The 57,671-nt window shown below is 43.2% G+C and carries 48 protein-coding genes and 1 riboswitch (1 of these 49 only partly in view); of the genes, 35 read left to right on the top strand and 13 right to left on the bottom strand.

Going from position 1 to position 57,671, the window contains the following annotated elements; translation table 11 throughout:
* Position 1 precedes the first annotated feature (1 nt).
* On the bottom strand, positions 2 to 703 hold the full coding sequence (locus Q8W40_RS00715) for an arginyltransferase (protein ID WP_126605997.1): 702 nt from the start codon (positions 701 to 703) through the stop codon (positions 2 to 4).
* Positions 700 to 1,425 carry a leucyl/phenylalanyl-tRNA--protein transferase gene (gene aat / locus Q8W40_RS00710; protein ID WP_305395451.1) on the bottom strand — a complete coding sequence of 242 codons (726 nt, stop codon included), beginning with the start codon at positions 1,423 to 1,425 and terminating at the stop codon, positions 700 to 702. Before aat ends, Q8W40_RS00715 begins: the two co-directional genes overlap by 4 nt.
* Before the next feature lie 34 nt (positions 1,426 to 1,459).
* Between aat and Q8W40_RS00705 the strand changes: the two genes are divergently transcribed.
* Entirely contained in the window at positions 1,460 to 1,915 is a 456-nt protein-coding gene (locus tag Q8W40_RS00705) for a glycine zipper 2TM domain-containing protein (protein ID WP_305395450.1), read from the top strand.
* A 151-nt stretch (positions 1,916 to 2,066) separates the two neighbouring features.
* On the top strand, positions 2,067 to 3,347 hold the full coding sequence (aroA, locus tag Q8W40_RS00700; RefSeq protein ID WP_305395449.1) for a 3-phosphoshikimate 1-carboxyvinyltransferase: 1,281 nt from the start codon (positions 2,067 to 2,069) through the stop codon (positions 3,345 to 3,347).
* A gap of 45 nt (positions 3,348 to 3,392) precedes the next feature.
* On the opposite strand, the gene Q8W40_RS00695 is transcribed toward aroA, so the two are convergent.
* Positions 3,393 to 3,638 (bottom strand): DUF2498 family protein, encoded by a 246-nt coding sequence (locus Q8W40_RS00695; RefSeq protein ID WP_305395448.1) that lies wholly within the window; start codon positions 3,636 to 3,638, stop codon positions 3,393 to 3,395.
* A gap of 443 nt (positions 3,639 to 4,081) precedes the next feature.
* Between Q8W40_RS00695 and topA the strand changes: the two genes are divergently transcribed.
* The 5 genes from topA to Q8W40_RS00670 all read left to right on the top strand — a co-directional run bounded on the left by topA (position 4,082) and on the right by Q8W40_RS00670 (position 13,691).
* Entirely contained in the window at positions 4,082 to 6,712 is a 2,631-nt protein-coding gene (gene topA, locus Q8W40_RS00690) for a type I DNA topoisomerase (protein WP_305395447.1), read from the top strand.
* A gap of 189 nt (positions 6,713 to 6,901) precedes the next feature.
* The gene (locus Q8W40_RS00685; protein ID WP_305395446.1) at positions 6,902 to 9,601 is read left to right on the top strand and encodes a putative bifunctional diguanylate cyclase/phosphodiesterase; all 2,700 of its coding nucleotides are present in this window, start codon (positions 6,902 to 6,904) and stop codon (positions 9,599 to 9,601) included.
* A gap of 445 nt (positions 9,602 to 10,046) precedes the next feature.
* Positions 10,047 to 11,267, top strand: a complete 1,221-nt coding sequence (gene glgC, locus Q8W40_RS00680; protein WP_305395445.1) for a glucose-1-phosphate adenylyltransferase — start codon at positions 10,047 to 10,049, stop codon at positions 11,265 to 11,267.
* A gap of 1 nt (position 11,268) precedes the next feature.
* Positions 11,269 to 12,720: a glycogen synthase GlgA gene (gene glgA / locus Q8W40_RS00675; protein ID WP_305395444.1), complete on the top strand. Its 1,452-nt coding sequence runs from the start codon at positions 11,269 to 11,271 to the stop codon at positions 12,718 to 12,720.
* Positions 12,721 to 12,893: 173 nt separating this feature from the next.
* Positions 12,894 to 13,691: an alpha/beta fold hydrolase gene (locus Q8W40_RS00670; RefSeq protein WP_104398854.1), complete on the top strand. Its 798-nt coding sequence runs from the start codon at positions 12,894 to 12,896 to the stop codon at positions 13,689 to 13,691.
* Here Q8W40_RS00670 and Q8W40_RS00665 read toward each other — a convergent pair.
* The 4 genes from Q8W40_RS00665 to torD all read right to left on the bottom strand — a co-directional run bounded on the left by Q8W40_RS00665 (position 13,669) and on the right by torD (position 17,111).
* Entirely contained in the window at positions 13,669 to 13,998 is a 330-nt protein-coding gene (locus tag Q8W40_RS00665; RefSeq protein ID WP_305395443.1) for a putative signal transducing protein, read from the bottom strand. The two genes, Q8W40_RS00670 and Q8W40_RS00665, sit on opposite strands and share 23 nt — an antisense overlap.
* Before the next feature lie 134 nt (positions 13,999 to 14,132).
* Positions 14,133 to 14,723 carry a TfoX/Sxy family DNA transformation protein gene (locus Q8W40_RS00660; RefSeq protein ID WP_101115477.1) on the bottom strand — a complete coding sequence of 197 codons (591 nt, stop codon included), beginning with the start codon at positions 14,721 to 14,723 and terminating at the stop codon, positions 14,133 to 14,135.
* A 124-nt stretch (positions 14,724 to 14,847) separates the two neighbouring features.
* Positions 14,848 to 14,941: riboswitch (cyclic di-GMP riboswitch) on the bottom strand.
* Between the two features lie 161 nt (positions 14,942 to 15,102).
* On the bottom strand, positions 15,103 to 16,107 hold the full coding sequence (gene purR, locus Q8W40_RS00655; protein WP_305395442.1) for an HTH-type transcriptional repressor PurR: 1,005 nt from the start codon (positions 16,105 to 16,107) through the stop codon (positions 15,103 to 15,105).
* Positions 16,108 to 16,469: 362 nt separating this feature from the next.
* Complete coding sequence (torD, locus tag Q8W40_RS00650; protein ID WP_305395441.1) at positions 16,470 to 17,111, bottom strand: molecular chaperone TorD; 642 nt, start codon at positions 17,109 to 17,111, stop codon at positions 16,470 to 16,472.
* Between the two features lie 304 nt (positions 17,112 to 17,415).
* Between torD and torR the strand changes: the two genes are divergently transcribed.
* Entirely contained in the window at positions 17,416 to 18,129 is a 714-nt protein-coding gene (torR, locus tag Q8W40_RS00645; RefSeq protein WP_101115480.1) for a two-component system response regulator TorR, read from the top strand.
* A gap of 108 nt (positions 18,130 to 18,237) precedes the next feature.
* Here torR and elyC read toward each other — a convergent pair whose 3' ends face one another.
* Positions 18,238 to 19,029, bottom strand: coding sequence for an envelope biogenesis factor ElyC (gene elyC / locus Q8W40_RS00640; protein WP_305395440.1), 792 nt, complete (start codon positions 19,027 to 19,029; stop codon positions 18,238 to 18,240).
* Between the two features lie 115 nt (positions 19,030 to 19,144).
* On the opposite strand from elyC, the gene cmoM reads away from it, so the two are divergent.
* From cmoM to Q8W40_RS00570, 14 genes are all read left to right on the top strand, one after another.
* Positions 19,145 to 19,927 carry a tRNA uridine 5-oxyacetic acid(34) methyltransferase CmoM gene (gene cmoM / locus Q8W40_RS00635; protein WP_305395439.1) on the top strand — a complete coding sequence of 261 codons (783 nt, stop codon included), beginning with the start codon at positions 19,145 to 19,147 and terminating at the stop codon, positions 19,925 to 19,927.
* Between the two features lie 15 nt (positions 19,928 to 19,942).
* A complete protein-coding gene (mukF, locus tag Q8W40_RS00630) occupies positions 19,943 to 21,280 on the top strand; it encodes a chromosome partition protein MukF (RefSeq protein WP_305395438.1) in 1,338 nt (445 codons plus the stop codon).
* Positions 21,261 to 21,968: a chromosome partition protein MukE gene (mukE, locus tag Q8W40_RS00625; protein WP_305395437.1), complete on the top strand. Its 708-nt coding sequence runs from the start codon at positions 21,261 to 21,263 to the stop codon at positions 21,966 to 21,968. The genes mukF and mukE overlap by 20 nt, the downstream gene beginning before the upstream one ends.
* On the top strand, positions 21,965 to 26,434 hold the full coding sequence (mukB, locus tag Q8W40_RS00620) for a chromosome partition protein MukB (protein WP_305395436.1): 4,470 nt from the start codon (positions 21,965 to 21,967) through the stop codon (positions 26,432 to 26,434). Before mukE ends, mukB begins: the two co-directional genes overlap by 4 nt.
* Positions 26,435 to 26,632: 198 nt before the next feature.
* Positions 26,633 to 27,529: a LysR family transcriptional regulator gene (locus Q8W40_RS00615; RefSeq protein WP_305395435.1), complete on the top strand. Its 897-nt coding sequence runs from the start codon at positions 26,633 to 26,635 to the stop codon at positions 27,527 to 27,529.
* A gap of 174 nt (positions 27,530 to 27,703) precedes the next feature.
* Positions 27,704 to 28,717: an AraC family transcriptional regulator gene (locus tag Q8W40_RS00610; protein WP_305395434.1), complete on the top strand. Its 1,014-nt coding sequence runs from the start codon at positions 27,704 to 27,706 to the stop codon at positions 28,715 to 28,717.
* Positions 28,718 to 29,019: 302 nt separating this feature from the next.
* Positions 29,020 to 30,183 (top strand): DmpA family aminopeptidase, encoded by a 1,164-nt coding sequence (locus Q8W40_RS00605; RefSeq protein WP_305395433.1) that lies wholly within the window; start codon positions 29,020 to 29,022, stop codon positions 30,181 to 30,183.
* A gap of 61 nt (positions 30,184 to 30,244) precedes the next feature.
* Positions 30,245 to 31,429, top strand: coding sequence for a hypothetical protein (locus Q8W40_RS00600; protein ID WP_305395432.1), 1,185 nt, complete (start codon positions 30,245 to 30,247; stop codon positions 31,427 to 31,429).
* Between the two features lie 240 nt (positions 31,430 to 31,669).
* Positions 31,670 to 33,034, top strand: coding sequence for an aspartate aminotransferase family protein (locus Q8W40_RS00595; protein WP_305395431.1), 1,365 nt, complete (start codon positions 31,670 to 31,672; stop codon positions 33,032 to 33,034).
* Positions 33,035 to 33,037: 3 nt separating this feature from the next.
* A complete protein-coding gene (locus Q8W40_RS00590; protein WP_305395430.1) occupies positions 33,038 to 34,528 on the top strand; it encodes a CoA-acylating methylmalonate-semialdehyde dehydrogenase in 1,491 nt (496 codons plus the stop codon).
* A 208-nt stretch (positions 34,529 to 34,736) separates the two neighbouring features.
* A complete protein-coding gene (locus Q8W40_RS00585; protein ID WP_305395429.1) occupies positions 34,737 to 35,285 on the top strand; it encodes a hypothetical protein in 549 nt (182 codons plus the stop codon).
* 125 nt (positions 35,286 to 35,410) lie between these two features.
* On the top strand, positions 35,411 to 36,508 hold the full coding sequence (locus tag Q8W40_RS00580) for a YcjF family protein (protein WP_305395428.1): 1,098 nt from the start codon (positions 35,411 to 35,413) through the stop codon (positions 36,506 to 36,508).
* Entirely contained in the window at positions 36,495 to 38,033 is a 1,539-nt protein-coding gene (locus tag Q8W40_RS00575; protein ID WP_305395427.1) for a GTPase family protein, read from the top strand. The genes Q8W40_RS00580 and Q8W40_RS00575 overlap by 14 nt, the downstream gene beginning before the upstream one ends.
* A gap of 173 nt (positions 38,034 to 38,206) precedes the next feature.
* The gene (locus Q8W40_RS00570) at positions 38,207 to 38,575 is read left to right on the top strand and encodes a VOC family protein (RefSeq protein WP_305395426.1); all 369 of its coding nucleotides are present in this window, start codon (positions 38,207 to 38,209) and stop codon (positions 38,573 to 38,575) included.
* 58 nt (positions 38,576 to 38,633) lie between these two features.
* On the opposite strand, the gene arfB is transcribed toward Q8W40_RS00570, so the two are convergent.
* The 3 genes from arfB to Q8W40_RS00555 all read right to left on the bottom strand — a co-directional run bounded on the left by arfB (position 38,634) and on the right by Q8W40_RS00555 (position 43,008).
* On the bottom strand, positions 38,634 to 39,047 hold the full coding sequence (gene arfB, locus Q8W40_RS00565; RefSeq protein ID WP_305395425.1) for an alternative ribosome rescue aminoacyl-tRNA hydrolase ArfB: 414 nt from the start codon (positions 39,045 to 39,047) through the stop codon (positions 38,634 to 38,636).
* 150 nt (positions 39,048 to 39,197) lie between these two features.
* Positions 39,198 to 41,999: an ATP-binding protein gene (locus tag Q8W40_RS00560; protein WP_305395424.1), complete on the bottom strand. Its 2,802-nt coding sequence runs from the start codon at positions 41,997 to 41,999 to the stop codon at positions 39,198 to 39,200.
* Positions 41,986 to 43,008 (bottom strand): cytochrome-c peroxidase, encoded by a 1,023-nt coding sequence (locus Q8W40_RS00555; RefSeq protein ID WP_305395423.1) that lies wholly within the window; start codon positions 43,006 to 43,008, stop codon positions 41,986 to 41,988. The genes Q8W40_RS00560 and Q8W40_RS00555 overlap by 14 nt, the downstream gene beginning before the upstream one ends.
* A 162-nt stretch (positions 43,009 to 43,170) precedes the next feature.
* Here Q8W40_RS00555 and Q8W40_RS00550 point away from each other — a divergent pair, with 162 nt between their 5' ends.
* The 5 genes from Q8W40_RS00550 to rplT all read left to right on the top strand — a co-directional run bounded on the left by Q8W40_RS00550 (position 43,171) and on the right by rplT (position 47,562).
* Positions 43,171 to 43,785 (top strand): beta-phosphoglucomutase family hydrolase, encoded by a 615-nt coding sequence (locus tag Q8W40_RS00550; protein WP_305395422.1) that lies wholly within the window; start codon positions 43,171 to 43,173, stop codon positions 43,783 to 43,785.
* 584 nt (positions 43,786 to 44,369) lie between these two features.
* Positions 44,370 to 46,298 carry a threonine--tRNA ligase gene (gene thrS / locus Q8W40_RS00545; protein ID WP_305395421.1) on the top strand — a complete coding sequence of 643 codons (1,929 nt, stop codon included), beginning with the start codon at positions 44,370 to 44,372 and terminating at the stop codon, positions 46,296 to 46,298.
* A 3-nt stretch (positions 46,299 to 46,301) separates the two neighbouring features.
* On the top strand, positions 46,302 to 46,853 hold the full coding sequence (gene infC / locus Q8W40_RS00540) for a translation initiation factor IF-3 (RefSeq protein ID WP_101115501.1): 552 nt from the start codon (positions 46,302 to 46,304) through the stop codon (positions 46,851 to 46,853).
* 120 nt (positions 46,854 to 46,973) lie between these two features.
* On the top strand, positions 46,974 to 47,168 hold the full coding sequence (gene rpmI, locus Q8W40_RS00535) for a 50S ribosomal protein L35 (protein ID WP_004401085.1): 195 nt from the start codon (positions 46,974 to 46,976) through the stop codon (positions 47,166 to 47,168).
* Positions 47,169 to 47,208: 40 nt separating this feature from the next.
* Positions 47,209 to 47,562, top strand: coding sequence for a 50S ribosomal protein L20 (rplT, locus tag Q8W40_RS00530; RefSeq protein ID WP_021019837.1), 354 nt, complete (start codon positions 47,209 to 47,211; stop codon positions 47,560 to 47,562).
* A gap of 122 nt (positions 47,563 to 47,684) precedes the next feature.
* On the opposite strand, the gene Q8W40_RS00525 is transcribed toward rplT, so the two are convergent.
* Complete coding sequence (locus Q8W40_RS00525; RefSeq protein ID WP_305395420.1) at positions 47,685 to 48,647, bottom strand: integron integrase; 963 nt, start codon at positions 48,645 to 48,647, stop codon at positions 47,685 to 47,687.
* Positions 48,648 to 48,897: 250 nt separating this feature from the next.
* Here Q8W40_RS00525 and Q8W40_RS00520 point away from each other — a divergent pair, with 250 nt between their 5' ends.
* Complete coding sequence (locus Q8W40_RS00520) at positions 48,898 to 49,236, top strand: zinc ribbon domain-containing protein YjdM (protein ID WP_305395419.1); 339 nt, start codon at positions 48,898 to 48,900, stop codon at positions 49,234 to 49,236.
* A 124-nt stretch (positions 49,237 to 49,360) separates the two neighbouring features.
* Entirely contained in the window at positions 49,361 to 49,786 is a 426-nt protein-coding gene (locus tag Q8W40_RS00515) for a hypothetical protein (RefSeq protein ID WP_305395418.1), read from the top strand.
* Between the two features lie 125 nt (positions 49,787 to 49,911).
* On the opposite strand, the gene Q8W40_RS00510 is transcribed toward Q8W40_RS00515, so the two are convergent.
* A complete protein-coding gene (locus tag Q8W40_RS00510) occupies positions 49,912 to 50,100 on the bottom strand; it encodes a hypothetical protein (RefSeq protein WP_305395417.1) in 189 nt (62 codons plus the stop codon).
* Between the two features lie 229 nt (positions 50,101 to 50,329).
* On the opposite strand from Q8W40_RS00510, the gene Q8W40_RS00505 reads away from it, so the two are divergent.
* The 6 genes from Q8W40_RS00505 to nspC all read left to right on the top strand — a co-directional run.
* Positions 50,330 to 50,614, top strand: coding sequence for a hypothetical protein (locus tag Q8W40_RS00505; protein ID WP_305395416.1), 285 nt, complete (start codon positions 50,330 to 50,332; stop codon positions 50,612 to 50,614).
* 101 nt (positions 50,615 to 50,715) lie between these two features.
* Positions 50,716 to 51,882, top strand: a complete 1,167-nt coding sequence (locus Q8W40_RS00500) for an HD domain-containing phosphohydrolase (RefSeq protein WP_305395415.1) — start codon at positions 50,716 to 50,718, stop codon at positions 51,880 to 51,882.
* Between the two features lie 118 nt (positions 51,883 to 52,000).
* The gene (locus Q8W40_RS00495) at positions 52,001 to 52,471 is read left to right on the top strand and encodes a GNAT family N-acetyltransferase (RefSeq protein WP_305395847.1); all 471 of its coding nucleotides are present in this window, start codon (positions 52,001 to 52,003) and stop codon (positions 52,469 to 52,471) included.
* 537 nt (positions 52,472 to 53,008) lie between these two features.
* Entirely contained in the window at positions 53,009 to 55,897 is a 2,889-nt protein-coding gene (locus Q8W40_RS00490; protein ID WP_305395414.1) for a pyridoxal phosphate-dependent class III aminotransferase, read from the top strand.
* A 13-nt stretch (positions 55,898 to 55,910) separates the two neighbouring features.
* Positions 55,911 to 57,161, top strand: a complete 1,251-nt coding sequence (locus Q8W40_RS00485; RefSeq protein WP_104398886.1) for a carboxynorspermidine synthase — start codon at positions 55,911 to 55,913, stop codon at positions 57,159 to 57,161.
* A 186-nt stretch (positions 57,162 to 57,347) separates the two neighbouring features.
* Positions 57,348 to 57,671 carry the 5' portion of a carboxynorspermidine decarboxylase gene (gene nspC, locus Q8W40_RS00480; RefSeq protein WP_305395413.1) on the top strand. The gene runs 810 nt beyond the window's last position, so only the first 324 of its 1,134 coding nucleotides appear in the window; it begins with the start codon at positions 57,348 to 57,350; its stop codon lies beyond the right edge, outside the window.

Below are 57,671 nucleotides of genomic sequence, written 5' to 3'. Positions count from 1 at the left end.
TCTACCCCTGCCACCGATGATTTACTAGCCTTTGATGAGGATGAAAGCGCACTTTGTAGTTCATAGCCTGACATTCGTCGATTTGATAGCCTAAATACAGCCATTGCTTACCGCTTTTTTGACAGTATTCCAACTGAAGGAGCACGCATAATGTGCCAAGAGACAGTTCAGAGTGGGGGTTATAAAAGGTGTAAAAAGCGGAAGCACAGTTAGACATCACGTCGGTTACAGCGACCCCTATCAATTTACCCTCTTCGTAGACATGTAAGAATTGAGTATTGAGCCACTCATTTTGTGCGAAATCAGAAAAATCCTGTTTCTTAGGAGGGTACATGCTTCCTTCGCGATGGCGCTCAATAATGTACTGTTCATACACATTAAACCACTCTTCATCGAGCGAGTTCTTCATCTTCCACTCGACGTTTTTCGCCTTGTTTAATAGCCGTTTCTGGCTTTTGGATGGTTTGAAATCTGAGACTGCGACTCTGAGTGATTGGCAGGCATTGCATTGATCACACTGAGGTTTGTAGATGGCATTCCCACTTCGGCGAAACCCATTGGCCATAAGGAGCTCATAACCGGAGCAAGTGTGCAATACGTCATCTAAAACTACGGCAACGCGTTCCTGATGCTCGTCTAAATAGCTGCAATCATGGGACTCTGTCATCCCAATGCGGATTAGAGTTTGATCTTTCTGATTCACGACAACTCCCCTGAAATCGGACTTTCAAGTATTTGGGGTTGGTAGCATTGCTTAGATACGTTTTTTGTTTTTAGAATTTCCAACATATCAATAAAATCAGCTCGGCTACATTCAGCAGCCCCCAAAGATTGCAAATGCGCGTTCATTAGCTGGCAATCAATCAACGCTCCTCCATTACGTTGAAAATGTTGGCAAAAATGCCAGAGAGCCACTTTTGATGCATTTGGCTGTATGCTAAACATAGACTCTCCGCAAAAGACTTGTCCAATTTCCACCCCATATAATCCACCCACAATCTGACCTTTGAGCCAAACTTCCACGGAATGAACATGACCCAGTGACGCAAGACGTTTGTAGGCATCTCTCATTTCTTCAACTAGCCAAGTCTCTTCAGGTGACCTTGTTTCTGCGCACAAGGTAATCACCTCTCTGGTCGCTTTGTTTATGGAAACTTCATAGCCCGATTTGCGAAAATATTTTTTGAGACTTTTCGCTGGTTTGAATGTCTTAGGATCGAAGGTTGCACGAATGCTAGGGCTCCACCACAAAATAGGTTCATTGTGGCTATACCAAGGAAAAATGCCTTGCTGGTATGCTGAAAGTAGTCGGTCGGGATGAAGGTCTCCCCCCATTGCCATCAAGCCATCAGGGTTGTCCAATGCTTCTTTGGTTGAGGGAAAGCTTTGTCGATCGGTGCTAAGTTCAGGTAGAAAAATCTTCATATCAACTATTTTGGCAGAATTTGGAGGAATTATAATGAGAAAAATATTGCTAATGTTATTAATTATTCCTGTTTTTGTGCAGGCTGAATACCAAAGAAATCAGGCAAGAACTGTAAATGAAGTGGTTTATGGCAAAGTAGACAGTATTCGATATATCACCGAGCAGCAGATTGTAGAGTCAAAATCCAGTGGTTGGCAGACACTGGCTGGCGCAACAATAGGTGGATTGATTGGACACCAATTTGGCGGTGGGACAGGTAAGCAAGTTGCCACTGTAGTGGGTGCGGTTACAGGAGCTGGTATCGCGCATGACAGGTCTAATCAGGTTTATAGAATAGAGCATAAATTAGTTGAAATTCTGATAGATACAGATAAAGGGGATCTCGTCAATGTGATACAAGATGTTGACTCCAACATGCTATTTCAACGCGGAGACTCGGTAAGAATTTTGTACTTTGACAACGGAGTTCGGGTGGACATTGCTTACTAAGGTGTTTCCCTCTTAAGTTCATTGAAATTAAAAGCATGTTTGTAAGGCTAACAGGTGCTAGCAAAGCACTCTGTTTTTGGTTAGTCTGCAAGTACGAAAAATAAAAACTCGCACTCGGATGTGTGAGACTATGCAGGAATAATCAACATCAATGGAAAGCCTTACGTTACAACCCATTTCTCTCGTTTCTGGTGAGGTTAACTTACCTGGTTCAAAAAGTGTTTCAAACCGTGCCCTGCTATTAGCCGCTTTGGCTTCTGGTAAAACTCGACTAACCAATTTGTTAGACAGCGATGATATTCGCCATATGCTGAATGCATTGACGAAATTAGGTGTGAGTTATCAGCTTTCAGACAACAACACAGTCTGTGAAGTGGAAGGTCTAGGCAGCAGTTTTAATGTTGAAAATGCTCAGGAACTATTTTTAGGAAATGCGGGAACTGCAATGCGCCCACTGGCGGCAGCGTTGTGTTTGGGGAGCGGAGAGTATGTACTTACTGGCGAACCAAGAATGAAAGAGCGACCAATCGGTCACTTAGTCGATGCGCTTAAGACTGCCGGTGCAGATATCGAATACCTAGAAAACGAAAACTACCCACCTTTAAAAATTAAAGGTACTGGGTTAAAAGGTGGCACCGTAAAAATAGATGGGTCGATTTCCAGCCAGTTTTTAACCGCGTTTTTGATGTCAGCACCTTTAGCAGAAGGTGACATTAAAATTGATATTATTGGTGAGCTTGTTTCCAAGCCGTACATCGATATTACACTGCATATTATGAAGCAGTTTGGCGTGGATGTTATCAACAATGATTACCAATCCTTTGTCGTTCCATCAGGACAGTCTTATAAGGCACCAGGCGACTTTTTAGTGGAAGGCGATGCATCTTCTGCCTCTTACTTCCTTGCCGCAGCCGCGATAAAAGGTGGTGAGATTAAGGTGACTGGTATTGGTCGAAACAGTATTCAAGGCGACATTCAGTTTGCTGACGCGCTTGAAAAAATGGGAGCTAAAATCGAATGGGGCGACGATTACGTGGTGTCTCGACGAGGTGAATTGAAAGCTGTGGACTTAGATTTCAACCACATACCTGATGCAGCAATGACTATCGCGACGGCAGCACTATTTGCGGAAGGCACAACGGCTATTCGCAATGTCTATAACTGGCGTGTGAAGGAAACGGATCGCCTATCTGCAATGGCGACAGAGCTGCGTAAAGTAGGCGCGGAAGTGGAAGAAGGTGAAGATTACATCACCATCACACCAACGCCCAACCTTAAGCACGCAGCCATTGATACATATGATGATCATCGTATGGCGATGTGTTTCTCATTAGTCGCACTGAGCGATACACCGGTGACGATTAACGATCCTAAGTGTACATCAAAAACCTTCCCAGATTACTTCGAGAAGCTGGCTGGTTTAAGTCAATAAATTGAGTGTGATTCATAGAGCCCCAGTATTCTTGCAGGGGCTTTTTTATTTTAAAGTAAATTCTTTGGACAACTGGTGAGCGAGTAACTTAAACATATTGAAAACAGCAGGGGTTTGCTCACTCGGGAGCCCTTGGTCATTCAAAAAGTATTCACCTTTGAAGATCAACACGCCATCTTTTTCGATGACCGAGTTTGTGCGCATGCCTTCTACGTATTCATCGTGCTCTTGGATAATGCTGTTGGCAATGAGCAGTAAGTCAAACTCTGAAATGCTTTTTTTTGAACTCATGGAAACCTCTAATATAGACGAGGGAAGGGTATCAATATGGCATAAATTAGCAAGAATATTGGGAAGGTGAATTTGTTTTGGCTCAAAGGAGGTTAACAATTTTCTTTTTTCTACCGTATTTCGATGTTGTTGCAGAGATACAGCCATGTGAAATCGTCTCTTTTTTGTGAGCCATTACAGAAATCCACCATTTTCTCTAGTCTACGACTAATCTCATGATTACTATGTGCGCAATTTTAACGGGGTACATATGCGTTTAAAACGTTTGAGACCCTTTGTGATACCAGTTTTCTGATTGACCAGATGTCGACCACTCAGAATTGAAATGTAAAAAACTGGTTGACCTTCTTATAAACTCGCACAATAGTAAAAAAAGAAGCAATGAGCCAGTATGGCGTGCGCTAATTGATGCGCAATCGAATTTGAGGACGTTTGAGTCAGTTATGGGTAAATCTCTCGTTATAGTGGAGTCACCTGCCAAGGCAAAGACTATTAATAAGTACCTTGGTAAAGACTATATAGTTAAGTCGAGCGTAGGACACGTACGTGATCTCCCTACTGCTGGGCAAAGTACTGGCACAAAGAAAGCGGCGGCTGTGTCGACAAAAGGTATGAGCGTTGAAGAAAAAGCGCGTATCAAGAAAGAAAAAGATCGCAAAGCTCTGATAAAAAAAATGGGTATCAACCCATATAAAGAGTGGGAAGCGAATTACCAAATTTTGCCAGGCAAAGAAAAAGTTGTATCCGAACTGCAGAAACTGGCCAAAGACGCTGAACACGTTTATCTCGCAACCGATTTGGACCGTGAAGGAGAAGCTATTGCGTGGCACCTTCGCGAGATCATCGGTGGTGATGAAGAGCGCTATAAGCGAGTTGTATTTAACGAAATTACGAAAAACGCGATTCAGCAAGCATTTGAAACACCTGGTGAGCTAAACCAAGACGGTGTTAATGCACAACAAGCCCGTCGTTTCATGGATAGGGTAGTAGGCTTTATGGTCTCACCTCTGCTTTGGAAAAAAGTGGCACGAGGCTTGTCTGCTGGTCGGGTTCAGTCTGTTGCGGTTAAATTGCTCGTTGAGCGTGAGCGTGAAATAAACGCCTTCATCCCCGAAGAGTTTTGGGATATCCATGCCAATACCAAAACAGCAGATATAACAGATTTTCGTCTGCAGGTGGCACAGAAAAATGGCGAGGCGTTCAAGCCAGTCAATGAAACACAAGCTAGTGCAGCGGTTTCTGATTTAGAAAAAGCAAAATATGAAGTATGTAAGCGCGAAGACCGCCCTACGAAAAGTAAACCCTCTGCTCCGTATATCACCTCGACACTACAGCAAGCCGCGAGTACTCGGTTAGGTTATGGTGTTAAGAAAACCATGATGCTAGCTCAGCGTCTTTATGAGGCTGGTTACATTACGTATATGCGTACAGACTCAACCAACTTGAGTTCTGAAGCCGTAGATACCTTACGTGGTTTTATCGGATCTGAATATGGTGACAAATATCTGCCAGCGAAGCCAATCGTTTATGGCAGCAAAGAAGGTGCTCAAGAGGCTCACGAAGCGATTCGTCCTTCTAGCGTAGAAGTTAAAGAGCATGACCTCCAAAGCATGGATAAAGACGCTCACAAGCTTTATCAGCTGATTTGGAACCAATTTGTAGCGTGTCAAATGACACCGGCTCAATATGACTCGACGACATTGAGCGTAAAAGCTGCAGAATATACGTTGAAAGCGAAAGGGCGAATCCTTAAATTTGATGGCTGGACTCGTGTTCAGCGACCAATGGGTAAGAACGAAGACCAGATACTACCAGCGGTTCAAATTGGTGATGTTCTTGATCTTGTCGCGTTGGATCCTAAGCAACACTTTACCAAACCACCTGCTCGTTTCACTGAAGCTGCATTGGTTAAAGAACTCGAAAAACGGGGTATTGGTCGTCCTTCGACTTACGCTTCTATCATTTCTACGATCCAGGATCGCGGCTATGTAAAAGTGGATCAGCGACGTTTCTATGCAGAAAAAATGGGCGAAATCGTTACTGATCGTTTAGATGATAGCTTTAACGACTTGATGAACTACGACTTCACTGCTCGCATGGAAGAAAAGCTCGACCAAATTGCGGAAGGTGATGCTAACTGGAAAGCGGTACTAGATAACTTCTTTACTGACTTCACAGGAGATCTTGAGAAGGCAGAATTGGAAGAAGACCTTGGGGGCATGCGTCCTAACAGTATTGTGTTAACGGACATAGAATGCCCTACGTGTTCTCGCCCAATGGGTATTCGTACCGCATCTACAGGTGTTTTCTTAGGTTGTTCTGGTTACGCTTTACCACCAAAAGAGCGATGTAAAACCACCATTAACTTAGGTGACGAAGAGGGCATCATCAATGTTCTAGAAGAGGATGTTGAAACAGCCGCGCTTCGCGCCAAAAAACGTTGTCCAAAGTGTGAAAATGCAATGGATGCATACCTCATCGATGAAAAGCGTAAAATGCACGTTTGTGGTAATAACCCAAATTGTGATGGCTACTTAGTCGAGCACGGTGAGTTTAAAGTGAAAGGCTATGATGGACCGCTGGTTGAATGTGACAAGTGTGGTTCAGACATGGTGCTCAAGAATGGTCGCTTTGGCAAATATATGGACTGTACGAGCGAAGACTGTAAGAACACTCGTAAGATTCTGAAAAATGGTGACGTTGCACCACCGAAAGAAGATCCTGTTCATTTCCCCGAACTGCCGTGTGAAAACTCGGATGCGTACTTTGTTTTACGTGACGGAGCTTCAGGCTTGTTTATGGCCGCGAGCAACTTCCCTAAATCGCGTGAAACTCGAGCGCCTTTAGTTGAGGAATTAGTTCGATTTGAGGATCGCCTGTCTCCTAAGTTCAAATACTTGACGACTGCACCCACTCACGATCCAGATGGACGCCCAACAGTTGTGCGCTTTAGTCGAAAGTCGAAAGAGAACTATGTGCGCTCAGAAGTGGATGGTAAGCCATCTGGTTGGACGGGGTTATACATTGATGGTAAATGGGAAATTACGGACAAGCGTAAGAAACCAAAATCCTAATTAGTTAAAAAATATAATATTAAGGCAGCCTTTTGGCTGCCTTTTTCGTTTCTTATTTGACGAAAGTATGATTATTGCTAACACTTACAACTTGATGGTCATATGCAACATATACATATATAAAAATAAGATCAAATTCTAGAGAAAATTAATGACCTATTAATTTTCAACGTTGGTTGGGAGAAGATATTGAGGCTTAAAGCACGGTTGTTGTTAATTACAGCAATTGGACTGTTTCCTGCTATTGTACTTATGGCAGCAAATTCCTGGTGGCAATTTATTCAAGAAAAGTCGGCGGTGGAACGCTGGGCTTCTGGTGTTGCTGAGCAACTAGTAAGGGAGCAAGCGCTAACTCTGTCAGAATCAGAGCGCTTCTTAAATACTATCAGTTATTCTTATAAAACACTTATCGATAACAAGGTGCAATGCCAAGATGTACTTCGCCATTGGCTAAAATTGAGCCCCTATTTTTCAAACCTCATTATTTCTTCTCCTAATAATGCTCAAAGTTGTCAGGCGACAAAAATACGTAATGATGTCGATGTCATAGTGAATCAAATTTATGTTCAGCAAGCCATATTGAATCAGAGATTATCAATTGGTGATGTGTTGTCCGGAACTCGTGTAGATAAACCCTTTTTACAAGTTGCCTACCCTCTAGGAGTGTTTAATGAAGGTAGCCGAGCAGCAATTGTTGGTGAGCTTTCATTTGATTGGTGGCAAAGTAAATTTCTACAGATGGATATCCCTTACAGCGCATCCATTAACTTGGTCGATGTCCACAAAAACGTATTGGCTACAAATGGGTTAAAGCCCGAAAATATTATTTCTGATGAGCGACTAAAAATCGAAATAAAACGGGTACTATTTCCTAACATTCCTTCGTCCCCAAAGATACTTATATCCCTTTCTTCTAGGGGGTTTTCTCAAGTTGTTTTTGAAAACTTGGCTGGAAATATTTTGTTTCTGGTTTTTGGTTATTTGATGGCTATCGCCATAATTTGGTGGGGTTTTTCGAATACGGTTTTAAAACCTGTTTTTGAGCTACTGAGAAGAAGTAAACAGTATGTCGATGACTTTTCTTCAGGAGCGCCAGCAAAGCTCGATGAGTTAGAAGGTTTTTGTGAGCAATTTGACCGTGTTCTAATAGAGCAGGATGAATTAAAACAACAACTTATTGAGCAAGGTGCCCATCTTAATCAGGCTTATAATCGTTTAAATAGTTTATTGGATAATTCACCTTTTGGGGTGGTTGAGTGGGACACAAACCTCAGAATTCAAAGGTGGTCGACGCTGTGCGAAACGATATTCCAGCTAAAGCAAGATGAAGTGGAAGGTAGAAAAATTAACCAATTACCTGTTCTTCTAAAGCGGCATATGTGGTCCATTGAGCCGTTTTTGAAGCTCTATCAACACGGTAAAGACAGTAGCAAACGCATCGAAATTGGTTATCGTGACGATCTTGGTGGAGAAAAAGTCCTCAAGTGGTGCTTTTCCGCAATTTATGACGATGCAGGCGACCTATCGAGCATATTAGGGCTGTTTGAAAATGTAACACAGCATGCAGAGTATCAACGAGAGCTCGAGTATCACGCACGCTACGACAGCCTGACTGGGCTACCTAACCGCTACTCTGCCTTACAGCTTATCTCTGACCGCCTTACGAAGGAGGTAGAGTTCTCAGTCGCGCTGCTAGATATAAAAGGGTTTAAACTGGTTAATGACCATTATGGGCACGAATATGGCGATATGCTTTTGGTCGAGTTATCTGAGCGTATTAGCGAAAAGTTACAAAGAGACGAAGGGTTTGCAAGGTGGGGAGGGAACGAGTTTATCTATGTTCTTCCATTTGTTGGCGAGGCGCGAGTGAGTGTGCGGCTGGAAGAGTTGATAAACGAAATTGCACGCCCGATTGAACTTGGAAGCAGCACTTATTCGACTCAAATAATTTGCGGGGTAACGTTATCGGACAAACCCGTCGAATCCCCCTCTGAACTGATACGTCTTGCTGACTTGGCCATATTCTTTGGTAAAAAAGAGAAAAACAAAGCGATTAACTTCTATCAACCCTCTATGTCTGAAATTGGAAGCGCTCAGTTTGAAACAGAAAGTGAGCTAAGGCGCGCAATTACCAATAATGAGTTCAAGCTGGTTTATCAACCCATTCTTAACAATCAAACACAAATAATTGAATCTGCAGAGGCTTTAGTACGTTGGAACCATCCAGAGAAAGGTCTGATCCCACCTTCTCATTTTATACCAGTAGCTGAAGATTCAGGTCTGATCCTAGAAATAGGAAACTGGGTTTTAGAGCAAGCCATATCTCAATTGAAAGCCTGGCTAGATGAAGGGCTAGGGATCAAAGACATTGCTGTTAACTTATCCGCTCTTCAAATTAATGATGCAGGCTTTGTGTCAAATATTAAAGAAATACTAGAACGCTACAAACTCCCTCCACAACACCTCACACTGGAAGTCACCGAAACGTCATTATTGGCAAGTTATACTGATGTTATTGCGAAAATAGGACAACTAAAAGATTTAGGAATAAAAATTGCACTTGATGATTTTGGAACGGGTTATTCGAGCTTGAGCTATTTAAATGAATTACCACTGACAAAATTAAAAATTGACCGCTCGTTTGTGGCAAGAATCGATGAACCTCAAGAGCCTACCGTACTGTTAGATGCGATTATTTCTATCGCACATAACATGGGTTTAAGTATCGTGGCCGAGGGAATCGAAACCCTATCTCAATACGAGTATTTGGAAGCAAAACAGTGTGAATTTAGCCAAGGTTTTTATTTTAGTCCCCCTATTGATGCTAATTCGTTTCAAGCGTTACTTGCACAAAAACAGTGCATGAATGCACCAGTTAAAAACAATTAATTAACGAATCTCCAACGGAAAGCAAACGTTTGCTTGTGGTCACACAATTGTTGGCATGGATCGCAAAATAATGATTGTAATTGCATATGCATTGAGTTAAAAATAAGCTCATAAATCGCACTTCGTAAAGTATAAATATAAAAGTGCAAAATAATAAATATGAACAATATCAGTATTTTTCGCTTGATTTGCCTGATGGAATGAGAAAGTTGTTAATAGCTTCCATTTCTTAAAGCTTACGGATCAGGCTCACTATGTGAGTGGCAGTTATCTCTCCAAGAGATTTTCGTGGGGTTGCACATAAGTTACACAAAGTGCGACGCATGTAATGTCGTGGTTCAACTCGGAGCAGAACACTGTCTCTGCACATGGACGTATGACCCAACAATCGAAACACACGTATTTCGTTAGTCGGGCATAAAACTATAAGATATGGAGATATATAATGGCTGGTGTATTAGGAATGATTCTTGCGGGTGGGGAAGGTTCTAGACTAAGACCCCTAACAGGGTCACGCAGTAAACCCTCGGTGCCTTTCGGAGGAAGCTATCGCCTGATAGATTTCGCTCTGAATAATTTTGTAAACGCAGATTTAATGAGAATTTATGTTCTCACGCAATTTAAATCTCAATCCCTTTATTTGCATATGAAGAAAGGTTGGAATTTGTCGGGTATTACAGACAGGTTCATCGACCCTATTCCAGCTCAAATGCGTGACGGTAAACGTTGGTATGAGGGTACGGCAGATGCTATCTACCAAAACATTCGGTTTATCGAATTAGCGCAACCTGATCAAGTTTGCATTTTTGGTTCAGACCATATCTACAAAATGGATATCAGGCAAATGCTTGATTTTCATAAGCGAATGGAAGCGAAACTTACGGTTTCAGCTTTGCGGATGCCGCTCAAAGAGGCGTCGCAATTCGGTGTTATTGAGGTAGATAAAAATGGAAAAATGATTGGTTTTGAAGAAAAGCCAGAAAATCCAAAGTCTATTCCAGGTAGCCCAGAGGAAGCGTTAGTTTCGATGGGAAACTACATTTTCGACGCAGACTCCTTATGTAAAGAGCTACGTGAAGATGCGGACAGCGAAACATCCAGCCATGACTTTGGTAAAGACATTATTCCAAAGATGTTTCCATCCGGAGAAGTGTATGTTTACGATTTCTCTACCAACAAAATAAATGGTGAAAAGGGTTCTACTTACTGGAGAGATGTCGGCACAATAGATTCTTATTGGGCGGCGCATATGGATCTACTTGAGAAAGATCCTGAGTTTTCTCTTTATAACCGAAGCTGGCCATTGCATACCTATTACCCACCTTTACCACCAGCAACGTTTGTTGATACTAATGACGATTGTCGTGTGCGCGTCAACGACAGCTTAGTGTCTGGCGGCAGCTACATTCAAGGGTCATCTATTCACAAATCTGTTCTAGGTTATCGGAGTAACATTGCGAGTGGTTCGATTATTAGTGAATCTATCCTTTTAGGTGATGTAAAAATTGGTGCAGGTTGTAAAATACGTCGAACCATTATTGATAAAGATGTCGAAATTGCTCCAGGGACGATTATTGGTGAAGATCTAGAGCTTGATGCTCAGCGTTTCCACGTTTCCCCTGAGGGTGTAGTCGTCATCAAGAAAGGAACGAAAGTTGGGTTCTAGTATGGATCGAATGAATATCTGGTTTACGGTTTCTGAAGCCGAAGGCTTGGTGAAAAGTGGTGGCTTGGCAGATGTTGCCAAAGCCCTACCTAAGGCCCTTCAAGTTCTAGGGCATGATGTGTCAATAGTTATCCCAGGCTATCGAACCTTACCTGGATTAGAAAGTGCCGAAGTTGTACTCAATACTGAGTTAGATTTCTGGCCACATGTGCGTTATCAAGTAAAGAAATTATCGCTAGATGGTGTTCCTGTTTATGCCGTTGAATGCCACAAGTACTTTGATCGTAGTGAATTGTATGCGGAGTCTAATCAAGCGTATCCAGATAATGGAGAGCGTTTCGGTTTTTTCGCTTCTGCTTGCCTCGATATTCTACCTAAACTCGGAATAAAACCAGACATTATCCATGCCAATGACTGGCATACAGGGTTAGTACCATTCTTATTAAAAACTCGCTATGAACATGATGAGCGCTTTCGCTCCATTAGAAGTGTTTTAACCGTTCACAACGCGATTTTTAAGGGTGTCTATACCTACCATGACTTGGAGATTATTCCTGAGCTGAACCTGTCTGGGTTAGAACGGCTGCAATACGGTCAAGATTGTATCAGTATGCTACGCGCAGGTGTTGCGTACGCAGACAAAGTGAATGCTGTCAGCCCTAATTATGCCGCAGAGCTGATGACCGCGTTAGGGTCACACGGAATGGTGGACGATTTCGTTCATCGCAGTGCAGACCTATATGGGATTCTTAATGGTTGCGATTATAGCGAATGGGATCCTAAGACGGACAAATACCTAGATCACCACTATGAGGCTGAAGCTTCGAGTATGGTTAAGGGTAAACAGCTCAATAAATGCCAATTACAGGAAGAGGTTGGGTTACCAACAAAAGAGTTACCTGTATTCGGGATGGTTTGCCGTCTAACACACCAAAAGGGGTTCCACTACCTTTTACCGATTATTGAGCAGTTTTTGCGAAATGACGTTCAGCTAGTTATTGTAGGCACGGGTGAGCCTCAAGTGGCTGCAAAACTTCATGAGGTCGCGAGCCGATATCCGAACAAATTTTCGTTCATTGAAGCTTACAACAATCGCCTAGCACATTTGGTTGAAGCTGGATCGGATTTCTTCCTAATGCCGTCAGAGTTTGAAGCATGTGGATTGAACCAGATTTATAGCATGGCTTACGGAACATTGCCGATTGTACGTGAAGTGGGCGGTTTAAAGGATACTGTTGTTGATTACGATACGGATGAAAAATTTGCGACTGGCTTGAGCTTCTTAGACCCAACACCAGAAGCATTGTTGATCGCGATGCAACGAGCGTTGATTCTATACTTGCAGCAACCCGGTGAGGTTCAGCGCGTTCGTTTGAATGCAATGAACACGGAGTTTAGTTGGGAAACATCGGCTAACGAGTATGTGAATATGTATCAGGCTGCGCTGCTGTAAAACAAGAGCGGGTTGGGTGTAGCCTTCTTGCGTAAAACCTCTGATGACAATAGCCTCTCAATGAAAATTGAGGGGCTTTTCTATGGTAGGAGGAGCTTGGTCACCCAATTTACTCATATTGTGGTAAGCTTTTACCTAATAGAACTAAAAAGATTCATAATATTTGTTAAGCGATGTCGAACCCTTTGTTATTTCACAAGACTTATAACCATCCCACCAGTAATGAGTGGGTGGTCTTTGTTCATGGTGCCGGTGGCAGCTCTTCCATTTGGTTTAAGCAGATCAAAGCCTACAAGCAGCATTTTAATTTATTGCTTATTGATCTTAGAGGTCATGGGCGGTCGAACAATGTTATTCAAGATCTCCTTAAAAAAGGCTATACGTTTAAAGATATCTGCCAAGATATCTTGCAAGTATTGGATCACTTAAAAATTCAGTCTGCACATTTTGTTGGTATGTCTTTGGGAACCATCATTGTACGAAACCTTGCCGAGATAGCTTCAGAGCGAGTATCTACCATGGTACTAGGTGGGGCGGTAACTCGATTTGATATTCGTTCACAAGTGTTGGTTAAAGTTGGCGACTGGAGTAAGCATTTCATTCCTTACATGTGGTTGTACAGCTTGTTTGCTTACATAGTCATGCCACAAAAAAATCAAAAAGAATCGCGACATCTATTTGTTAGGGAAGCGAAAAAGCTGTGTCAAAAAGAATTTAAACGTTGGTACACCTTGGCTGCGGATGTTAACCCTTTGATGAAATATTTCCGTGAAAAAGAAATCCCGATCCCAACGTTATATCTGATGGGAGACAGAGATTATATGTTTCTTCGTCCAGTCAAAGAAATGGTGAGAATACATAAGCGCAGTGCGTTGATTGAAATTCCTGATTGCGGCCATGTGTGCAATGTAGAAAAGCCGGACATTTTTAACGAAAAATCGATAGGGTTTATTCGTCAGCATGCTCGCTGATGTGGTGCCCACAGTTCCAACAGGCACCAAATTGAGATTCTATCCATTCATCGCATTTTGGACAGCACCAGTTTGGCTTTGATTGGCTAGCGGTTTGATCAGTATATGACTCCACAATCTTCTTGGCTTTGTCGTACTGAAATTCGTTGTTTAACCAAATATATGGTTCAGTATCGGGACCAAATGGAAGCTCACCCTGCAAGCCAAACAACCTTTCACCGCGAACTTCGACATCGATTCCCTGTGCCTTTAGCAACTCACATACAATATGAGCTTCTGTAGGGAGCGTAGTAGAGTACACCTTCATAGTTCGTCCAAAATAGTGAATGAGTTTTAATTATGACAGTAACTCGTTCATAAGAGTCTGTGCGGGATAGGTAAACTGTGAATTTCAGCAATAAAAAAGCCTCCAAAGGAGGCTTTTTTAGCATGAAGGTTTAACTAACTTAAGCGTTTCATTAATTCATCACGTCTATCTTGAGGAATCACGGACCAGTGAGTGCCATTAATTGCACCCTCTAGAGCCCATAGTAGCTCTAAGCCAACATCGCTTGAATGAGTCTGCTTGATGGCTTTGAAGGCTTCAACAGAACCGAAGTTTTGCAACTCCTGAACGGAAGAGATCCCTGCTTTTTTGAGCATTCTTTCTGTACCCAAACGTAAATTAGGCAAGTCTTTCAAACGCGTTGGTTTGGTTTCAGCTTGCTTTTGTTTCTCCGTTCTTGCAACTTTCAGTGCTAGAGAAGCTTTCTCTATGATGTCATTGGTATTATCCCAACTGGTTTCTGGGAGAGCAAAATACTTGGTGACAACCGGAAACCCGCGCTTCTTGTACACATAAGGTTTTAAACCTTGTTGTTCGAACTTTTGAGCACTTTTTGAGTCAGCTCTGATGTGTAAAGTGTTTTGAACGACTAAGGCGAACATAGTGTCATCGGCGAAAACGCCAAAACCACCAAACATTGAACGTGATTTTATCGTCCCTAATGGTTCAAATAGCTTCAATGAGTTTTTAAGTATTGGTTTATCCATGCTGTACTGTCTCGGCTAAAGAAGTTATGCCACTACTAAGTTCAGGTCCGAGAAAAAATAGCAAAGTGATGCAGTCAGATGTCAGAGTTTGGTTAACTCTAGAAAAGAAGTATGCATATTTGCCATCGGCAACCCCGCTACCATATTGATTTCAAATAAATCCATTTAGGCCGGAAGCTTTGCGTCCCACTTTTTCAAATGGTTTGCCCTGTGCGTGACAATAAAATCATAGAGAAAAACCGGAACAAGCATCACATCAAAATGCCTTATGTGTGATCCGCCTTCAAAAAATAAATGTACAGATATAAATATTGTTTCTTATTTGGGCAATAAAGCAAAAAGCCTGACATATAGCCAGGCTTAATTAGAATTAACTAATTTAATTTAACTTTCTAACAGAACTTCTCTCTACGACTTCAGGATGCATCTCGAAGATGCGTTTATCGTGTTCTTTGTCCTTGATTCTTTGGAGAAGAATTTCAAATGCCGTTTTACCCACTCGTCGCTTAGGTTGGTGGACGGTCGTCAGAGGTGGAGAAAAGTATCCTGATAGCTCAATATTGTCGTATCCAATGATTGAAATGTCATCTGGAACGCGGACACCGTTCTCTTGAAGGCGACTAATGACTCCGAGTGCCATAAGATCATTAAAGCAGAAAACGGCCGTTGGCCTGTTTTCCATGGCAAGGATTTTGTCCGCCGCTAAGACAGCAGTATCACATTCGAAGTTGCCGACAAGTATGCGCTCTTGCTTGAATTCGATATCGTATTCTCGTAGCGCCCGCTTGTAGCCAATGACCCGTTCAATACAAGCCACTTTTTCTTCGTGACCAGTAAGGCAGGCAATATCGGTATGACCATTGTCTAAAAGATACTTTGTCGCTAAGTAACCACCTTCCTCAGAGTTATCGATGATCTTATCGGCTTGGGAACTCTCTGGACCCCAATCCATGATCACTTTTGGAATGGATGAGTGAGCATCAAGCATTTCACGAAGATCCTCAGTTAAATCTGAGCACATGACCAAGATGCCATCCACACGCTTTTCCGCAAGCATACGAATATAATCCCGTTGCTTTTCATATATCCCACCGGTATTGCACAAGATCAACGTGTAGCCTTGGCGATAACAGTAACTTTCAACGCCATCGACGACTTCTGCAAAGAATGGATTAGAAGACTGTGTAACTAACATACCTATAGTACGAGTCGTATTGCACTTTAAGCTGCGCGCAACAGCGCTCGGTGCATAGTTTAGTTCTTCTACTGCTTTTTTAACTTTCTCTTGTGTAGTTTCAGCAACAAAGCGTGTTTTATTTATAACATGCGAAACCGTTGTAGTTGATACTCCGGCAAGTCGTGCGACATCTTTAATAGTGGCCATAAAACAAATATCCTGTAGAGCCGAGCTGAGGGGTAAGGTGCTAAATTTCACGTAGCTAATGTTTTCAGCATGGCGGATTTCATTGTGTTATTAAAATCGACTAAAAACACAAAAACCGCTATTAATACAGCGGCTTAGTTAATGCTTTTCAGCGTTTCATATTTTATCGTTTGCGATCACGATCTTAGTCTTTAATTTCGTATGTGACAATGGAGTGAATCGTAAAAAATTATACCAAGTGTCACATTTATGAGGAATCCTAATATTTTTTAAGGGTACTGTTTCATATTTAAAACAAATTAGCTCAATATCTAAGTAAAGTCTTCGAGCTCAATACTATCAAGATATCCCACCTTGCCGGTTTACTCGCCAGAAATATATTGGCGGTCTAGTTCGACAAAACTCACAAGCAATTGTGACAAAGCTGCGTAGAACCCAAAGCCATCATGATTTTTGCAGTTCTTGTTAAATATTGGAAGCCAAGTCATGAGATGTGTATTTATGAACCACAGCTGTTCTCGCAGTGCATCTTCAAATTGCTCGTTCGTTTTTAATTCATTTGAGCGAATAATGAGGTTACCTAAAAAGTCCAACTGAATGGCGAGGTGATCCGCTGGCTCGTTAAACCCCTCTAGCAAAGAGACACCTTTTTCTCTTAACAACGATTCCATTTGTTTCGCTGGTTCATCATTGAGCAGACCGGATTTGTAAATAGAGGCGTATGGCAAGGCAGCTTTTTTATCTGTGGTCAGAAATAGACCACAAAAATCCGCAGCGAGTTCTAACTGAGCGTCTTCTCTGTCTTGGAATTTATTCAGGGATTCGATAAGTTGCTGAGCCGCCGGTTTTAAGGTTTCGTTTTCTGCAAGACCGCTAATGAAGCCCCTGATTTCAGCAGTGTGGTAATGCTCCAACTCTTCTTGTTTAAGTTCATGAGCAAAAAGGCTAGAAAGCCACCAGTAAATCTCTGCGCGCTTTTCGTTGAATGCTTTTGTTTCTTGCATAGCGTTGCCGCTCCGTATGAGGTTATTAGCGCAATTCTAACGAATTAAGATGAACAGAACTAATCTAAAGTATGGCAAGAAATGAAAATAAAAATCAGGTTATGAATAGGAGCCAAATTGGTTGCTTTGAATCAATAAAAGTTAGGAAATTGCCTTCTTTTTAACGAATTCGCTAGAAATGTAACTTTTTGTGAATAGAATATAAAGAGTCGCAAATAGACTGTGGCAAGTTTGTCTTTATATTTACATTAAAGTCGAACAAATACCTTATATATCCTTATAAATACAAAAGAAAGTGGTGTAGATGAGCTATCACGTATTAGTCGTAGAAGACGATGTGGTTACCCGTAGCAAGCTGGTGGGCTATTTCCAGAACGAAGGCTATCAAGTTAGCGAAGCTGAAAGTGGCGAGCAAATGCGCGCAATTTTAGAAGAGCAATCTGTTGATTTAGTCATGCTGGATATTAACTTACCAGGTGAAGACGGGCTAATGCTGACTCGGGAACTACGCAGTCAATCTGATATAGGGATCATCCTCGTCACAGGACGCACGGACAGCATTGATAAAATTGTCGGCCTTGAAATGGGTGCCGATGATTACGTGACAAAACCTTTTGAGCTTAGAGAGCTTCTGGTTAGAGTAAAAAATTTGTTGTGGAGAATTTCCGCTGCCCGTCATGCTCCAGCGAAAGAAGACAGAAAAGAAGAATCTGGGCAACTAATCCGTTTTGGAGAGTGGACGTTTGATATTCAACGTCGCGCACTTAGCCGCAATGGTGAACCTGTTAAACTGACCAAAGCCGAGTACGAGTTGCTGGTGGCTTTGTCTTCACACCCAAACAAGGTTCTTAGCCGAGAACGTATATTAAACATGATTAGCCATCGTGTTGATGCACCTAATGATAGAACCATTGATGTTTTGATTCGTCGAATGAGAGCTAAGATGGAGTTCGATCCGAAAAATCCACAGATTTTTGTCACAGTGCACGGTGAAGGTTACATGTTTGCTGGAGATTGATGCTGAGATTGATTTTTATCAGCAGTAAATGATTATTAAGATTGAAAAAACCGAGGGTAGCATCCTCGGTTTTTTTGTTGGTAATTTGATACCTCAAGCTAAATCAATTTAAGAAGCTTCATTTAGCTGTGCGTTGGAGTTAGTCGCAAAATCTCGAAGGGTTTGCCACCAAAGCCCTAAACGTTCATGCCAATAGGTTTCCGTCCACTCCAAGTATTTAGCTTGAGGGCGGTACTTGTTCCATGGCTGCATCGTGCCATTGGAAGCCAGAAAGTTCGTAGGTGCTGGAACGGGGTCAATACCCGCATCATTAAATTCACGTAACGCACGTGTCATATGACTTGCAGAAGTGACAAGTACCAGCACTTTGTTATTTACAAACACGGAAGCTTGTCTTGCTTCTTCCCACGTATCTTTTGCTGTCTCCAAAAGAATGATATCGGGTTTTGCGACGCCTAATGCGAGTGCTACTTTCGCCATCATTCGAGCATTACTGATCTCAGAGCCACCAGCGTAGCCAGACAAAATCAATTTTGCACCGGGATACATCCTAAGAATACGAATACCTTCGGATAACCGCATTAATGCCGTTCTGCTTAATTCCGATGTTGGTGGAATATCATCATCAACAACGTGACCGCTTCCCAACACCATCACATAGTCAACAGTGCCTTCTATAGGTAGAAAGCCTTTGTGTTGACGCTCCATTGGCATCAATAGTCCACTGGCAACAGGTTGGAAAGAAGAAAGGAAAATGCCAGTGAAAGACACGAAAATCAAAAAACAGCCAGTACCTCTTTTTAAGGTGAACATGACCAACAATAGCCCCACCACACCAATTATTAAAAACCCCGGGAGCGGCATCAGCAGCGCAGAAAACACTTTTTTCAGCTCAAACATACTTAAATAGTCCGAAAAATCATCACTTGATTATGAAAAAGGCTAACAAGCCTTTATTACTTCTTATCCTGTGACAGAATAAGCGGCACGAATAGATATAATAACCTAAGCCACAGTGACAGAAGATCGTAATTTCGACGATATTGCCCACAAATTCGCAAAAAATATTTACGGATCTGAGAAAGGTGATATACGTCAAACCATTGTTTGGGAAGATTTAATTGTAGCATTAAGTGAGCTAAACGATGAATGTTGCCGTTTAAATATCTTGGATGCAGGTGGCGGGCTTGGGCAAATGTCGCAAAAAATTGCCCAACGCGGACACAATGTCACACTCTGTGATCTATCTTCTGAAATGCTAAAACTGGCAAAAGTAGACATTGAAAAACACGGTTTGCTTTCCCAATATCAGCTAGTTCACTCTCCAGTTCAAGAAATTGAACAGCACCTCCACGAGAAAGTTGATATGGTGCTTTTCCACGCGGTGATGGAGTGGTTAGCAGACCCGAAATCGGCGTTAGAAACGGTTTTGAAGCAGATAAAGCCAGGTGGTATCGGCTCTATCATGTTTTATAACCATCACGGCTTGGTTTTGAAAAACGTGATATGCGGCAATATTCCACACATTTTAGAAGGAATGCCGCATAGAAAACGCTTTAAACTTCAGCCCCAAAAAGGTTTGAAGCCGGAAGAAGTCTATCAATGGATAGAGAATGCTGGGTTTGAAATTTGTGGTAAATCGGGTATTCGGTCCTTCCACGACTACATAGGTAATATGGAGTACATGGGCGATTATCAATTTGAAGATGTATTGGCACTTGAAAGACAACTGTGTCGTCAGGAGCCTTACCTTTCTTTAGGTCGCTACATTCATGTTTGGGCGAAAAGAAAGGAATAATAAACAGGATGAACAATGAGTGATGTAACTCAAGATGTTGTAGAGCAACCAATCGACGAATTGGTTAGCTGGGTAAAACAACACGATTTCTCATTGAACTTGTCTACTGAACGTCTGGCTTTTCTGATTGCGTTAGCCGTTTTAAGTAACGAGAGATTTGATGAAGAGTTGGGTGAGGGAGAGTTGCATGATGCGTTCTCTATCGTCACCCGCTTGTTTGAAGAAACGGGGGAAGCTTCTGCATTTCGGGCGAATAACGCCATCAATGAAATGGTGAAACAGAAGCTATTAAGCCGATTTACCAGTGAAATTACAGAAGGTGCAAGCATCTATCGCTTGTCGCCATTAGCGGTTGGCATTACCGATTATTATGTGCGCCACCGAGAATTTTCAAAGTTACGATTGTCCATTCAGCTGTCCATGGTGGCAGGTGAAATGGAGAAAGCGATCGCAGCTGCAAAAGAAGGCGGGACACCAGGTCATTGGCAAAAAAATGTTTATGGCGTTTTAAAATACTCAGTCGGTGAGATTTTCGATCAAATCGACCTCAATCAGCGAGTCATGGATGAACAGCAGCAATTGGTCAAAGACCAAATAGCAGAGCTGCTGAACCAAGATTGGCGTGAGGCGATCAATAGTTGTGAAGCACTGCTCAGCGAAACATCCGATACCCTAAAAGAACTGCAAGATACACTGCAAGCCGCTGGCGATGAAATGCAAACTCAGATCCTCGATATTCAAGGGCTTGTCTACGCACAGGATGATTTGCAATTCGTTGAAGAAGCGCTTTATGGGCTGCAAATGAAGCTAGACCGCATTGTAAGCTGGGGTCAGCAGACCATCGATCTATGGATCGGTTACGACCGCCATGTTCACAAGTTTATCCGAACCGCTATCGACATGGACAAAAACCGCGCCTTCAGCCAGAGATTACGACAGTCTCTAAAAGACTATCTCGACGCTCCATGGTTGTTGACGTATGCCGACGCCGAAAGGCTGCGAGATATGCGTGATGAAGCTTTGGTTCTGCGTGATGATGAAGTCATGGGGCAGGTACCAATGGATGTCGAATACGAAGAATTTGAGCAAGTTAATGATGAGTTGTCAGAAAGAATAAACGACATGCTCAAGGCTCATAAAGAGCGAGGCGCTTCTATCGATTTGGGAGTGGTTCTACGCGATTACCTTTCGACACACCCACAAACGCATCATTTTGATTTAGCTAGAATTGTTGTCGACCAAGCCGTGCGCTTAGGTTACTCAGAATCTGACTATCAGGCGATTCAACCTGATTGGCAGGCTATCAACGATTTTGGCGCTAAGGTACAAGCAAATGTCATTGACAAATACTGAAGAATATATGCCAGAGAAACTGGCAAAAGCGATTTCTAACCCGCTGTTTCCCGCGCTGGATAGTGTACTTAGAGCAGGGCGACATATCTCCTCTGAAGATATGGACAACCACGCATTGCTGAGTGATTTCGAGACCGAACTTGCCCTGTTTTATCAACGTTACAACACTGAACTAGTAAAAGCGCCTGAAGGATTTTTCTATCTTCGACCACGTTCTACCTCTTTGATTGGTCGAAGTGTTCTTTCGGAGTTAGACATGCTGGTTGGCAAAGTGTTGTGTTTCCTTTATCTGAGCCCCGAAAGACTGGCTCATGAAGGTATTTTTACCAATCAAGAGCTTTACGACGAAATGATCTCGCTAGCGGATGAGAAAAAGCTCATGAAGTTAGTGACCAATCGGGCGACGGGTTCTGATCTCGATCGTGAAAAACTGTTCGATAAAGTCCGCACGTCGTTAAGACGTTTACGCCGATTAGGCATGATTATCTCAATTGGTGAAAACGGAAAGTTCCGCATCAGTGAAGCGGTATTTCGATTTGGTGCCGATGTGCGTGTAGGTGATGACATACGTGAAGCGCAATTACGCCTAATCCGCGATGGTGAAGCCGTTGTTCACCAACAAGAACCTAGCCAAGTCAGCTTGCTAGAAGAGCCTGAAGAAGAACAAGAAATAGAGGGTGAAGTATGATTGAAAGAGGTAAATATCAATCACTAACCATGATCAACTGGAACGGTTTTTTCGCACGTACTTTTGATATCGATGGGTTGGTTACGACACTTTCTGGTGGTAACGGTGCGGGTAAATCGACCACGATGGCGGCGTTTATTACCGCATTAATTCCCGACCAAAGCTTGCTGCATTTCCGAAATACAACAGAAGCCGGTAGCTCTCAAGCCTCGCGCGATAAAGGGTTGTACGGTAAGTTACAACCGGGTGCCTGTTATGCGGTACTTGATGTGGTTAACTCACGCAACCAGCGACTATTGTTTGCCGTAAAATTACAGCAAGTGGCTGGGCGAGACAAAAAAGTCGATATTAAGCCGTTTGTTATTCAGGGTTTACCGAGTCACATCAAACCGACCGATGTGCTTATTGAAAGTGTATCGGAAAAACATGCACGTGTTCGCCAAATCAATGAAGTAAAAGAAACGGTACTTCAGCATGAAGGCGTTCATTTCAAAGCATTCTCTTCCGTTGTTGAATACCACTCGCAAATGTTCGAATTTGGCGTGTTGCCGAAGAAACTTCGCAACAGCAGCGACCGTTCTAAGTTCTATCGATTGATTGAAGCGTCTTTATACGGCGGTATTTCTAGTGCTATCACACGTTCATTGCGCGACTACTTACTGCCTCAAAATGGCGGAGTAAAGAAAGCATTCCAAGACATGGAATCCGCACTGCGTGAAAACCGCATGACGTTGGAAGCCATTAAAACCACTCAAGCTGATAGGGATTTGTTTAAGCATTTAATCACGGAGTCGACGAATTACGTTGCAGCTGATTATATGCGTCATGCGAATGATCGCCGTAACAAGCTTGAATCAACGATGTCTTTGCGCTCAGAGTTGTTTGGATCGCGTTCTCAGTTAATCGAACAGAACAACTTACTTAACCGCGTGCAAGAAGAGCTTGAATTGCTGGTTGAGCAAGAAGGCGGGCTGGAACAAGACCACCAAGCCGCGTCGGATCATCTCCAGCTAGTCCAAAATGCCCTTCGACAACAAGAAAAAATCGAACGCTATCAAGAAGATCTAGAAGAACTGAGCGAGCGCCTTGAAGAGCAAAGCATGGTGGTTGAAGAAGCTCAAGAACGTTTGCTTGAAGCGGAAGAACAGGCGCACATTTCGGAAGAAGAAGTGGACAGCTTGAAAACGCAGCTTGCGGATTACCAGCAAGCGCTGGATGTTCAACAGACTCGTGCATTGCAGTATCAGCAAGCTGTTAAGGCACTGGAAAAAGCGAAAGAACTGGCAGGATTCGATGGTCTCACCTCTGACAATGCCACCACTCTATTGAGCGAGTTAAAGCAATCAGAGCAAGACAAAACAACCGCGTTGTTGTCCATCAAACATAAATTGGACATGTCTTCTGCTGCCGCAGAGCAGTTTGAGCAAGCGTATGCGCTTATTAAGAGCATTGCAGGAGAGGTAGAACGCACTCAGGCTTCTGCTGCCGCCAAAGCTAGCCTACAGAAAGCCCGTGAGAATCAACAACTGCTGCAAAATGAATCACAATGGCAAGCGCAGTATCGTGATTTTGAGAGAAGCCTTAATCAGCAGCGTGTCGCGCAGCAAAGTGTTGCTGAATATCAAAAACAGCACAGTGTAGATTTGGTCGATGAGTTAACTCTCGAGCAAGAACACGAACGTCACAGTGCAACGATTGAATCTGTTGAACATGATAAAGAAGTATTGCGTGAACAACGCAGTGAACTTCGCCGTCATCAGCAAGATGCAGACGCTGAAATCAAAAAGTTTGAAGCTATTGCGCCGACTTGGATTGCTGCTAACGATGCACTTGAAAAGCTGAAAGAGCAATCCGAATCGGATTTATACGACAGTCAGGCAGTGATGTCTGAGATGCAACAAGTCCTTGAGCGAGAGAAGTCTCAATCGATGGCTAAAGATAAGCTAGGTGAACGACGTACTCAGCTGGATCATGAAATTGAACGCTTGGCATCACCGGGTGGCTCTAACGATCCACGTCTTAAAGGGTTAGCGGATACGTTAGGCGGTGTACTGCTTTCTGAAATCTACGACGACATCACGATTGATGATGCGCCGTATTTTAGTGCGATGTACGGTCCAGCACGTCACGCTATTGTGGTGTCTGACCTTTCAGGTATTAAAGAGAAGCTCATAGAGTTAGACGATTGCCCTGAAGACTTGTACATCATCGAAGGTGACGTAGATGCCTTCGACGACAGCTCATTCAACGCCGATGAACTTGAAGGCGCGGTTTGTGTTCAGCTGAACGATCGCCAAATGCGTTACTCTCGTTTCCCTGAAATTCCGTTGTTTGGACGCGCGGCGCGTGAACAACGTTTGTCGCTGCTGCGAGAAGAACGAGACGAAGTTGTGGAGAAGCATGCGAAAGCGTCGTTTGATTCGCAGAAGCTTCAACGCCTTTACCAAGCGTTCAACGAATTTGTGGCAAAACATATTGGTGTCGCTTTTGAAGCAGACCCAGAACAAGCCCTTCAGGTTGCGCGTGATAAACGCAACCAATTCGCTCGCCAGTTATCTGACTTGGAAAACCGAGAACAGCAACAGCGCAGCCAGCTTACGGCATCTAAACAGGCACTGTCACTGCTTGATAAGCTAGCGCCAATGATGGGTGTGATAGAGGATGAAACCTTAGCCGAACGTCATCAAGAATTGGAAGAAAAACTCGCAAGTTTAAGTGAAGCGAAGCACTTCCAGAGCATGCATGGTAAAGCGGTTGCTCAACTTGAAAAAATTGCCTCTGCTCTAGAAGCGGATCCAGAGCAATTCGATGCGCTGCAAGCGGAGCACGAAGCAGCAGATATTGAACTTCAAGGTCTGAAAACGACACTCTTTGCTTTGGCGGATTTGGTAGAGCGTCGTCATCACTTTAGCTATTCCGACTCGGTTGAATTACTGAATAAAAGCAGTGAATTGAGCGAGCAGTTAAAATCAAAGCTAGTGGAAGCGGAGCGAGCGCGTACGCGTCACCGTGAAGTATCAAAGCAGTCTCAACAACAGCTTAGCCAGTATAATCAGGTGCTTGCATCACTTAAAAGTTCACACCAAGCGAAAGCGGAGACAATGCAAGAGTTCCGTGCAGAATTGCAAGAATTTGGTGTTAACGCGGATGCTGGGGCAGAAGAGCGTGCGCGTAATCGTCGCGATGAGTTGCAAGAACGCTTACACGCTTCTCGTAATCGTAAGAGTGAATTTGAGCGCACAATCACATCGACTGAGCTGGAAATGAAAGCTTTGGCGAAGCGCTTGAAGAAAGTTCAGAAAGAATACATTGAACTTCGTACCTTTGTGGTAGCCGCAAAAGCGGGATGGTGTTCTGTTCTTCGGCTTGCAAGAGAAAATGATGTAGAGCGTCGTTTACATCGCCGTGAACTGGCTTACATGTCGGCAGATGAATTACGCTCTATGTCGGATAAGTCACTCGGTGCGTTGCGTCTAGCTGTTGCGGATAATGAAGACCTACGCGATGCATTACGATCGTCCGAAGATAACTCTCGACCAGAGAAAAAGGTGCTCTTTTACATTGCGGTGTATCAGCATCTTCGTGAGCGTATTCGTCAAGATATCATTCGTACAGATGATCCCGTTGAAGCTATTGAAGAAATGGAAGTGGAGCTGGCTCGTCTTACCGAAGAACTGACTCAACGTGAAAACCGTTTGGCAATCAGCTCTGAATCGGTAGCTGCGATCATCAAGAAGACGATTCAACGAGAGCAAAACCGAATTCGCATGCTTAACCAAGGGCTATCGAACATCTACTTTGGTCAGGTAAAAGGCGTTCGCTTGAACGTGAATATTCGTGAAAGCCACGAAATTCTTCTCAATGGTTTAGCAACACAGCAAGAACAACATAAAGATCTGTTTGAAAGTACACGTTTTACCTTCTCTGAAGCGATGGCCAAATTGTTCCAGCGTGTTAACCCACACATTGATATGGGGCAGCGCTCACCGCAAGTGTTGGGCGAGGAGCTGTTAGATTACCGAAACTACTTAGAATTGAGTGTTGAAGTTAACCGCGGCTCAGATGGCTGGCTGCAAGCAGAATCAGGAGCCTTGTCTACGGGTGAAGCCATTGGTACTGGTCAATCCATTCTGCTGATGGTGGTGCAAAGCTGGGAAGAGGAATCTCGACGCTTACGCAGTAAAGATATCGTGCCTTGTCGTCTTCTTTTCTTAGATGAGGCCGCCCGTCTTGATGCGAAATCGATCTCGACACTGTTTGAACTCTGTGACCGTTTGGGCATGCAATTGCTTATTGCCGCACCAGAAAACATCAGCCCAGAAAAAGGGACCACCTATAAACTGGTTCGTAAGGTATTTAAAGACCACGAGCACGTGCATGTTGTAGGGCTAAGAGGGTTTGGTGACACACCTAAGGTAAGTGATGCCGCTCAAGAAGCATTGGAAGAAGCGGATTTAGTTGATTAACTTCCAAGCCTTCACAGCTATTAGCAAATACAATTTGCTAAGCCGAATAACGCCTCCTTTTCTGGAGGCGTTTTTTATTCCATATTTTCATTTCGAACGCACACTGTACTCAAACAAACTCAGGATGTAGGATTCAAAGCTCTACTTTTTAGTTACTTGGGTAGAGTAATAAGCGTATCGCAATGACGGACAGTTTTTATGAAAAGGAAATCGCTAACGGGTCAACTCAGTGATATCGATTTACGCCTACTACGTATTTTTCGTTGTGTGGTGGAATCGGGAGGGTTTTCGGCGGCAGAGGTCGTGTTAAACATCAGCCGCGCGGCGATCAGTGCAGCAATGGCAGACTTAGAGATCCGATTAGGGTTTAAGCTTTGCCATCGCGGGCGATCGGGTTTTTCAATGACCGATGAAGGGCAGCAGGTTTACCAGTACACCCTTCAATTACTTGCATCGTTGGAGGAGTTCAAAACTCAGATTAATACGTTGCATTCGAGCCTCGTCGGTGAATTAAACATTGGTATTACTGACAACATGGTATCGATGACGGAAATGCGCATTACTAATGCTCTTGCGGAGCTAAAAAAAGCCGGGCCAGACGTCACTATTAACATTCGAATGATCCCACCGAATGATGTTGAAAAAGGGGTTCTGGATGGCACTTTGCACGTTGGAATGATTCCGCATATCCGCACGTTATCTGGGCTTCAATATGAACCTTTGTATAACGAGACGTCACTACTTTATTGCGGTTCAGGGCATCCATTGTTTTCCGAGACCGTTCAATCCGTCGATCTCACCGAGTGGGATGCAATTGTGCCTGCTTATGCACAAACACCAAAAATTCAGTCGTTGTATAACACAATGAAAAGTTCAGCAACGGCGACAGATAGGGAAGGCATCGCGTTTCTCTTACTTACAGGGCAGTACTTAGGTTATCTACCGGATCATTTTGCTCAAAGGTGGGTTGATGATGGTGTGATGAAAGCCATTCTGCCTCAGCAATATGGTTACTCCCAGCCTTTTGCCTCCATTACACGTAAAGAGCGTCGAGCAAACTTAGTGTTAGAAACGTTTTTGTCTGCGCTTAACTAAGCGTCACAGTTTACGTCGCGCTCAAATGACATAGAGTATGAATGAAATTTAACCGAAAAAGGTCAACAGACCCTCGCCAGTTTTCCGAAGTGGTCAATTTGGTTAACGCTTTCCGTTTATATGAGAGTTGGCTTGTGTTAGAAATAAAGGCTGTTTGAGCAATAGTAGAATTTCATGGTTTCAGGTACGATTTCGAGAATTTTTTCTGATCAGGTTTTGGCTTATCTTCGCACGCTGGATGAAGAGGTTTCTGACGATCTATTGCCAGAACCAGGAGAAGCTGTTCAATACTTGGAAGACGGTAGCTATCTTTATCTGAGCGATTTCTATCAGTTCCTGAATCGGGTGGAAACGTTGACAGGAAACCCTGATTTTGGCTGGGATATCTATCAAGATTTTGATTTTCGAAACATGGGCATCATGGGGTATGCGATAGTCAATTCGACTCGTCTCAAAGATGCCATATCAGTCACTTGTGATTACGTACAATTAGTGCAAAGCCACACAGAGGTTTTTCTAAGACCTAGCCTCCATCACCCTGATTGCATGGATTTGTGTTACCGCGTGAATTCTGAAGGCTTAGCATCGACGCATGATACCCATATGTCTCTAGGCTTTTTTATCCGCCTTATACAATATTTATGTAATCCAGATTGGAGCCCAGTACTCATTGGTTTAACGCACAGTGAGCGGAAACAAAACATCAGTGAGAAGACTCAGTCTTTGCTTCTGGCAGAACAACCATTCAATTTTGTCACGATAGAAAACCACGTTCTGGAAGCGCAGATTGCTGCATCGGATCAGCGCTTGTATGACATTATGTGCAGCAATTTGACTGAAAAAATCGACCAACAATCTGAAACACTGTCTTTTTTCCAAGAGCTGGAAGATGTCATCTTTCAGCTCTTGTCTGATGAAGAGTGCGGAATTGATAAAGCCGCTGAGCACATGTGCATGAGCCGTCGTACACTTCAGCGCAGATTAGCGGATCACGATGTGAGCTTTTCCTATTTGGTGGATAACGTTCGTCGTCATTTCGCGTGTCAGTTGTTACATGAAGCCGCTATCTCAATGATCGATATCGCTTTAACCTTAGGTTATTCAGAACTTGCTGCGTTCGACAGAGCCTTCAAGCGCTGGCATGGAATTACCCCTACACAATATCGCGAGTTATTTTTTCCCGAGTAGCGGCTTTGTCTTAAGTTATTTTCACCTTCATAGCTTTTTATCCAATGCATATTTTTTTATCTAATGCATGTTTTTTCCTAATGCATAGTTTTTGTCTAATGCATAGTTTTTACCTGTTGCATAGAGTTTTTACCTGTTGCATAGAGTGTTTACTAGGTGAATCGCCGTACATTGCTTACGTGCCACTAAGTTGTCACTTCAAGTCAATACAGCGGCTCCTTACCCCTTTATCTTAATTTGAGTTGTTAACAAGTTGTGAATTTCACAATTGTTCTTGGATATTCAAATTAAGAGAAGGTTTCATGGCAGTCACTCGTTCCAATTCCAAAACATCCCATCACTCTTTTACCCCTCGCGCTCGTGACTTGGGTATACCATTAGAAGGTGAAACCGCCACCTTTAATGCCATCACGGATGTAAAAGGGGTGGAAGTTGGATACACCACCTTGATTGATCCGTTGAAAAAAATGTGTACGGGGGTGACCGCCATTCTTCCTAGAGGGAAAAGAAAATCCCCAAGCCCTGTCTGGGCTGGACAGTATGATCTGAATGGGAATGGAGAAATGACGGGTACCCACTGGATCAATGAGGCAGGGTATTTTCTCGGCCCTGTCTGTATTACGAATACGCACTCTGTTGGTATGGTGCACCATGGTGCGACCCGGTGGATGATGGACACCTACGATACGCACTTCAAAGATGGTCACGCTTGGGCAATGCCCGTTGTGGCAGAAACTTACGATGGTTTTATGAATGACATTACGGCTCAGTTTGTCACTGAATCGGATGTACTTGAAGCGATCAACCGAGCACAGTCTGGTTCAATAGAAGAAGGCAATGTGGGTGGTGGAACGGGCATGCAAACTTACGAATTTAAGGGCGGATCGGGAACCTCATCTCGCTTGGTTCGCATCCCCGGACATGAATTTGTAGTAGGTGTTTTCGTTCAGTCCAATTTTGGTTTAAGGCATGAGTTTAATGTGGCTGGTGTACCTGTAGGTCAATACTTAAACGAAAATTGTCCAATACTTCAAGCGATGGATAGCGACGCAAGAGACACAGGGTCCATTGTTGTAACTATAGCAACGGATGCCCCGTTACTGCCATTACAACTTCAAAGCTTAGCAAAGCGTGCTGCGATAGGGTTAGGCAGAACAGGGACTTCTGGTGGTCACTATTCTGGCGATATCTTTCTTGCATTCTCGACTGCAAACGACAATGGCATGTCGTTCAGTTGTGGCACGGTTTTGGACGCAGTTCTGCCTTTAGAGCATGTGAATGAACATTACTTAGACGAGTTCTACATGGCGACGGTTCAAGCCGTGGAAGAAGCGATTTTGAATGCCATGGTGGCAGCAAAAACGACGTTAAGCGTGAAACCCAAAGGATTGGTGTTTGATGAAATTGACCATCAAAAATTACGTTCGCTGCTAAAGAAGCATAACCGTTTAGTTGATAGACACTAGGGTCAACAGACCCTAAAACCAATACACATTTATCTGTCAAAGGACTGAAGAGAGAAGTGCAATGAATAATTCGATACAACATCCCAATTTACTGTCCATCATGATGCTTGCGTGTGCGGGAGTATTACCGGCTTTCGTGTTTCTCGTCGCCCCTGTCTTCGTTGGTGGGTTGGTTGAAACGGGAATGGCGGTTGATCAAGCTGGCTTCTTGCTGTCGGCAGAGCTAGGGGGCTTTGCTGTTGGTGGGCTAATAGCAACACTGTGTTTGAAAAACACCCAATGGACCAGAATCGTATTCGTAGCGTTGTGGATGATGATTTCTGGGAACATTGCCAGTGCCTATATTTCTAGCAGTCATGAAAGTAGTTATGAGGTGTTGATGTGGGTGCGCGTGATGTGTGGATTAGGTAGCGGAAGTTTGGCGGCCATCATTAACATTGCGCTAAGCAAAGCACAAAATAGCGATCGAGCGTTTGCGTATTTGTTGTTTGCTCAACTCTCTTTCAGTGCGCTAGGCATATACTTTTTCCCTAATGTCATTGCCTCTGTTGGCAGCGTTAATGTCATATTTTATGTGCTCGCAGGATTGTGTGTATTGGTGCTGGCTGCGGCACCTATATGGACTAGAAAGCTCTCTATTTCGATCTCGCCCGTCACATCATCTTCTGATACGTCGTCGACGCGTAGTATCGTCATTCTGCTTTCTGTTTGTACAATGTTCTTTTTTTACGCTGGCGAGAATACGGTGTGGGCGTTTTTAGAGATCATTGCCGAAGAAGGGGGAATTGCAAACAGTGAGATTGGGGCGTTACTTGGGACGATAGGCTTAGCCGGTCTTGCGGGCGCTGCGTGCGCCGTAGTTCAAGCTGAAAAACTAGGTCGACTATTTCCCATTCTGCTGACTATCGGCATTCAAGTTGTTGTTGTCATACTTTTACAAGGCAATTTTGAGACCATGCCGTTTTTGTACCTCGCTTCAATATTTAACTTTCTTTGGAATTACTGCGCGCCATATTTGTTTGCGGTCGTGGCAGATTCAGATTCATCAGGTCGAGCGGTGGCACTTAGCATCCCTGCATTAGGTGCGGGGCTAACAGCCGGTCCTTTAGTTGTTGGGGTATTACTACCAAACTTTGGGTTGTCAGTTGTCAATAGCATAGCAATTGGCGCTCTTGTAATAAGTGCAATTGCCGTGCTGCCACTATTACGCAAGTCGTGGGCTTTTAAAGCAGAAACGGTCAGCTAAGAGATGTAAACAACGTCGGATACCCCCCTTTTTCAACTCAGACTAATAAACAAATCTGGTTGAATGAAAATCAAGGCACCCTAACGTCCTATTCAAAAGGTATTAGGGTGTTTTTTTATGGGACTAAGGAGATTACTTGCGTAATTAAACGGTTAACTTAGCGTAACTAACTCTGTATTTAAGTTGCTTAACTTGAATATTACATTGGAGGAAGTGTGTAACCAATAAGGCGATCAGAATATGGAAGTTCAATCTTCTCAACACAGCTCCTTAACCTCAAACAGCAGTACGTTAACCAAGAAACAGCTGGATGCGCACTGGATGGCTTTTACAGGGAACCGAGATTTCAAACGTGCGCCCAGAATCATCCAGTCTGCAAACGGTCGATACTATACCGATGATAAAGGACGCGAGATCTTTGACGGTTTATCGGGCTTGTGGACCTGCGGATTGGGGCATTGTCATCCGAGCATAACAGAAGCGATATCTAAGCAGGCAGCCATGCTCGATTATTCCCCTGCCTTTCAATTTGGTCATCCAAAAGCCTTTGAGCTGGCAGAACGTATCGCCTCGCTGATGCCACAAGATTTAAACCGAGTTTTCTTTACAGGATCTGGGTCAGAATCGGTTGATACTGCGCTGAAGATAGCGAGAGCGTATTGGAAGAAGCGCGGTAAAGCCGGTAAGACAAAGTTGATTGGACGTGCCAAGGGTTACCACGGCGTGAATTATGGTGGAATCAGTGTTGGTGGTATTGGCGCTAACCGAAGCCTCTATGGTGAAGGGCTGGCGAGTGATCACCTTTCTCACACCTTGTTGGAAGAGAACCGCTTTTCCAAAGGGCTTCCAGAAACTGGGGCTTCATTGGCGAATGAACTTGAAGAAAAAGTACTGTTGCATGGCGCAGATAACATTGCCGCTGTGATAGTAGAGCCAATTGCTGGGAGTGCTGGCGTGCTACCACCCCCGAAAGGGTATTTGTCCCGCTTAAGAGATTTATGCACCAAGCACGACATCTTACTGATTTTTGATGAAGTAATTACCGGTTTCGGGCGAATGGGAGCAAACAGTGCGGCGGAACTCTTCGGAGTGAAACCCGATTTAATGACGATTGCCAAGCAGCTCACCAATGGTGCTATTCCAATGGGGGCGGTGGTGGCATCGCAGCCTATTTACGACACATTTATGGAAACGGGTGGGTCGGAGTATTTGCTGGAATTACCTCATGGCTACACCTATTCAGCGCACCCAATTGCGTGTGCCGCCGCTTTGGCAGCATTAGACGTGATTGAACAAGAGGGTGTGATATCTCAAGTGCGTGATCTATCGCCACTCTTCGAGAAGAAAGTCCATAGCCTTCAGTCTCATGACTCCGTACTCGATATTCGAAATTTTGGCTTGGCAGCCGGTCTCACGTTCTTAGCCAAAGAAGGACAGCCACTGCTACGACCATACCAGATAGCCATGTCCTGTTGGCAAAAGGGTTTTTACGTACGTTATGGCGGCGACACAATTCAGCTAGGTGTGCCATTTCAAACAACTGAAAAAGAACTCGACACATTAATTAATGCGTTGGGCGAAGCGATAGAAGAAACAAAGGATTAAAACATGGAAACGATAGGGCATTGGATAAATGGAAGATATGTACAACCACAGGGGCGAGAGCAGGGGGTATACAACCCTGCCCACGGAGAAATACGACGAAATGTGCAGTTGGCAGAACGAGGCACGGTCGAAGATGCGATTCTCGCGGCACAAGCGGCGTTCCAAAGCTGGCGAGACACCCCAGCAACCAAAAGAGCAAGAGTCATGTTCCACTTTAAGCAGCTGGTGGAAGAAAATCTGGAGCGATTGGCTCATCTAATTGGAGAGGAGCATGGTAAAACCTTCAGTGATGCGATGGGAGAACTTCAGCGCGGGTTGGAAAATATTGAATTTGCATGCGGCATTGCAGATGCATTGAAAGGCGAACACAGTAAAAACGTAGGAACGGGCATCGATTCCTGGAGTGAATTTCAGCCGCTGGGCGTGGTTGCGGGAATCACACCGTTCAATTTCCCTGTTATGGTGCCGATGTGGATGTTCCCTCTGGCGATTGCATGTGGGAATACCTTCGTTTTGAAGCCATCTGAACGTGTGCCGAGTTCCACTTTGTTGTTAGGTGAATTACTGTCACAAGCAGGGTTGCCAAATGGTGTGTTCAATATAGTCAATGGCGACAAAGAAGCCGTGGATGTACTGCTTTCAGATGAACGAATCAAAGCCGTCAGTTTCGTTGGTTCAACAACCATCGCGGAGACGATTTATAAGAAAGCGTCGGAAAATGGTAAGCGTTGCCAAGCATTGGGCGGTGCGAAAAATCACGCCATAGTGATGCCTGATGCCGATATTGATAGTACGGTAAATCAGCTGCTCGGCGCAGCATTTGGATCATCTGGTGAACGATGCATGGCGTTATCTGTTGTTGTCGCGGTCGGTGATGCGATGGCAGACCAATTGGTTGAAAAACTTCAGCAAGAAATGAGTAAGCTGCAAGTGGGAAGCTGCGAGCAAAGCGAAAGTGATTTTGGCCCGTTAATCACGTATCAGCATCAACAAAAAGTGTCTGGCTATATTGATAGCGCACAAGAGCAAGGCGCAGATATAGTGGTCGATGGTCGAAACATCGAAGTGGCTGGGTATGAATCTGGCTACTTTATTGGCGGTACACTCATCGATAATGTCACGGCAGAGATGACCAGTTACCAAGAGGAAATTTTTGGACCAGTCCTTCAAGTGATGCGAGTGGAGTCGATGGAAGACGCTATGTCACTTATCAATGATCATGAGTATGGTAATGGCACCTGTATTTTCACCCGCGATGGCGAAGCCGCTCGGTATTTCTCCGATCGAATTGAAGTTGGAATGGTGGGAATTAATGTTCCCTTGCCAGTTCCCGTTTCTTACCACAGTTTTGGTGGATGGAAGCGCTCACTATTTGGTGACTTGTCGGCGTATGGTCCTGATGGTATTCGTTTTTACACCAAGAGAAAAACCATTACTCAAAGATGGCTTTCAGCAGATTTACGCGAAAGTGCTCAGTTTGCTTTTCCGAGTTAAAAACCACTTCCATTATTTTATTAAATAGCCCTTATTTGGGCTTTTTGTAATTTATGCGGTTCACGTCATTAAATCGATATGCATTTAATTGTCTTGCTTGTGTAAAATCCTTGAATTATATGAAAAACCTGACGTTAGGTTAGAGATGTAAGTGCCAGTCAACAGACTGAAAATAGCACTTGTCACTGTATGGCTAAGGATACAAAAAATGAACTGCACAAGTTGTATTACAGGCGTTTTAGAACCCAAATTTATCGATGGTATGTTTCCTGCTCACATCTGCAATGAATGTGAGGGAAATTGGATACTGGTTGAAGATTATGTTGCTTGGAAGGAAGATAACCCAGCGTACCCGATTTCAAATTCCGTAACATGCGAAATAAGTGACACAGAAACTGCGCTTCTATGCCCACAAACGGGTACGATCATGCGTAAGCTTCGTATCTCCAGCAATATTTCACATCGTTTAGATTACAGCGTGGCAGTCGGCGGTATTTGGTTGGATAAAGGAGAGTGGAGCATTATTCGCGAAGGTGGATTGGCGAACTCTTTGAATGCAGTTGTTACCACTCAATGGCAGAAGAACATACGTACCAACAACTCAACTGAGAACTTTGTTTCGCTCTACAATGATAAATTCGGCGAAGAAACTTACGAGAAACTCAAAGACATTCGCAGTTGGATTAATGCTCACCCAAATAAACATGATCTACAGGCGTATCTATCGGCAGAAGACCCGTATTCAGCTGAGCGGTAATCGCCTTCCTTGTGGCAATCTAGAATGGGTTTAGGTTGCCATTTAAATTAATGGAATGCTGTTCTGTTAATTTAAATATTCTATGGTAAGCTATTCGGAATTGTTACTTTTGGTCTGGGTTTACCATGTTTGATGCTATCAAAGACTTTATTAATCCGGGGAAAAACCCCGATCTTTCCTCTGCTTTTGACTATCAAGAGTCCCACTTGCCTACATTGTGGCTACTTGGAAAAACCGGTGCAGGAAAATCCTCATTGATCCAAGCATTAACAGGGTTGACCTCTGTAGAAGTCGGTAACGGCTTTGCACCATGTACTATGACTTCGTCTTCCTATGACTTTCCTCAAGATAAACCCGTACTGCGATTTTTGGATACTCGCGGGCTTGGTGAGGCAGAATACGATCCGACAGACGATATCCGTGTGTGCGCTGAGAAAGGCCATGCTTTGTTGGTTGTGGCGAAAGTTGATGAGCCTGAACAAAGCTCAGTATTGGAAGCACTAAAGCAGATTCGTAAACAGTCTGATATCAAGCACGTTCTCGTTATTCATACCGCTGTAAATCAAGTTGATAAAGAAGATAGGGGGCGAATGATGTCTTATAATCAGGCTCAGTTTGAAAAAGCATGGGGTAAAAAGCTGCCTTCCATAGATGTGGACTTTGAATGTGACTCTGAGCATTACTTCCATCTTGATGAAATGATAAATGCATTGTCTGAAATGTTACCTATTGTAGGGTTAATGGTGAGAGACAAAGAGTTCTCCTCTTTTGAAGAAGAGAATTTCGATAAGTTAGAAAATGAAGTGCTTTGGTATTCTGGCAGTGCAAGCGCTTCAGACTTAGTTCCAGCCGTTGGGTTGGTATCTGTTCCTGCTATTCAGGCAAAGATGCTGCATAGTTTGGCAAATCAATATGGCGTGGAATGGAACAAAAGAACGTTTAGTGAATTGATTGGCACATTGGGCACCAGTTTTGGCGTGCAATATGGTGTGAAACTTGGCGCAAGGCAGTTGGTTAAGTTGATCCCTGGTTTCGGGCAAACCGTGGGGGCTGTCGCTGCTGCAGCCATTAGCTTTGCAACCACTTATGGTCTTGGTCGAGCAGCATGCTATTACCTTTATCATAAAAGCAAAGGTGAAACGGTCAGTAGCGAAACCATGCAAAAATTGTACAAAGACGCATTCAAAAAAGGCAAGAAGGTCGCAAGTGATGACGAGAGTTAAGAAAGGGTTAAAGAGCTTAAATCGGTATACTGGTGGGCTGATTGCGGTCTCTTTGATAGGCATAATTTTCCCTGCTCTCGTATTGAGTGGTTTCGGTCTTTATGCTGTTATTGAGCACGGATATGTAGTGCCGTTCGCTATCGCCTTGTTAGTCTCGGCATTGATGATTTTTATTCCTCGCTTTATTTGGAAAAAAGCCAAAGAAAACAACCCACAAGAAGATCAAGACGATTTTGTTGAACCGTCGAATGATTGGTCTGATTCTGAACAAGAAATATGGTCTAGCAGCAATCAGGCTATCGAGAGATTGCTTGATCAAAACGATGACTGGGGTGTGTTAAAAGCACACGGCTTTAATATCGCAGAACTGGTCGCTCAGTCGTTTGGAAAAAAAGAACTGGACTTCACTGTACCCGAAGGGCTACAGCTAATGGAAGAAATCAGCAGGCGCTATCGGCGGGTACTCAATGATCATGTTCCTGCCGTCGATATGGTGAAAGTATCTCAGATCAAATGGCTTTACGAGACCGGTGATAAGTATGGTGAAACAGCGCTAAAAGTGGGTAAACGTGGCATGCTAGCCTGGAGAATACTCCGAGCAGCCAACCCCGCTGCTGCGGTTGCCAATGAAGTGAGGAGCAAAATGCTGGGTTCGATAACAGACCAGATATCCGATAACCTTCAGAGAAACGCCAAACGAGCGTTACTTCAGGAAGTGGCAAAAGTGTGTATTGACCTATACAGCGGTCGCTACACGATAGAAGACGATCAAATATCGACAAGCAAAATCAGTAAAGAAGATGAAAAACATAAAGCACCACCGATCGAACCGGTTCGAGTTACCTTGGTAGGGCAGCTCAGCGCGGGCAAATCTTCTTTAGTAAACGCGCTAACAAATGAAATGAATGCAGAAGTCGACATGCTGCCTGCAACAGACGATATCACAGTGTATCAGTGCAACATCGAGGGCGATAAAACACTAAAACTAGTGGACATGCCAGGTTTGGATGGGGACAAGAAAAGCACTCAAAATATGCTGAAACAAATGACTCAGTCAGATCTTGTTCTTTGGGTACTTAAGGCGAATCAATCTTCTCGCCAATTAGATTTGGCATTAGCAAAAGAATTTGAAGCGTTCTATAAGCACCCCAAAAACATTTCTCTCAAAAGACCAAAACTAATTGGTGTCGTGAATCAGGTAGATAAACTCAAGCCCACATCAGAATGGTATCCACCCTATGATCTCAATGACACAGATAATCCAAAATCAATGACCATTCAAGCGGCAATGGCATTTAATCAAAACCTGTTGCCATTCGATCAAGTACTTCCTCTAGCTATCCCGGAAAACAAACCCATGTATGGATTATTAGAGCTGGAAGAGGAAATTCAGCACAAATGCGATGAAGCCAAAAATGTTCAGCTCAACCGCCAAAGAAATGAGGCAAAAGGATCGGCAGGCATACTTAAACAGGGTAAGCGCTTGTTTAAGGCGAGCGGCAAGGTGGTAAAAAATATTGTCTAGCCTTGTTGACGCTAAATGTATCTAAATGTGCGTGAGCGATACCTCACTGAAAAGGTCGACAAAACGCCCCCGCCCTATTTGAAATGCGTTGAATAGTTACCCATATTTGCTTGTTTTCTCAACAAAGTTGGGCAATAGTAGCCGTTTTGTTTTTCTTTGATTTAGGTAAGTGAATGATAATTAACCATGTTTCTGTGGGGGCGAGCAATGTAGAAAAGTCGGCTGCTTTTTACGACAAAGTGCTGGCAACGCTAGGGATATCCCGCTCTCATACTATAGAAGGCGAAGCGATAAGCTACGGCACCAATTTTGAATTTTGGGTGGGTTGTATTTGCGGAAAACATTCTATTTCGGGTACGGGGACGCACATTGCATTTAATGCCCCTTCCGAAGAATCAGTAAAGGCATTTCATGCGGTTGCGATAGAAAATGGCGGACTGTGCGCAGGAGAGCCAGGTCCAAGACCTGAGTACGGTGATGCCTACTATGCCGCTTATGTTCATGACTTGGATGGCAACAAAATTGAAGCGGTTTGTACTTAACCTGAACTCTGGTTACTTGGGTATAACCCACCTAGAATGTCATAGCGAGTGAGGTGGTTTAATGTGAGACCTTTCCTCGTAACTTTTTGGTTTGACCGCGCTGTGTTTTTTTATCCATGCGCTTCATTTTGGAAGAGAAAGTAGGTTTAGTATCTCGCCTTTTCTTTTCGATGACTGTCGCAGAGCGAACGAGTTCGGCAAGTCGGTTATAGGCATCTTCTCTGTTTTGCTCTTGAGTTCGGAATTGCTGCGCTTTGATAACGATAATGCCGTCTTTAGTGATACGGCTGTCTTTTAATCGTAAAAGGCGCTCTTTATAGAAATCAGGAAGGGCAGATTTGTTGATATCGAATCTTAAGTGAATGGCACTGGATACTTTGTTAACATTTTGCCCACCAGCGCCTTGGGCTCGGATGGCTTCTGTGTGTATTTCCCATGATGAAATCGCTACGGAATTTGATATTTTGATCAAACTTTTACTCTCAAGCTATTGCTAAGAGATCTCTAAAACTTAAGACCTGTTAACCTCAAGTTTTAGAAATCTTACGGAATTAGATTTAGCTAAGGGTATCATGTTTTTCTCATAGCATCTCAGTGTTACATATACTCAAGTTTCTAGAGGTCACTTGGGAATAGACGTCGAATCTTGACCTGAATGCTCTTCCAAATGTCGTTTTAATAGAACTGAAGTTTGGTCGGTGTTGATTTTGATTAAGTTAATCAACTCTTGTAGCGCAGAAAGGTCGGGAACATGCCCTTGGATCGCCATTTGAAAAATTTGTTCGGACTTATTGAACATTTTGTTGGCATTGAGACTACTGGCAATACCTTTCATCGTGTGGGTGTGAATCTTTATGGAATCGATGTCTTTCGTTTCTGCGGCTTCAACTAACGCATCTATGCTCTCACTCATGGATTCTTTAAGTGTTGTCACTATCTCGACAAGTTGAGCATTGTCACCCGCGCACACATCGTTAATATAAAAACTCAAATCGACCTCAGATTCGGACGTCGAATGCGATTCATTGGAAAATGTAATTGGTTTCAGATCTACAACCTTGCCTTCGAGTGCTCTTCTTTGTTCGATCATTGATTTATGTGAAGCTAGCGCATCGTTGAAGCTGTTTTTTTGTAAAGGCTTAGTGAGGACATAGTTTGCCCCTGCATCAATAAAGCGGTCATGTGCCTCTTGGAATACGTCAGCCGTACAACCAAAAATAATGGTGTTTAGTTTTAACTCATTTCTAATGTATTGGGTTGCTTCAATACCATCCAACCTTGGCATGTGGTTATCCATAATGATTATGTCGAATGCACTTTCCTGAAGTAGCTCAATCGCCTCTAAACCATCCTTTGCAATGGAAACTTTATGATCGAGCGAATGGCAGAATTTCTTGGTGACCATAGCGTTTACGGGGTTGTCTTCAACAATAAGGATATCTAGCCCAATAGGTAGTGACTTAAGCTGTTTTATTTCTGGTTCGTTTTGAATAGGGCGATCTTGTGTTTGTTCTGCGCTAACATGAAAGGTAAAACGTGTCCCGACACCTTGGTTGCTCGATACACTAATTGTACCGCCCATTAACTCGACCAATTGTTTCACAATAGCAAGCCCCAACCCTGTTCCTCCGAAGTTTCTCGTAGTCGAGGACTCTGCTTGAATGAATGGATCAAAAATGTGTACCAACCTGTCTTGCGCGATCCCTATTCCTGAATCTTCAATTTCGACAGTTAAACCATATGTGTTGTACGCTTCTGATTGACACAAGCAGCGAAGCTGAATATTGCCGCTTGCGGTGAATTTTACGGCGTTACTCATTAGGTTAAATATTATCTGTCGGATTCGTGAGATATCAGCTAGAAAAACTAAGTGGTCGGGAATCTGGTTGTCTACTTCCAGTTCTATGCCTTTTTCATCGCAGAGTAATTGATACGTTGAGATGATAGGAGTCAGTATTTGATTAAAATGGAAAGGAACGGATTCAAGTTCTAACCTATTTTGTTCTATTTTTGAAAAATCGAGGATGTCATCAAGCAGAGAGGTGAGGTGATCACCAGATTCGAGTAGAACTTCTAATTGCTCTTTATGCTCGCTGTTACTGGTTTCACCCCGCATGATTTGAGCCATCCCTAAAATCCCATTGAGAGGTGTTCTTAATTCGTGGCTCATGGTCGCTAGAAAAGTAGACTTTGCTTTATTCGCAACGTTTGCACGTTCTGCGGATTGCTCCAGCTTTCTTTCGAGCTGTATTTTCTTAGTAGTATCGCGGGCTACTGCGATGTAACAATTTAGGTGACCATCTTTATCCTTAATTGGTGTAATGATCATATCTATCCAATACGGTGTGCCATTCTTGTGGTAGTTGAGTAATGTAGACTCAATATTATTGTGGCTTCTAATGGCATTGGAGATACGTTGAACGGCATAAGGGCAGGTATCTTCACCTTGTAATACGCTGCCTGGCGATTTACCAATCATTTCTTGTAAACTATAACCCGAGAGCCTCTCAAATCCTTTGTTCACCCACGTTACTAACCCATCGGGGTCTGTCACTATGATGGCGTCTTTTGCATGCTCCGCAACGAGTGCGTGGCTGGCACGCTGTTTTTCTGCTTCGATGACGGTCTGTTTCATTTTAAGTAATTCAATAAAACTCAATCTTTGGCGATGTAGTGCGTAAGAGCAGACTAAGATGATCATGGTAAAGATAAGGAATGCGATATTTCCAATGGAGTTGTTAACTTCTTTGGTCCAATAGGAATCGACCTTTTTAAGGTGTTCGGATATACCTAAACTGGTTAAAGCAACCTGTTTTCTTTCGACTTGATGTTTTACTCTGTCTTGCAGTTGAACGTAGCTAATCAACGATTGATAGGCTGTGTTCTGAGCTAGAGAGGAATCTTCGAGATAAAGGCTATCGGAAAAGCCACCTTGTGTTGCCGTTGATATAACCAATTTCTCTGCCACAGAAGAGTAACGGTTAAATAACTCTTCTTGTAATAAGCTTATGGTTTTGCCCGCATAGTTTAACGAAACATTTGCGCTAAGAAGGGATTCTTTTTCCCGCACAAATGCTTTAATTTTTAGTTCTGTCGCTTTCGTGGTTTCCAATGCGCTGGCATCAAACGGCTGGAAAATAAAAGGTGTTTCCTTAAAATACTTGTGTATAGAGCTGTTCAACTCTTCGGCAAAAAGTTCTGTCTGAACCAACATTTCAGATAATTCATCGTAGCGATTGAAACTGCGAAATTGGAAACTAAATAAACTCTCTTGAAGTGCAATAACGTTCCGGTGTAACGAGTTATAGTTGCTTTGGAGTTGAGTGTGAACGTAATGTTTATAAATATTGAAGCTCAGAAACACCATGACCAGAGTCAGTAAGCTGACCAATATTAGTTCCTTAATCTTACTACTGATTTTCATTAAGCAACTCCAATAGGACTGGGGGTTTTGGTGCGGTAAGGCTATTTAAAAATGCACTCAGTTCTAATGTGGTAACCGCATCAAGTTCCATTCCTAGCTGAACCTTTGCCATAGTTAAAATCGCTTCTTCTAACGTGCTGGCTCTACCATCATGAAAGTAGGGGGGAGTAGTGGCGACATTGCGAAGCCCTGGAACCCTGAAAACATATTTGTCTTCGTTGTTGCCTGTTAAGTTATAGCGACCAAGATCTGATATTTTTTGGTCTGGTGTGATGTTTTGAATATTTCCAAATCGTTGGAAAAGATTCCCACCCAAATTTTGACCTTGGTGGCACGCGATACACCCGAGTTTTTGAAAATTAAGCCAGCCTCTTTTTTCTACTGTTGATAAGGCGCTTTCGTTGCCTTCAAGAAATTGGTCGAAGGGGGAGTTAGGTGTGTTAAGAGATTTCATAAAGATGGCAAGCGCATCTTTGATGGTGTTCTTTGAAATTTCGCCATTATAAGCCGAGGAAAATAGTGATTGGTACTCTTGGTCTGTTTGGATACGTTCAACGATAGACGACCAATTTGAATTCATCTCCAAGGGGTTATGAATAGGACCATCTATTTGATGCTCTAAGCTGGATGCACGACCGTCCCAGAAAAAACGTGTATTCAAGTTCGCGTTGAAAACTGTAGGGGAATTACGGTCCCCAAAGCCATGTACACCATGAGATACTCGCGTTTTTTCGGCACCATTAGATTCCAAATGATGGCAACTAGCACAACTGATTAGATTATTTGAAGATAGGTTTGTGTCGTTGAATAACTGGAACCCGAGTTCAACTTTGCTACGGTTAAACTGAGCTGAGGGAGGCACAGGTTTTACAAAATCTGTGTTGTACGTTTTCTTTTCAGGAAGGCGCATAGACTCCCCAGACCATTGGCTCGCCTGGTGAAAAAAATAAGCCGTAAATACAAACGATACAGTTAAGCAAGCCCACCATATTCTAGATATTTTAATCATTATCTAACTTATCCTGACATTATGTTTAGAGTATGGTTGTTGTTTGAACATTTTCAACTTAGCTCAAAGGTTTTCATCGTTACGACAAGTAATGATGTTGATGTTATTTGGGTATATAGTAGAGGCTAACTTTAAGTGGCTGAAATACAGTGGGAGCAGTTGATGACGTTAGATTTAGAGCGATATCATGGGTTGATATTCGATATGGATGGTACGTTGATTGATTCGATGCCAGCTCACTTAGACGCGTGGGAGCGAGCAGCGAAAGATTTTGCCATTCCATTTGACCGAGATTGGATTGCTTCCATGGGTGGAATGCCAAGTGCCAAAATTACGCTAGAGGTGAACAAGCGATACGGGCTTGAATTGGACCCGCTAAAAGTGGTCAAGGCGAAAATGGAACATTTTGAATCCACGACAGATTTTGGTGACCTTATTGATGATACATGCGATATCGTTAAGCGTTATTCTGGGCGTAAGAAAATGGCGGTAGGGACTGGGAGCGTAAGGGAAAATGCGTCTCGCATGCTCGATGAAAAAGCACTTACACCGTACTTCGATGCTATTGTAACGGCTTCTGATGTGACAAATCATAAACCCAGCCCAGATACATTTTTACTTGCTGCAAAACAGATTGGCGTGGCACCTGAATATTGTGTTGTGTTTGAGGATACAGCACTTGGTAAGCAAGCCGCCCATGATGCAGGAATGGATTGTGTGATGGTAGTAGAAGGTGGTTTGGAGTTCTGTCCAAAGCCAATACGTTCAGCGCAATAGACGAGTCATAAAATGCAAAAGCCACCTGACTAATTGTGAGGTGGCTTTTTTCAATTCCGTTGATTTTGCAGTGCGGCTTACAGCGCGCCAGCCCAAAATAGGGCGTTAGATAATGTAATTCCAAACATTACTGCCATCATTAGCAGGAAACCTGCGGCAAAGCGTAGTTTTGATAACATTTTTGTAACTCTTTTACGGTTCTGGTTAAAATCGGCGCAATAATGCCTATAAAGTGTGCGCTGTGCAACGTTTTTGTGTTACTGAATTACATATTACTATGACGTCAATGACTTAGGGATAAACGATATTAGTGAGATTATCTACCAAATATCTCTGCGTCCGAAGAATAGTAATTAGCTATTGAGCTGTGAGGAAAATATCGTTTTCTTCTTCTGGAAATATTCGTTAGAATTGCGCGTTCATTTGGCAAAGTGCATCTGTATTTGTATTTTGCAGGATGGCGATTTTTGTTTGATAGACAAACATACATACTTACATTTCACATCGACAGATGTTCCAATCATTTGAGCGAGTGAACTAAACATGTGTTGCTTGGTATGCAACACCACTGTAAAGGAATAAACATGCCTATTATTACTCTTCCTGACGGCAGTCAGCGCGAATTCGACAACCCTGTTTCTACTCTAGACGTTGCTCAATCAATCGGTCCTGGTCTTGCAAAAGCAACCATTGCAGGTCGTGTCGATGGTAACCGCGTAGACGCATGCGATCTTATCGAAGACGATGCGAGCCTTGAAATCATCACAGCAAAAGATGAAAAAGACGGTCTTGAAATCGTTCGTCACTCATGTGCTCACCTTCTTGGTCATGCTCTTAAGCAACTTTATCCGCAAGCTAAAATGGCGATCGGTCCAACCATCGACAACGGTTTCTACTACGACATTGATCTAGAAGAATCACTCACGCAAGACGATCTTGAAAAGATCGAAAAGCACATGAAAGAGCTGGCGAAAACCAAGTATCAGGTTATCAAGAAAAAAGTAAGCTGGCAGGAAGCTCGCGACGCGTTTGAATCGCGTGGCGAACCTTATAAAGTTGAAATCCTAGACGAAAATGTCGCGCGTGACGACCGTCCTGGTTTGTATCATCACGAAGAATACATTGATATGTGTCGCGGCCCTCACGTACCACACATGGGCTTTTGTCAGCACTTTACGTTGCTGAATATCGCTGGCGCATACTGGCGTGGTAACAGCGATAACAAGATGCTTCAACGTATCTACGGCACCGCGTTCCACGACAAAAAAGCGTTAAAAGCGCACCTTACTCGCTTAGAAGAAGCGGCGAAGCGCGACCACCGTAAAATTGGTAAGCACTTGGACTTGTTCCACATGCAGCAAGAAGCACCGGGTATGGTGTTCTGGCACCACAATGGTTGGTCTATTTTCCGCGATTTAGAAGTGTTTGTTCGTGAAAAACTGACAGAATACGGTTATCAAGAAGTAAAAGGTCCACTTATCATGGACCGAGTGCTTTGGGAACGTTCTGGTCACTGGGATAAATACGCAGAAGCGATGTTTACAACGGCTTCAGAGAACCGCGAATACGCCCTAAAACCGATGAACTGCCCTGGCCATGTTCAAATCTTCAACCAAGGTTTGAAATCGTACCGCGATTTACCGTTGCGTATGGCTGAGTTTGGTTCTTGCCACCGTAATGAACCTTCAGGCGCATTACACGGTATCATGCGTGTACGTGGCTTTACTCAGGATGATGCACATATCTTCTGTACAGAAAGTCAGATCCAAGATGAAGTAACTAGCTGTATCAAGATGGTTTACGACACGTATCAAACATTTGGTTTCGATAACATCGTTGTGAAACTGTCTACTCGCCCAGAAAAACGTGTGGGAAGTGATGAGATTTGGGATCAATCTGAGGAAGCCTTAAAGCAGTCTCTTGAAAATATGGAGATTCCATATGAAATTCAGGAAGGCGAAGGCGCATTCTATGGACCTAAAATTGAATTTACATTGCACGATTGTCTCGACCGAGCATGGCAATGTGGTACAGTTCAGCTAGATTTCAATCTGCCAAGTCGTTTAGGCGCTACTTATGTTGGTGAAAATAACGAACGTCTTGTACCAGTAATGATTCACCGAGCAATTCTTGGTTCATTGGAGCGCTTCATTGGTATTCTTATTGAAGAATACGCTGGTTTCTTCCCAACTTGGTTAGCACCAGAGCAAGCGGTTATCATGAATATCACGGATAAACAGTCCGATTATGTTCAAGAAGTTGCACAAAAACTGCAAAAAAGTGGAATTAGAGCTAAAGCGGACTTGAGAAATGAGAAGATAGGCTTTAAAATCCGCGAACATACATTGAAGCGTGTTCCTTACATGTTAGTCTGTGGCGACCAAGAAATGGAAGCCGGAGAAATTGCAGTCCGAACACGTAAAGGTAAAGATCTCGGTAAATTTAAAGTGGATGATTTTATTTCGTACATCCAAGCCGAAGTATCTAGCCGTAAGCTCAATCTGGAGGAATAAACTATTAAAGGCGGAAGACGTGGCCAACAGCCGGCCAAACAAAACCAGCACCGTTTAAACGGTGAAATTCGCGGCGTTCGTGAAGTTCGTCTTACAGGCGCCGACGGTGAACCCGTTGGTATCGTTTCTATTAATGAAGCGCTTGAAACAGCTGTTGAAGCTGGTATGGATCTTGTAGAGATCAGCCCTAACGCCGAGCCACCAGTTTGTCGTGTGATGGACTATGGCAAGTTCCTCTTCGAGAAGAGCAAAGCTGCGAAAGAGCAGAAGAAAAAGCAAAAACAGATTCAGATTAAGGAAGTAAAATTCCGTCCTGGAACTGATATCGGAGACTATCAGGTAAAACTACGCAACCTGACGCGTTTCCTTGAAGACGGCAACAAAGTGAAGGTAACAATTCGCTTCCGTGGCCGTGAAATGGCTCACCAAGAAATCGGTGTTGACGTTTTGAATCGATTGAAAGAAGACACAGTAGAACTAGCTGTTGTGGAATCTTTCCCTACTCGAATCGAAGGTCGCCAGATGATCATGGTTCTAGCCCCTAAGAAGAAGTAATTAACGGCTTACAAGTAATTAAATCCTGTCGTGTTCCCTTTGAAAAAAGGTATAAACGGCAGGCTTTTATTCGCCCTAATTACTATTGTTTAATAACTCAACAATGCGGAGTTCTTCATCATGCCTAAGATGAAAACCAACAAAGGTGCTGCTAAGCGTTTCAAGAAAACTGCTGGTGGTATTAAGTACAAGCACGCTACAAAACGTCACATCCTGACCAAGCGTACTACTAAGAACAAGCGTCAGCTTCGTCCAAATGCAATCCTTCCTAAGTGTGAAGTGGCTGCAGTTGTTCGTATGATGCCATACGCTTAATTCTTTTTAGTTATCAATCGTTTAGTTTAGGAGAAGCATAATGCCTCGCGTAAAACGTGGTGTACAAGCTCGTGCACGTCATAAGAAAGTTCTAAAACAAGCTAAAGGTTACTACGGTGCTCGCTCTCGCGTATACCGCGTAGCTTTCCAAGCAGTTACTAAAGCTGGTCAATACGCTTACCGTGACCGTCGCAACAAGAAACGTCAATTCCGTCAACTTTGGATTGCACGTATCAATGCGGCATCTCGTCAGAATGGTCTATCTTACAGCCGTTTCATTAACGGTCTTAAGAAAGCATCTATCGAGATCGATCGTAAGATCCTTGCTGATATCGCGGTATTCGACAAATCTGCATTTGCAGTTCTAGTTGAAAAAGCGAAAGCTGCTCTTTAAGTAGCAGTGTAAGGTTTAATAAAAGGAGAGCATTTGCTCTCCTTTTTTCATTTCTGGTGTTTAATTTTGAATTCTCCATTCACATCTATCTGTGTCTAAAGCAAACTCTTTTCTTTCAATGTTTAGAGCCTTGATAAAGGGCTAATGACACCATTTGCACCTCTGTCTAACACATGTGTATAGATTTGTGTTGTTTTAACATCTGTATGCCCTAGTTGCTCTTGAACCGTTCTTATATCAGCTCCACTTTCTAACAAATGTGTAGCAAAAGAATGCCGCAAAGTGTGGCAGCTGACATTCTTATCTATATTGGCTCTTTTGGCGGCTTTTCTGACTGTTTTCTGAATGGTCGATTCGCTCATATGCTGCCTTCTTAACATACCGGATTCGGGATCTACTGATAGCTTTCCAGACGGAAACAAGTAATGCCAGTTCAATTCAAATGGTGCATTTTGGTATTTATTGTGTAGAGCTTCAGGAAGCCACACCCCGCCATAGCCTGGTGTTTCCATGTCCCTGTTAAAGAACTGATGAACATTTTGTTCCTGTGATCTTAAAAACGGTTCCAATTCCTTAGCTAAAGTGACCGTTCTATTTTTTCCTCCTTTCCCGTTCCAGATCCTGACTGCTCCGTAGTGGTAATCGATATCATGTACTCTTAGTCGCATGCACTCCATTAACCTCAATCCAGAGCCATATAGAAGTTGCGCTTGCAGTTGATATGGCGGATCTATATGAAGTAGAAGCCTTCTGACTTCGTCTCTTGTGAGGACAACGGGCAGTTTTCTTTTAATCGCAGAACGCTTGAACTTTATATCGATGGATAATGGGGACTTAAGAACTTCTTTGTACAAAAACACCAACGAATTTAGCGCTATCGATTGTGAACTCGCGGCTAATTTTTGATCGCATGCTAGGTGAGTGAGAAATGCTTCTACGTCTTTATCTGCTAATTTCGCTGGGTGGACCATATTATGAAAATGAATATATCTACAAATCCACGTTGTATACGCATCTATTGTTCTTATGGCATAACGTCTAAGGTGCATAAATTCCTTTATGTAGATTATAAATGCTGATTTCATGAGTGAAGACCTTACTGTTTTTATATACAGTTATGATGAAAGCATATTAATTCGACATCAGCTTGCCCGGATATCGTTTTCCTGACAAAGAGCACACGGAAAGAAATGATAGGTCACTGAATTACATGACTAATGTAGTGCTAGGAAAATTTGATTTGAGAGACTTAAAAACAATTTTTAGATACCACTCGCTATAGATATAAAGAGTGATTAACATACCTGCGATATTAAGTTTTAGAAGAGTTGAAATATGTCCTTTCCTCCTTGTCAAAATTGCCAGTCTGAATTTGTATACCAAGACCAGAATCATCTAATTTGCCCTGAATGTGCACATGAATGGAATCCATCAGAAGTATTTGATGAAGAAAATACCTTCATTGTTAAAGATGCAAATGGAACTCAACTCGAAGAGGGAGACAAGATAACCCTAGCGAAAGATTTAAAAGTAAAAGGCAGTTCTTTGGTTCTTAAGATAGGTACTAAAGCGATCATTCGAAGAATCGTCGAAGGTAAAGATCATCAATTGGACTGCAAAGTAGATGGCGCTGGAGAAATGATGGTTACTGCTAAGTTTGTTAAAAAAGCCTAAGTTTGTTAAAAAAACCTGAGTTTAAGCCAGAACATCAACACTTTGTTACGTTACTTCGGTTTTCTAGAATGAGTCGTTCGCTTTACTATGTAAGGAAATAAGTATCCGATTTTTAAGAGGTAATATGAAAAAGTCCCTTACTGTATTGGTTGTAACACTTGCCCTAGTTGGGTGTGAAGACGCAGCCAATGCCATCGATCAAGCACAAGAAGCTGCAAACAGCGCCGTTGATAATTTCCAAGAAGAACTGGATTTTTCGAATTTTGCTGACTTAGATTTAGAGCAGTTTGGTAGCGCAGCCGAGTCGGCTCAAGCACTTACATCAGCAATTGAACAAATTACGAATATGGATTTCAACGATTCTGAAGCGCTTACTCAAGCCACAGAACACATTTCTAATGCGTATAGCTGTCTAGTTGATGCGTCTTCAGAGTCAACTGCCGAAAAGCTGATTGAAAAGGTCATGGGCTCTATAGCAAACCAAGATATGCTAACTCTTATTGAGGAAGGTGTAGAAAAAGCAAAAGCTGCGCAAGAGTGTGTCATCTAAATCAGCTTGTTGCTATTTTTAGTTGATATAAATGATGGTGTAAAAGTATAGGAGGCTCAAAGGAATCTGAGCCTTTATCGAATTAATCAAATTACCGCTTTAATTCAAATGGAGAGCTGATTAGGCTAAACAATCACTTCATGGTATTTAGGGTCATCTCTGTCGAGCAATATCTTAGAACCATCTTTAAACGTATACATTTTTTTTGTGGAACTGATGAACTCTGACTGATTTGGTTTAAAGGCGATTTTCAATACCAAGGTCAAACCGTCAGTAAAGTCATATACAAGCTCTTCTGCGATGGTTTTAGTCATAAAATCTCTGTAACCCTTTGAACTGGCAAATGTTGGAATGCTTTTTAATCCTACCTTTATTTTCCTCTAAAACCAAACCTTAGAAAGGGTTTTATCAATCCCAAAAGTTGTGGGTTTGACTTGGTTGTATCAAAAGTAAGATATTTGTCTAGGTCGGTTGGCGAATTCGTATAATGTATCTTAAAGTTATTTATGGAACAGTTTATCTTTGATTTTTGAGGAGGTGAACATGGCCGTATCTCGCAAACAAGGTGACACTGGTAAACATTATAATCCCGAGCAGGATTTTAATAACGATCAAAGACATAGATTTACTGAAATAGCTAACCAAGCAGCCGAAAGGCGGGCTCAAAAAGCCGCGCAGCATGGGCACTCGGAAGCTCAGGAGAAAGCACATAAACCGACAGCACCAAAACGGAAGAAAAGCCGTTATGGCGGTCTAATTCGAGTAGTCATTTGGTCATTGGTACTTGGGCTGACGTGGCTATGGGTGATTTTTATGACAAGCACATGAGCAAAATAAAGATAAAACCTAACTAATCTAACCACTCGGAACTTAATAAATCTATCAGTGTTCTATACTGCTATTAGACGTGAACATAGCAGGTAGAAAAGATGGCACTCCCAAAAGAAATATCTGAAGAAGAAATCCAATACGAATCGCTCGGAGACTTCTTTCAAGATTTTCGAGAAGCTCATGAAAAATGTGAAGTTATTTTAATTGATCTTGAACACCGACCAGACGATGTGGATTTGCTAAATGGGCTTTTTCGGGTAGTGCACACCATAAAAGGAAACTTAGTCTATGTTGGCTTAGTGTCCATCACGCCACTTATGCAAAGCCTTGAAGATTTGCTGGATTATATTCGAAAAGGGCATTTGAAATACGACAGTATCCTGTGTGACGTTATTCTCCTTTCTTTAGACAAAACGAAGCAAATGGTAGAGGCAAGGTTAGACGAGAAAGAAAGCCCTCTAGCAGAAGATATACTCAATAAAATTTGCGAAGACATAAGTTTGGTCGCCGATGTTTCCCCAGAAAGACAGGTAGCGCTCATTAACGATGTGTTACTTTTGCTCGACCCTACAACTAAATTAACTGAGCAGCATACCGACGCTCCAATACTAAAAGAAATAGGTACGGGGTCTGATGGTGAAAGCTACCAAAATGAGCTTTTAGCTATGTTGTCTAATTACGGTGTTGAAACCGATGATGACATTCGGTTTTACTCTAGCTTGGTTCAACCTCTGGAAGACAGAAGTAAGTATTGGCATGGACGAACCTTAAGACAGCTATTCTTAAGCTTAGAAATGAACAAATCAGCAGGTAGCCCCGTAGAGGCTTCCCAACTAGCCGTTGCTGTAATGCTACATGATATTGGTATGTCGTTTATGCCGCTAGAAATGCTGAATAAAAAAGGCACCATAACGGCGGCAGAGAGAGAAATATTGCACCATCACCCTTATTCGGGGTATCTGTTGTTAAATGAGTCTATCAGGTGGCACGACGCTGCGGTCATGATCTTCCAGCATCATGAGCAAATGGATGGAACGGGTTACCCGAATCACTTAAATCAAGATCAAATCTCTGACGGCGCGAAAATACTGAGTATTGTCGATACTTTCGATGCTCGTACTCACGAGCGAGCACATCACACTCTACTTAAACGCCCATTAGTTCGCTGTATTGTAGAAATCAACAACTACAAAGGAACCCAGTTTGACGACAAGTGGGTTAATGTCTTTAACCAAGTTGCCAAACAACATTTCAAGTCGGAATAAAGCGGGCTGGAAATATCATGGTGCGGCTGTTAACAAACGTTAACCTCTTTACCTATAAATTGCGGTACATTCATAAGATTGAGTGCGCAAGGGTATATTAACAGTGAACATTTCATTGATGTCTCGGCAAGACTTTGTTGAATTTTGGGATACATTTCAAACTATTATTCAAGCGCAAGAAACCTATGCGTTTGATCCAAATATGTCATTTGATGAAGCTTATGCCTTATGGGTTGAATTACCTGAGGCGTGCTTTGTTTTTAAAGAAAGTAATCAAATCTTAGGAAGCTATTACATAAAGAAAAACGCGGGCGGTCCAAGTGAGCATATAAGCAATTGTGGTTATATGGTCACTCCATTCGCCAGAGGAAAAGGAGTGGCAACGGCGATGTGTATTCATTCACAAGAGCAAGCAATAAGTATGGGATTTAGAGCAATGCAATTTAATTCTGTTGTTGCCTCTAACGATATAGCCGTTAAGTTGTGGCAGAAATTAGGGTTTGAAATATTGGGTATTATTCCCGATGCATATCAACACAAAAGGTTGGGTTTTGTAGACAGTTACATCATGCATAAGACGCTTATTTAAGGTTACATATAACGGAATTAGTTATAAGATAATTGATTGAAATATAATAATTTTATGATGTCCCACTTAACTGGGATATTAACAATATATATAATTATTAATAGTGAAATGTAAAAACCGTTGCGCTCCCTAATAATCTAAGATATTCTCCGCGCTAATCTCGAAGAGCGTTTTGGGGGATACGCACAATGACCATTCAAGCTGATTGTGACATTGTGTAGGGTAGGTACTAATCGGTGCTTCGATTAGTAGATGGGAAGAAGAATGCCACAGGACTGGTATTATTATAGGAAGCCCAACATGACTAATTTGACTTCATTTTTTAAAATCAGCTTCGTACTTCCGAATTGCGGTATTATCACCGAGCCTTGATCCGTCTGCACATTTCTTAAATAGCATTCTCTGCTAGTTTCTTTCCTTGTTTGTTTAACAAACACAGGTCGCTTTTATTTGCTTTCTCGTTAGCGCGAGGAAGGCATAAATATCGCTATTCAAAGATCGTTTTCTTGAAATGGCACTATTTAAAGGTTTTTTGCGATGAGCACAGCTTTTGAAATGGACGCGTCACGCTCCGAATCCCCGTTTTCATCTCTTGTTCCGGGTATCGAAGGGGTTTATGACCTCACTCCCGATCAAGTTTTACTCGATCAAGAACAACATGAGTCTGAAGTACGTTCTTATCCACGCCGTCTACCTATAGCAATAAAAAGAGCATACGGCGCTTTAGTAGAAGACACTCGTGGTCAGATTTTTCTAGACTGCTTGGCTGGCGCAGGTACGCTGGCGATGGGCTACAACCACCCAGAAATTAACCAAGCATTAAAAGAGCAGTTAGATTCTGGTCTGCCATATCAAACTCTAGATATCACCACCAAAGCCAAAGACACCTTCATTAAACGCGTAAAAGCGTTTCTTCCCGAAGACTTTGCTAAAAACTCTGCGATTCAGTTTTGTGGTCCTTCTGGTGCCGATGCGGTTGAAGCCGCAATCAAACTGGCAAAACAAACGACTGGTCGTAATACCATGTTTGCATTCCGCGGCGCTTACCACGGTATGACAAACGGCACAATGGGCATGATGGGTAACCTAGGCACCAAGGCTCGCCGTACTGGGCTGATGTCTGACGTACATTTCATGCCGTTTCCATATAATTTACGTTGCCCATTTGGTTTGGGTGGCGATGAAGGCGCGAAAGCCAGTATCCGTTATATGGAGAGGCTGTTAAATGATGACGAAGCAGGCATCATGAAACCCGCCGCTATCATTGTTGAACCCGTACAAGGTGAAGGGGGAGTGATTCCCGCACCTGCGTTTTGGTTGCGTGAACTTCGCCGCCTCTGTGATGAGCATGGCATTTTATTAATATTCGATGAAATCCAGTGTGGTGTAGGTAAATCGGGCTACCGCTTTGCGTTTGAAGAGTCGGGTATATCGCCTGATATTTTGTGTTTATCGAAAGCCATTGGTGGCGGTCTGCCTATGTCTTTGTTGGTGTTCAGTAAAGACATCGACACCTGGAAGGCGGGCGAGCACACAGGTACATTCCGCGGCAACCAACTTGCGATGGTTTCAGGGGCGAAGGCGTTAGAGATTATTGAGAGAGATAATCTTGTTGAACACGCCAATATTGCCGGTCAGTACTTAAGATTGGGTTTCGAGAAAATCCAGAAGCGCGTGAACTGCATTGCTGAAGTTCGCGGTAGAGGCTTAATGCTGGGTTTGGAAATTCAAAAACCAACCGGTGAGAAAAACAAATTTGGTGAGCCAGAATCCGACGGGGAACTGACGCTTGCTATTCAAAGAGCCGCACTAGAACGTGGCTTAATGGTTGAAAAAGGTGGTCGCGACGGTTCGGTTATTCGATTCTTGCCTCCTTTAATCATTTCATTTGAGCAAATTGACTTCGCTTTGAAAGTGCTTGAAGAAGCGATCGTTGTCGTTGGCGGTGGCATTAAAGAACCGATGCCAGAATCAGACGCGTGGAAAAAGCATTTCATTCACACAGGTGTAGCAGGCGCGAATGAATTTGCGTCGGTAATGAACCACACAACCTCAGCGATGAAGCAACTTTTTGAACAAGTTGATAAGCCTTATTCAGGGATGGATCCTAAGCTGCTTGAATCTCAAATCAATGCCGTCAACCTGAATGCTTCCAATGGGAGCCTAACCGATGTCATTAGCAGTGCAACAGACTTGGTCGCTAAAAACGCCATCTTTACGCAGCACCCCAATTGCATTGCGCATTTGCATACTCCTCCTTTGATGCCAGCCGTTGCGGCAGAAGCCATGATTGCAGCATTGAACCAATCCATGGATTCATGGGATCAGGCGTCTTCCGCTACTTATGTTGAACAGAAAGTGGTGGATTGGTTATGTGAGAAATACGACCTAGGCGAAAAAGCGGACGGCATCTTCACCAGCGGTGGTACACAAAGTAACCAAATGGGCTTGATGCTGGCGCGCGATTGGATTGCCGACAAACTTAGCGGTCATTCCATTCAAAAGCTTGGTCTACCAGAATATGCCGATAGGTTACGCATCGTTTGTTCAGAAAAAGCACACTTTACAGTGCAAAAATCGGCATCTTGGATGGGCTTGGGCGAGAAAGCCATTCTTACGGTAGATGCATTACCAAATGGCACCATGGACGCGTCGAAGCTGGACGACACTGTTACTAAAGCAAAAGCCGAAGGTTTGATTCCTTTTGCCATAGTTGGCACAGCGGGCACTACCGATCATGGTGCGATCGACGATATGAATACCATCGCCAATGTTGCTGAAAAACATGAACTTTGGATGCACGTTGATGGCGCTTACGGTGGCGCTCTGATTTTAAGTAGCCATAAAGCGCGGTTATCCGGTATTGAAAAAGCCGATTCGTTGAGTGTGGATTTTCATAAATTGTTTTACCAAACAATCAGCTGCGGATCACTGCTTGTAAAAGACAAAGCGAATTTTAAGTACTTGCTCCATCATGCAGATTACCTAAATCGTGAACACGATGAGTTGCCGAATTTGGTCGATAAGTCCATCGCAACCACCAAACGTTTTGACGCTCTGAAAGTGTTTATGACAATGCAAAATGTAGGTCCGCAAGCATTGGGAGATATGTATGACCACTTGCTTGAGCAAACATTGCAGGTGGCAGATCTCGTGCATCAACGCAAAGGTTTTGAATTGCTGACCGAGCCAGCGTTATCAACGGTCTTGTTCCGAGTGACCAATTCACAAGTAACGGACCTGTGCAAACTAAACCAAAAAGTGCGCATAGAAGCACTGGTTCGTGGTATTGCCGTCTTAGGTGAAACATCGGTTAATGGGCAGTCTGCACTTAAATTTACCATTTTAAATCCATGTCTGGCTTTGTCAGATTTTGAACAACTATTAAATGATATCGACCAGTTAGCGGTTGAACTAGCGAAATAAGGGAACAAGAATAATGGCAATTCTTCAAATTGGTGCAGGCGGCGTAGGTTGGGTAGTCGCGCATAAAGCAGCGCAAAATAACGACGCACTGGGTGATATCACAATTGCATCACGTACGGTCAGTAAGTGTGAAAAAATCATCGAATCTATTCAGAAGAAAAATAACCTGAAAGATCCATCTAAGAAGCTGGAAGCTCGCGCTGTAGACGCTGATGATGTGGAAGCGTTAGTTGCGCTAATCAAAGACGTTCAACCGGATCTCGTCATTAACGCTGGTCCTCCATGGGTAAACATGACCATCATGGAAGCGTGTTATCAAGCAAAAGTATCGTACCTAGACACGTCAGTCGCCGTCGATCTGTGCTCTGAAGGGCAGCAAGTTCCACAGGCATACGATTGGCAATGGGGCTACCGCGAGAAGTTTAAAGAAGCGGGTATCACGGGTATTCTAGGTGCAGGTTTTGATCCGGGTGTGGTATCGATATTTGCTGCTTACGCTGTGAAACATTTGTTCGATGAAATTGACACCATCGATGTTATGGATGTGAACGCGGGTGACCACGGTAAGAAGTTCGCAACCAACTTTGACCCAGAAACCAACATGCTGGAAATTCAAGGCGATTCTTTCTACTGGGAAAACGAAGAGTGGAAACAAGTACCATGCCATTCTCGTATGCTAGAGTTTGATTTCCCGAACTGTGGGACACACAAAGTGTACTCAATGGCGCACGATGAAGTTCGCTCAATGAAAGAATTCATTCCTGCTAAGCGTATCGAGTTCTGGATGGGTTTCGGTGACAAGTACCTAAACTACTTCAACTGTATGCGTGATATCGGCTTGCTAAGCCCAGATCCGCTGACTTTACATGATGGAACAGTAGTTCAGCCTTTGCATGTTCTTAAAGCACTGTTGCCAGATCCAACTTCTTTGGCACCAGGCTACACTGGCTTAACGTGTATCGGAACGTGGGTTCAAGGTAAGAAAGACGGCAAAGAGCGCAGCGTGTTCATTTACAACAATGCCGATCACGAAGTGGCGTACGAAGACGTTGAGCATCAAGCCATTTCTTACACGACGGGTGTTCCTGCCATTACAGCAGCGCTTCAGTTCTTCCGCGGTGAGTGGGCAGACAAAGGTGTGTTCAACATGGAGCAGCTAGACCCAGATCCGTTCCTAGAAACCATGCCTTCAATTGGTCTGGATTGGCATGTTCAAGAGTTGGAAGTTGGTCAAGGGCTACCGGTTATCCACACTTTGAAGTAATTCTTGTTATTTGCTGCTGTAGCGTTGTCTATCGTGTTCATTTGCATTCGTAAACTGCGCTCGGACTCCTAGCTACAAAAGCAAATCTCAGCGAATTCCAAACAAAATTAATATAAGCCGATGCTCCTGCGTCGGCTTTGTACGATTTGGCAGTGCTTTCTAGCGAAGGCTCTCAAGGTACTAACAATGCAAAAAACCGAACTTAAAACGCCTTACTTCATGATTAGTGAAGATAAGTTGATAGCAAATTTAGAGAAAGCAAAACAACTGAAAGAGATTTCGGGAGTGAAGTTGGTGTTGGCGCTCAAGTGTTTCTCCACTTGGGGTGTGTTTGACATCATCAAACCCTACCTAGATGGGACAACAAGCTCAGGCCCATACGAAGTTAAACTCGGACACGAAACCTTTGGCGGCGAGACTCACGCATACAGCGTTGGCTACAGCGAAGAAGACGTTCGCGAAGTCGCTGAAATTTGCGACAAGATGATTTTTAACTCCCAAAATCAATTG

Source organism: Vibrio penaeicida (assembly GCF_030689305.1).
GTDB lineage: Bacteria > Pseudomonadota > Gammaproteobacteria > Enterobacterales > Vibrionaceae > Vibrio > Vibrio penaeicida_B.
This window is presented reverse-complemented; position numbering and strand designations above follow the sequence as displayed.

Coding starts and splice junctions, on each gene's coding strand:
- Q8W40_RS00495 (WP_305395847.1), top strand. CDS start 52,001: ATGTCTCGGCAAGACTTTGTTGAATTTTGGGATACATTTCAAACTATT.
- elyC (WP_305395440.1), bottom strand. CDS start 19,029: ATGTTTGAGCTGAAAAAAGTGTTTTCTGCGCTGCTGATGCCGCTCCCG.
- thrS (WP_305395421.1), top strand. CDS start 44,370: ATGCCTATTATTACTCTTCCTGACGGCAGTCAGCGCGAATTCGACAAC.
- mukB (WP_305395436.1), top strand. CDS start 21,965: ATGATTGAAAGAGGTAAATATCAATCACTAACCATGATCAACTGGAAC.
- rplT (WP_021019837.1), top strand. CDS start 47,209: ATGCCTCGCGTAAAACGTGGTGTACAAGCTCGTGCACGTCATAAGAAA.
- Q8W40_RS00665 (WP_305395443.1), bottom strand. CDS start 13,998: ATGAAGGTGTACTCTACTACGCTCCCTACAGAAGCTCATATTGTATGT.
- Q8W40_RS00615 (WP_305395435.1), top strand. CDS start 26,633: ATGAAAAGGAAATCGCTAACGGGTCAACTCAGTGATATCGATTTACGC.
- Q8W40_RS00520 (WP_305395419.1), top strand. CDS start 48,898: ATGTCCTTTCCTCCTTGTCAAAATTGCCAGTCTGAATTTGTATACCAA.
- Q8W40_RS00670 (WP_104398854.1), top strand. CDS start 12,894: ATGTCGAACCCTTTGTTATTTCACAAGACTTATAACCATCCCACCAGT.
- Q8W40_RS00600 (WP_305395432.1), top strand. CDS start 30,245: ATGAATAATTCGATACAACATCCCAATTTACTGTCCATCATGATGCTT.
- Q8W40_RS00550 (WP_305395422.1), top strand. CDS start 43,171: ATGACGTTAGATTTAGAGCGATATCATGGGTTGATATTCGATATGGAT.
- Q8W40_RS00485 (WP_104398886.1), top strand. CDS start 55,911: ATGGCAATTCTTCAAATTGGTGCAGGCGGCGTAGGTTGGGTAGTCGCG.
- glgA (WP_305395444.1), top strand. CDS start 11,269: ATGGATCGAATGAATATCTGGTTTACGGTTTCTGAAGCCGAAGGCTTG.
- torD (WP_305395441.1), bottom strand. CDS start 17,111: ATGCAAGAAACAAAAGCATTCAACGAAAAGCGCGCAGAGATTTACTGG.
- Q8W40_RS00585 (WP_305395429.1), top strand. CDS start 34,737: ATGAACTGCACAAGTTGTATTACAGGCGTTTTAGAACCCAAATTTATC.
- aroA (WP_305395449.1), top strand. CDS start 2,067: ATGGAAAGCCTTACGTTACAACCCATTTCTCTCGTTTCTGGTGAGGTT.
- Q8W40_RS00490 (WP_305395414.1), top strand. CDS start 53,009: ATGAGCACAGCTTTTGAAATGGACGCGTCACGCTCCGAATCCCCGTTT.
- Q8W40_RS00555 (WP_305395423.1), bottom strand. CDS start 43,008: ATGATTAAAATATCTAGAATATGGTGGGCTTGCTTAACTGTATCGTTT.
- Q8W40_RS00500 (WP_305395415.1), top strand. CDS start 50,716: ATGGCACTCCCAAAAGAAATATCTGAAGAAGAAATCCAATACGAATCG.
- Q8W40_RS00560 (WP_305395424.1), bottom strand. CDS start 41,999: ATGAAAATCAGTAGTAAGATTAAGGAACTAATATTGGTCAGCTTACTG.
- topA (WP_305395447.1), top strand. CDS start 4,082: ATGGGTAAATCTCTCGTTATAGTGGAGTCACCTGCCAAGGCAAAGACT.
- purR (WP_305395442.1), bottom strand. CDS start 16,107: ATGGCCACTATTAAAGATGTCGCACGACTTGCCGGAGTATCAACTACA.
- Q8W40_RS00605 (WP_305395433.1), top strand. CDS start 29,020: ATGGCAGTCACTCGTTCCAATTCCAAAACATCCCATCACTCTTTTACC.
- Q8W40_RS00610 (WP_305395434.1), top strand. CDS start 27,704: ATGGTTTCAGGTACGATTTCGAGAATTTTTTCTGATCAGGTTTTGGCT.
- Q8W40_RS00570 (WP_305395426.1), top strand. CDS start 38,207: ATGATAATTAACCATGTTTCTGTGGGGGCGAGCAATGTAGAAAAGTCG.
- Q8W40_RS00660 (WP_101115477.1), bottom strand. CDS start 14,723: ATGGATAAACCAATACTTAAAAACTCATTGAAGCTATTTGAACCATTA.
- Q8W40_RS00505 (WP_305395416.1), top strand. CDS start 50,330: ATGGCCGTATCTCGCAAACAAGGTGACACTGGTAAACATTATAATCCC.
- torR (WP_101115480.1), top strand. CDS start 17,416: ATGAGCTATCACGTATTAGTCGTAGAAGACGATGTGGTTACCCGTAGC.
- Q8W40_RS00595 (WP_305395431.1), top strand. CDS start 31,670: ATGGAAGTTCAATCTTCTCAACACAGCTCCTTAACCTCAAACAGCAGT.
- rpmI (WP_004401085.1), top strand. CDS start 46,974: ATGCCTAAGATGAAAACCAACAAAGGTGCTGCTAAGCGTTTCAAGAAA.
- aat (WP_305395451.1), bottom strand. CDS start 1,425: ATGAAGATTTTTCTACCTGAACTTAGCACCGATCGACAAAGCTTTCCC.
- Q8W40_RS00705 (WP_305395450.1), top strand. CDS start 1,460: ATGAGAAAAATATTGCTAATGTTATTAATTATTCCTGTTTTTGTGCAG.
- Q8W40_RS00515 (WP_305395418.1), top strand. CDS start 49,361: ATGAAAAAGTCCCTTACTGTATTGGTTGTAACACTTGCCCTAGTTGGG.
- Q8W40_RS00525 (WP_305395420.1), bottom strand. CDS start 48,647: ATGAAATCAGCATTTATAATCTACATAAAGGAATTTATGCACCTTAGA.
- Q8W40_RS00580 (WP_305395428.1), top strand. CDS start 35,411: ATGTTTGATGCTATCAAAGACTTTATTAATCCGGGGAAAAACCCCGAT.
- Q8W40_RS00695 (WP_305395448.1), bottom strand. CDS start 3,638: ATGAGTTCAAAAAAAAGCATTTCAGAGTTTGACTTACTGCTCATTGCC.
- Q8W40_RS00510 (WP_305395417.1), bottom strand. CDS start 50,100: ATGACTAAAACCATCGCAGAAGAGCTTGTATATGACTTTACTGACGGT.
- glgC (WP_305395445.1), top strand. CDS start 10,047: ATGGCTGGTGTATTAGGAATGATTCTTGCGGGTGGGGAAGGTTCTAGA.
- Q8W40_RS00575 (WP_305395427.1), top strand. CDS start 36,495: ATGACGAGAGTTAAGAAAGGGTTAAAGAGCTTAAATCGGTATACTGGT.
- mukE (WP_305395437.1), top strand. CDS start 21,261: ATGTCATTGACAAATACTGAAGAATATATGCCAGAGAAACTGGCAAAA.
- mukF (WP_305395438.1), top strand. CDS start 19,943: ATGAGTGATGTAACTCAAGATGTTGTAGAGCAACCAATCGACGAATTG.
- Q8W40_RS00590 (WP_305395430.1), top strand. CDS start 33,038: ATGGAAACGATAGGGCATTGGATAAATGGAAGATATGTACAACCACAG.